Below are 56,414 nucleotides of genomic sequence, written 5' to 3' on the forward strand. Positions count from 1 at the left end.
CAGGGAAAGCGTGTCCGTGCCGATGTGGCACTGCAGGTGGACGCCGCGCTGCCCGGTGATGTCGCCGAGCCGCGGCCGGTCGAACCGCACCACGTCGCTGAGGAACTCCGGGTCGTCGAGGAACTTCCGCACGGAGTACAGCTCCGACGCCGCGTGCAGCGGCGCGCGCTCGTCCCAGTTGGCGCGGTTGACGTCGAAGGAGCCGGTCACGCCGTCGCCGCTTTTTCGGCCGCGCTGCGCTCCACGCAGAACTCGTTGCCTTCCGGGTCGCCCAGCACGACCCAGCCGGTGCCGTCCGGTCGCCGCTGATCGGCGACGAGGGCCGCGCCCGCCGCCAGCAGCCGCGTCACTTCCTCGTCGCGCGGGACGTCCGGGCGCAGGCAGACGTGCACGCGGTTCTTCACCGTCTTGGGGTCCGGCACCTGCTTGAACAGCAGGTTGACGCCCGAGCCGAGTTCGATCAGCACCTCCTCGTCGCCAGGGAAGTCTTCGTCGGTCAGTGGCCGCGCGGTGACGACGCTCCAGAACTGTCCGAGCGCATACGCGTCCGGACAGTCGAAGGTGATGTTGTGCACTACCGAGGCCATCAGGCTCCTCATGTCGACCGGTTTGTGACGGAGTGTGCCGGAAACGGCCGTCGCCGGGCGATCGGTTTTCAGGCGGCGTCCAGGCCGGGGGAGCGGTGCACCCGGCGGGCCGCGTCGATGATCAGCACCTCGCAGCCCGGCTGCTGTGCCGCCCACGCGATGCCCTCCTCGCCGAGCGCGAAGGCCGCGGTGGCCAGCGCGTCGGCGTTCGTCAGGTCTTCGGCGACGATCGTCACGCTCAGCAGCCCGGTGGCCGGCTGCCCGGTGCGGCCGTCGAGGATGTGCTGCCCTCGTTCGTAAGCGGCGGACGTCGCCACCGCGCCGTTTCGAGAGTTGACCACGGCGCACACCGACTGCGGCAGCTCGGGATGCCGGACGCCGACGCGCCACGGCCGTCCCGGCTCGGGCTCGCCGGCGGTGACGACGTCGCCGCCCGCGTTCAGGCAGAACCGCCGCGCCCCGGCGGCGTGCAGCCGGTCGGCCGCGCGCTGCACCGCCCAGCCCTTCACCACGGCGGACGGGTCGAGGGCGCGCCCCGGCAGCCGCGCCGAGAACGCGCCGCCGGAGAGGTGTTCGTAGTACGCGCACAGGTCGAGCACCTCGTCGAGGTCGCCGCTGAGGTCACCCGCGGCCAGCTCGCCCCGGTCGTACCGCGACACCTCACTGTCCACTTTGTACGTACTGAAGCGAGCGTCCACGTCGTGCAGCCAGCCGAACGCGTCCGTGACGGCCGCCGAGAAGTCGCCGTCGTCGCGCAGGTCGAGCGATACCGGCAGGCCCATCACCTGCTCGACGTGGGTGGTCATCAGGAGCCTTTCGTGTCGAGTGCCGCCTGCAGCGACTGGATGTAGGACTCGCTGGTCTGCGTCGCGCCGGAGACGGTGTCGATTTTCGCACTCTGGGCCTGCAGTGTCTCCTCGCGCAGCTGTGGGAGCGCGCTGACGCCGCGGCCGCTGTCGGGCTGCTGCAGGAGCTGGACGTCGGTGATCTGGCTGCCCGAGAACGTCACCTGGACCTGCACGGTGCCGAACTCGCTGCTCTGCGTCGAGCCCGGCACGGTCACCGTGGTGCCAGTGCTGCCGACCGAAGTGGACGGTGCCGCGGCCGCCGGCGGGGTGGTCGTGGTGGTCCCCATCGCGGTGGGCTCGAACCGCCAGACGGCGATGAACCCGGCGATCGACAGGGCGACGACAAGGATCGTCTTCTTCATTTCCCGCTCCTCACGCGGCCAGGCTGAAGCGTTCGGCGTGCACCCGCGCGGACGGCACGCGCAGCTCCCGCAGGCTGCGCAGCACCGCCGCCGTCATCCCGGGCGGCCCGCAGACGAACACGTCGCGGTCGTCGATGCCGGGCACCATCGCGTGCAGGCTTTCCGTGCCCAGCAACGGTCCGTGCGGGCCCCGCTGGTCCGACGGTCCACTGAGGACATGCACGACCGCGCCGCGCGCCTTGGCCAGTCCGCGCAGTTCGGGCAGCAGCACCGCGTCCTGCGGCGTGCGCACGCGGTAGAGGACCACGACGTGGCCGGTGATGTCCTCCAGCAGCGCGCGGATCGGCGTGATGCCGACGCCGCCGGCGACCAGCAGCGCGTTCGGCCGTTGCTGGTGGATGGTGGTGAAGGCGCCGTACGGGCCTTCGGCGAACACGCGCGTGCCGACGCGCAGCGAGCGCAGGTTCGCGCTGGACTCGCCGACGGCCTTCGCGGTCAGCCGCAGCGTACGGCCGTCCGGCGCGGCCGAGAGAGAGAACGGATTGGCCTGCCACCAGCGGTCCTTCGTCAGGAACCGCCACAGGAAGAACTGCCCGGCGCGAGCGGGCAGCCGGTCGAGGTCCTTGCCCGTCATGTAGACCGAGACGGTGTCGGGCGACTCCGGGACCACGGCGACCACGCGCAGCTGGTGCCGCAGGTTCCGCCACAGCGGCAGCCCGACGCGCCCGGCCAGCACGACCGCGCCGGCGCTCAGCCACAGCGTCCACCAGTAGACGCGCGCGATCGGGTGACTGGTGAACGACTGGCCCACGGCGACCTGGTGCGTGAACGCGAGCAGCACCGCCGCGTAGGTGTAGAGGTGGACGAAGTGCCACGTCTCGTACGCCATCCGTTTCCGCGCGAACCGGGCGGAAGCGGCGCCGACCACGAGGATCAGCACGAACGCGACGATCGCGCGCAGCAGTCCTTCAAGCGTGTCGGCCAGCTGCACCAGCTCCCCGACCGGGCCGCGGTCCTCCACGCTCGCGTAGCCGAAGACGATGAGCACGACGTGCGCGAGGAGCGTCCACAGCAGAGTGAAGCCGGTCCAGCGGTGCCACGCCGTGAGCCGGTCCATGCCGAGCCGCCGGTCGAGCCACGGCAAGCGCGCCACGAGCAGCAGCTGGAACGCCATGGCCTGCGCGGCGTACAGCCCGGCGAGCCGGCCGGCGCTGATCAACGGGTTGTCGGACAGGCCGCCGTTGACGAAGAGCACGGTGACGAGGAGGACGTTGGCTCCCAGGAACGCGAAGAGCCACGCCTTCGCGGCGACCCGCGGGGAGACCGCCGGTCCGGGCGGCGAGGCGATCGGCGTTGCCAATCCGACCGAAAGCAGGCGGATACGGGCTGCAGCCGATCTGCCCGTGGTAGCTCGTTTCCGACGTGGCTGCCGTCGGATTGGCAACCAACGGCGCAGCATGACAGTCACACGGGGTCCCTTCGGTTCGGGTTCACGACAGCCAGCGTCGGCGCGGAACCTGTGGTGGATCTGGGCGGAACCTGTCGACTGGCTGTCGAGCGGGGGTTCGGCTCGCGCACCCGCCCGCGGCTCACGGAGGATGGGGGAGTGGAAACCTCGAACCCGGTGCGGTTGCTCGTCGTCGATGACGAGCCGCACATCGCCGACCTGGTGGCGACCGTCGCCCGGTACGAGGGCTGGCAGGCCGTGACCGCGGGCTCCGGCGCGGCGGCGCTGAGCCGGGCGGCGGAGTTCGAGCCCGACATCGTGGTGCTCGACCTGATGCTGCCCGACCTCGACGGCTTCACGGTGCTGGACCGCCTGCGCGCGAACGGCAACACCGTGCCCGTGGTCTTCCTGACGGCGAAAGACGCGACCGCCGACCGGATCACCGGCCTCACCCGCGGGGGTGACGACTACCTCGTGAAGCCGTTCTCGGTGGAGGAGCTGATGGCGCGGCTGCGCGCGGTCCTCCGCCGCAGCTCCGGCGCCGCGGTCCCGCCGGCCGCGCGCGGTGCCGTCCTGAGCGTGGGCGATCTCACGCTGGACGAGGACACGCGCGAGGTCCGCCGCGGCGACCGCGCCGCCGAGCTGACGCCCACGGAGTACGAGCTGCTGCGCTACCTCATGCGCCGCTCGCCCACGGTGCTGACCAAGGCGCAGATCCTCGACCACGTCTGGGAGTACGACTTCGGCGGCCGCTCCAACGTCGTCGAGCTGGTCATCTCCCACCTGCGCCGCAAGCTGGACGACGGTGCGGAACCGCTGATCCACACCGTGCGCGGCGTCGGGTACGTCGTGCGCCGGGCGGGCCGGTGAGCCGGCTCGGTCGCTGGGCACGGCGCTGGTACGGCGCGTGGCGCGCGTCGCGGCTCGGCACCCGGCTGGCGTTCGGGCTGGGCGCGCTGGCGCTGGTGGTCTTCGCGATCGTCGGCACGGTCACCGTGAGCTTCATGAACGGCTACCTCGGCCGCCGGCTCGACGAGCAGCTGAAGACCAGCCAGGTCGCGCAGGTGCCCGGGCTGCGCTCGTCGCACGGCAGCCCGCAGACCCTCTACTCCTGGTACTCCGCCGTGTTCGAAGTGGACAAGGGCGTGGCGACGCCGCAGCCGGGCGGGACGCTGCCCGGCGACGTCGGCCCGCTCGCGCAGGTCGCGGTCGACGCGACGCGCGGCGACGTGTTCCGGGACGTGTACATCGACGGCACCGGGCCGTACCGCGTGCGCGCCTGCCCGGTCGCGACGGACCAGGTCGACACCGGCACCGTGCTGCTGAGCGCGGCGCCGCAGGCGGACCTCGACAACACCGTGCGGCAGCTCGTGCTCGTCGAGGTGATCGCGTTCCTGATCGCGCTGGCGATCCTCGTCGTCGCGGGGCGGATGGTGCTGCGGCGCGGGCTGCGGCCGCTGTCGGACATGGCGGGCACGGCGCACGACATCGCGTCGCACGACCTCATGGCCACGGCCGCGCTGCCCGTGCGCGCCTCCGGCGAGGGCGGCGGCGCCGAGGTGCAGGAGCTGCGGACGGCGTTCAACCTGATGCTGACCCACATCGAGTCTTCGCTGGCGGCGCGGACGGCGGCGAACGACCGCCTTCGCCGTTTCGTGGCCGATGCCTCCCACGAGCTGCGCACACCGTTGACGTCGATCCGCGGCTACGCCGACCTGTTCCGTTACGCCGCCGCGAACGAACCCGAGGAACGCGAGGCGCACCTGACGAAGATCCGCGAGGAGACCGCGCGGATGAGCGTGCTGGTGGACGACCTGCTGCTGCTCGCGCGGCTCGACGCGCACGACGCCGAGCCGCCGGTGCGGCCGGAGCGGATCGACCTGGCTGATCCGGCGCGCGCGGCCGCCGACGCGTTCCGGGCCGGACGGCCGGGGCATCCGCTGGAGGTCGCCGTGCCGGCCGGGCCCGTCGAAATCGACGCGGACCCGGTGCGGCTTCGTCAGGTTCTTGACAACCTGCTGGCGAACGCCGCGGTCCACACACCGCCGGGCACGCCCGTTTCGCTGGCGCTGACGGTCGAAGACGGCCAGGCCGTCGTGCGCGTGAGCGACGCCGGGCCGGGCATCGCGGCCGAGGACCAGCGGCGGATCTTCGACCGGTTCTTCCGCGTCGACAACTCCCGCACGCGCTCGGCGGGCGGCACCGGGCTGGGGCTGTCGGTGGTGCAGTCGCTGGTGGTGGAGCACGGCGGCACCGTCGAGGTGGCCAGCGAACCGGGCCGCACGACGTTCACCGTGCGGCTGCCCCTTCCTTCGTGACGCGCTGGGCGACGTGCTCGGGCGTCGTCCATTTCGCGGACAGGTCCGCCGACGGCTCGGGCTCGCCGAAGACCGTCCGCACCGGGAGGACACCGGCCCACGCGGCGTCTGCCTCGACGTCGTCTGCCTCGTCGTCCGGGCCCTCCGCACGGAGCTTGACCGAAGCCTCCGCCAGGTCCAGCGCCAGCACGGTGACGGCGGCGAACTCCTTGGCGTTGACGCCGCGCGCGTGCTCCCACGAGCCGGGGGAGAGGTGGTCGGTGAGCACGTGCAGGGCGTGCATCTTGGCGTCCGGGTCGGTGACGAGCGTGGCGCGGCCGAGGATGACGGCGCTGCGGTAGTTCATCGAGTGGTTGTTCACCGAGCGGGCGTAGACGACGCCGTCCAGCAGCGTGACGGTGACGCAGACGTCCACACCGCCCGTCGCGGTGCGCAGGCTGGCCGCACCCGTGGAACCATGCAGGTAGAGGGTGTCGCCATCGCGGCCGTAGCCGGTGGGCAGCACCAGCGGCGTGCCGTCGCGGACGACGCCGAGGTGACAGATCAGCGCCTCGTCGAGGACGGCGTGGAGGGTGGCGCGGTCGGTGGCCGCGCGGTGCTTCTTGCGGCCGAGGGTGGTCCTGGGCGTCGGCGAGAGGCTGGTCATGCCGTCAGTGTGAAACAGGCAAGTGGCCTCATGAAACGTCCACTTCTCGTATACTTGGGAAGTCCACTTTTGCTCTGAGGGAGGTCCCTCGTGTCGTACGCCGACACCGCGCTGCCGGTCAATCTCGACCGCGAGGCGGGCACGCCGCTCGCCGTCCAGCTGGCCGACGCCCTGCGTGAGGCCGCCGCGAGCGGCCACTTGCGCGGCGGCGACCGGCTGCCGTCCACGCGCGCGCTGGCCGATCGGCTCGGCGTCTCCCGCACGGTGACGTCGGCCGCCTACGAGCAACTGCACGCCGAAGGCTGGATCGCCGGCCGGCACGGCTCCGGCACGTACGTGACCACCCCGCCGACACGCGCGGCCGCGTCGGTTTCGCCGTCTGGACCGCCGTTGGCCGACGCCGAGGCCTCGCCGATGCTGGACCTCAGCCCGGGCACGCCGTGGGCCGCGGGGCTGGACCGAGCGGCCTGGCGCCGCGCGTGGCGGGCGGCGGCGGACCCGGAACCGCTGATCCGGGCGCACCGGGCGGGGCTGCCCGAGTACCGCGCGACCGTGTCCGAGCACCTGCTGCGCCACCGCGGCCTGGCCGCCGGCTCGGTGCTCGCCACGGGCGGGACGACGGCCGCGGTCGTCGAACTGGCCGCCGCGGTGCTGCGGCGGGGCGCGGTCGTCGCCTTCGAGGAGCCCGGTTACCAACGCGCCGTGCAGGCGTTCCGGCAGGCGGGGCTCACGGTGGTGGGCGTGCCCGTCGACGAGCAGGGCCTGCGCCCGGACGCCATTCCGGCCGGCGCGCGGGCGGTTTACTGCTCGCCGGCGCACCAGTACCCGATGGGCAGCCGGATGAGCGCGGCCCGTCGCGTGGAGCTGGTGGAACGCGCCCGTGCCGACGGCCTTCTCGTGATCGAGGACGACTACGACGGCGAGCTGCGCTTCGACGTCGCCCCGCTGCCCCTGCTGGCCGCCCTCGCGCCCGACGTCGTCGTCCACCTGGGCACGACGAGCAAGATCCTCACCCCGACGCTCGGGGCGGGCTGGCTGGTGGCGCCGTCGGAGGTCGTGCGCGCCGTGCTGGCGTACCGGGACCTGACGGGCACGCGCCCGTCCCCGGCGGGCCAGCGGGTCCTCGTGGAACTCGCCCGCCACGGCGATCTGGGCCGCCACCTGCGCAAGCTCCGCCGCGAACTGGCCGAGCGCCGCACCCTACTGTCGGACGCCCTGTCCTCCGCCGGCGTCCCCATCCTCGGCGACGACGCGGGCGCCCACCTGGTGGTCCTCTTCGAGTCCGCCACGGAGGAGACGGAGCGCATCGCCGCCGCCGAACGCCACGGCATCCGTCTGGACGGCCTGGCCCGCCACTTCGCCGGGACTCCCACGGCTCACGGCGTGGCGCTGGGTTATGCGGGCTGCTCGCGGGAGGCGTTGGTTACGGCACTGCCTACGTTGGTTTCGTTGCTTCGGTGACGTTCTTCGGTGACGTTCTTCGGTGACGTTCTTCGGTGACGTTCTTCGGTGACGCTGCGGTGCTGCGGTGCTGCGGTGCGCCGTGGTCGCGCCTCTCGCCGCAAAATGGCGACGCCACGCTGTTACCTAAGCTGGACAGTCGCCGCCGCTGGATGGCGACTTTCGTGCCGTTGCCCCGGTGGGGCACGAGCGCCCTCTCACCGGCACCGCTCCCGTCGCCGCTGGGTGGCGACGGATGCCGTGGGCCGGGGCGAGACGGGTCGCCGCGCATGGGGGACCGGCGGTGCGTCCGTCGTCGGCGTGACGCACATGGCCACCGCGCATGCCAGCGGCTGCCCGGAGCAGACCAGGCCGTCGCCGCCAGGCGACAACAAGTCGTCGCCGCTGGGTGGCGAATGGGCTGTCGTCGCTGGGTGGCGGATGGGGCGGAGCCCGGGTGTCCGGCCGAAGGCCCTTTGGAGCAGGGCGTCCGGCCCGCCGGACCGCGCCCGTCGCCTGGTTGCGCGGGAGTGGCGTCCGTCGCGCTCAGCCCACGGGGTCGCGCTGTTCGCCGTGGTCACCCGGTACGGTGACCGGCTATGAGTGCTGAAAAGGTCCGGGTGGCGGTCGTGTTCGGCGGGCGCAGCAGCGAGCACACGATCTCGTGCCTGTCCGCGGGCAGTGTCATCGCGAACCTGGATCCGGAGCGCTTCGAGATCCTTCCCGTCGGCATCACGCCGCAGGGCGGCTGGGTGCTCGGCAGCGGCGACCCGAAGGAGCTGAGCATCCAGGGCCGCGAGCTCCCGTCCGTCGACTCCGGCCGCGCGCTCGTGCTGGCTGGCGACCCGACCAGCCGCGAGCTGCGCACGATCGACCCCGGCCAGGCGACCGAGGTGCTCGGCGGCGTCGACGTCGTCTTCCCGGTGCTGCACGGAGCCTTCGGCGAGGACGGCACCATCCAGGGCCTGCTCGAGCTCGCCGACATCCCGTACGTCGGCCCGGGCGTGTTCGCCAGCGCGGCCGCCATGGACAAGGAGTACGCGAAGAAGCTCCTCGCCGCGGAAGGGCTTCCGGTGGGCCTGTACTCGGCGCTCCGCCGTGGACAGTCCACAGTGGAGCAGACGGACCGTGACCGGCTGGGGCTGCCGGTGTTCGTCAAGCCGGCGCGCGCAGGCTCTTCGGTGGGCATCTCGCGGGTCGCCGACTGGTCCGAAGTGGACGTCGCCATCGAGCTGGCCCGGCAAACCGACCCCAAGGTCCTCGTCGAGGCGGCCGTGGCCGGGCGCGAGGTGGAATGCGGCGTGCTGGAGTTCCCGGACGGCCGCATCGAGGCCTCCCTCCCCGCCGAGATCCGCGTCCTCAGCGAGGACGACAACGCCTGGTTCGACTTCGAGAAGAAGTACCTCGGCGATGACGCCGAACTGGACATCCCGGCCAAACTCGACGACGCCCTCACCGAACGCGTGCGCGCGATGGCCATCGAGGCCTTCCGCGCCCTCGACTGCCAGGGCCTCGCCCGCGTCGACTTCTTCGTCACCGAGGGCGGCGACCCGGTGATCAACGAGGTCAACACCATGCCGGGCTTCACCACGAAGTCCGCCTACCCGAAGATGTGGGAGGTCACCGGCGTGGACTACCCCACCCTCCTGGCGACCCTCATCGACACGGCCATCGCCCGCGGCACCGGCCTTCGCTGACGCCTGCCGCGCTTTTTCCTCTGACGCGCCGCGCCCCTTCGTCGACGCCCGCCGCGTGCGGTCAGTCTTGCCGCACCGGTCGGGCCTCGGCTGGGTGACCTGATCGGCGTTGGCGCGCACGGGCTTGACGAGACAGCCTGTCGCCATCGCCATCGCCATCGCCATCGCCATCGCCATCGCCATCGCCCAGCGCTCCGCCCCGCCCGGCCGCCCGCCCGCCGTGGGGAAAGTCCCCAAGACTGTCGTCCAACCCCGGCAACCCCGCCAAAAATCGCCCCACACCAGCCAAACCCGCCGAAACGGACCCGCGCCGGCCCGTCGCCACTGGCGGGCAAAACCGTACTGCGGGGAGCACCGTCACCCCGGCCGTCACCCACTACAGTGATCAACCGGAAATCCCGGCGGCGCTGACGCGGCTCCAGCGACGCGCGCCGGCGCACAAGGAGGCAGCGCGTGCAGATCGCGTCCCGGCTCGACCGGCTGCCGGTCACCAGGCGGCACCGGTACTTCGTCGCCGTGGTGGGGGTGGCGACGTTCTTCGACCTCTACGACCTGTTCCTCGCCGCCACGATCAGCACCGTGCTGACCAAGGAGTTCGGGGTCACGGCCGACCTGCTGAAGCCGCTGATCGCGTCGGCGTTCGTCGGGGCGTTCGTGGGGGCGGTGTTCCTCGGGCGGCTCGCGGACCGGCTCGGGCGGCGGCGCGCGTTCCTGGTCACCCTCGGGATCTACTCGGTCTTCACGCTGCTCGGCGCGTTCAGCACGGACGTCTGGATGCTGGTGGCCTGCCGGTTCGTCGCGGGCATCGGCATCGGCGCGGAACTGCCGGTGGCCGACGCCTACCTCGCCGACCTGCTGCCCGCGCGCGCCCGCGGCCGGGCCACGGCGTGGGCCTACACGATCGGCTTCTGCGGCGTCCCCGCCGCCGGCTTCCTGGCCCGTGCGCTGGTCGGCCATTCGCCGCTCGGCATCGACGGCTGGCGCTGGCTGTTCGTGATCGGCGCGCTGGGCGCCGCGATCGTCTGGGGACTGCGGTTCACGCTGCCCGAGTCGCCGCGCTGGCTCGCCGCGCGCGGGCGGGAGAAGGAGGCCGACGAGATCGTCCGCCGGCTGGAGGCGTCGGCGCCGCAGCCGCTGGCCGAGCCGGAACCGGAGTCGCCCGCGCCGGAGCCCGTGCGCGTGTCCGCGCTGCTGCGTCCGCCGTGGTTCCGTCGCACGGCGATGCTCTACGTGTTCCAGCTGCTGCAGTCGTTCGGCTACTACGGTTTCGGCTCGCTGGTCCCCATCGTGCTCGCGGCCAAGGGCTTCTCCCTTGTCAGCTCCCTGACATTCAGCGCGCTGACGTTCCTCGGCTACCCGATCGGCTCGGCACTGTCGATCCCGATCATCGAGCGGATAGAGCGCAAGTGGCTGATCGTCGCCAGCGCGGCGGGCATGGCGGTGTTCGGGCTCGCGTTCGGCTACGCGACGTCCGGGGTGCTGATCGCCGTCTTCGGCTTCTGCTACACGGCCGTCAGCAACGTCTTCTCGAACGCCTTCCACACCTACCAGGGCGAGCTGTTCCCGACGTCGCTGCGCGGGACCGCCGCCGGTTCGGCGTACGCGCTCTCGCGGCTGGCCACCGCGGCGATGCCGTTCATCCTGCTGCCGGTGCTGCAGGGCGCGGGCGCCCCCACGATGTACGCCGTGGTCGCGGGCGCGATGGTGCTGCTGATGATCGACGTCGCCGTTCTGGGGCCACGCACGACCGGCGAGTCGCTGGAGACGATCGCCGCTAGAACTTCAGGGGCTTGACCGGCAGCTTCGCCGCGACGGTGTCGGAGATCGTCTGCAGCGGACCGGTGCCGGCGGAGTCCGGGATGGTCAGTGCGATGTAGACGTCCCGGTCGACGACATACCAGGTGGCTGAGCCGTCTTCGCTGAGCTGCAGCCACTGCACGCCGTTGACGACGCGCAGCTGCGCGGTCTGCGTCAGCTCCGGCGGCCGGTCGAGGCCGCAGCGCAGGACGATCGGGTCACCGTCGCCCCAGGCGACCGTGGCCTTCGGCGCCGGCGTGGCCAGGGTGCGCGGGGCGAGCTGCTTGCCGTTGGACGTCAGGTCCGCCGGAAGCGCGGAAACGAGCGTGCCGCACGACGGCTCGTCCGCGTGCGGCGCCGGGACGGCGACGAGCGCGAGGGGCCCGTTCGCGTCAGGGGCCGCGCTGGACGACGCCGTTCCCCTCGTCAGCGCGAAGACGGCGACCGCCACGGCCAGCGCGAGCACGAGCACGGACGCCGTGATGAGCACCACCTTCGGCGGTGCGCCGGTGTCGGAATCTGCCACCGGACCAGTGCACCACGGCTCAGAGATGGACCACCGGGCAGGTCAGGGTCCGCGTGATGCCCTCCACGTTCTGCACCTTCGCGACGACGAGCTGGCCCAGCTGGTCCACGGTGTCCGCGGCCGCGCGCACGATCACGTCGTACGGGCCGGTGACATCCTCCGAGCTGGTCACGCCGGGGACACCGGCGATCTCCGCCGCCACCGCGGCCGCCTTGCCGACCTCGGTCTGGATGAGGATGTATGCGTGGACCACGGCGTGCCCTTTCGTCGGTAGCGATGGTGTCGAGGTAGGAACGGTGTAGGCAACGTATCGCCAGCCCCGGGAAAAACCTAGGGGATCCGACTGTCGGTGGTCGAGGCTTCGTACCCGGAGAGAAATCGGAGGTGACCGGTGTCACCGAAAGACGGCACGGTGGCCGCGATCGGTGAATTCGCGCTGATCCAGGCGGTCACCGAAGGACGCCGCCAGCCGGCGTCCACTTTGCTCGGCCCCGGCGACGACGCCGCGGTCGTCGCCGCGCCGGACGGGCGCGTGGTCGCGAGCACGGACGTACTGGTGCAGGGCGTGCACTTCCGGCTCGACTGGTCGAGCCCCGAGCAGGTGGGGCGCAAGGCCGTGGCCGTGAACCTGTCCGATATCGCGGCCATGGGCGCGAAACCGACCACAGTGCTCGTCGGCGTCGCCTGCCCGCCGGACCTGCCGGGCGAGGTCGTGACGGAGATCATGAACGGCATGTGGGCCGAGGCGGGCCGGGCCGGGATCGGCGTCTCGGGCGGCGACATGGTGAGCGCCGACCAGCTCGTGATCAGTGTCACGGCGCTCGGCGACCTCGAGGACCGCGAGCCCGTGACCCGCTCGGGCGCGCGGCCCGGCGACATATTGGCCGTCTGTGGTCGGCTCGGCTGGGCGGCGGCGGGGCTTGCCGTGCTGCGCCGCGGGTTCCGTTCGCCCGTCGGCGTCGTCAACGCGCAACGCTGCCCGGAACCGCCCTACGAAGCCGGTCCGCGGGCCGCGATCGCCGGGGCGACGGCGATGATCGACATCTCCGACGGCCTGCTCGCCGACCTCGGCCACGTCGCGTCGGCGTCGGGGGTCGGCATCGACGTGCAGACCACCGACCTGGAGCTCTCCACGCGGCTGCGGGAGGTGGGCACCGCGCTCGGCGCCGACCCGCTGCGCTGGGTGCTCACCGGCGGTGAGGACCACGCGCTGGTGGCCACCTTCCCGCCGTTCGGCGACCTGCCCGAGGGCTGGCGCCGGATCGGCACCGTGACCATGCCGGACTCCGGCATCACCGTGGACGGCAAGGAGTACGGCCACGAAGGCGGCTGGGAGCACTGGCGGTAGCTGCCTAGAGTGGCGGCGTGGAGATCCGTGCGGTCGCGTTCGACCATCCCGATGCGGCCAAGCTGATGGCCGAGGTCCAGCTCGAGTACGTGAAGCGTTACGGCAGCGAGGACGCCAGCCCGATGGACCCGGCGCAGTTCGCGCTGCCGCAGGGGTTGTTCCTTGTCGGCTACGTCGATGAAGTCCCCGTCGCGACAGGGGCGTGGCGGGCGTACGACGGGCCGGCGCCGACGTTCCGGCCCGGCGACGTCGAGCTGAAGCGCATGTACGTCGTCGAATCCGCTCGTGGCCATGGGTATGCCCGCGTGATGCTGGCCGAGCTGGAGCGCACGGCGGCCGCCGCCGGACGGCTGCGCGCGGTGCTCATGACAGGCACCGAGCAGCCCGAGGCGATCGCCCTTTACGGTTCTTCCGGCTACGCGGCGATCCCCAGCTTCGGGCTGTACAAGGACGAGCCCGAGTGCCGGTGCTACGGCAAGGACCTCGTGGCGGAAGCGGCGCACCACCCACAGGACTCCCAGCACTGACGAAACCGGAGGCGGCATGGCGATCTACGCGCTCGGTGACCTCGTACCCTCGATCCACCCGGACGCCTATGTCCATCCGGACGCGACCGTGATCGGCGACGTCCGGATCGGCGCGCGCGCCTCGGTGTGGCCACAGACGGTGCTGCGCGGCGACCACGGTTACATCGAGATCGGCGAGCGGTCCAACATCCAGGACGGCTGTGTCGTGCACTGCACCGGCCTGCACCCGACGATCCTCGGCCCGTCGTCGGCCGTGGGCCACGCCGTGCACGTCGAGGGCGCCACGATCGGCACCGGCTGCCTGATCGCGTCCGGCTCCGTGGTGCTGAACGGGACCGTGATCGAGGACGGCGGCATGGTCGGCGCGGGCGCGGTGCTGTCGTACGACTCCCATGTCGGCAGCGGCGAGATCGCGCTCGGCGTGCCGGCGACGACGCGGCCGAACAGGTCGTTCCCGCCGGAGCAGATCGCCACGGTGGTCGACTCCTACGTCCGCCGCGCCGCCCGGTTCCGCGCGGAGCTTCGCCGCCTCGACCCGCCCAGCTGACGCCGCCTGGCCCCCGCTAGGCTCGCGGGCCGTGACCGCACGACCGCTGAACGAGATCGTCGAAGCAGGCTGGGCGCAGGCCCTCGAACCGGTGGCCCCGCAGGTGGCCGCGATGGGGGAGTTCCTCCGCACGGAGATCGCCGCCGGCCGCACCTACCTGCCGGCCGGGGAGCATGTGCTGCGCGCGTTCAAGCAGCCCTTCCATGACGTGCGGGTGCTGATCGTCGGCCAGGACCCGTACCCGACGCCGGGGCACGCGGTCGGCCTGAGCTTCTCGGTGGCGCCCGACGTGCGGCCGATCCCGAAGAGCCTGATCAACATCTACAAGGAGTACGCCGACGACCTCGGCCACCCGTTGCCGTCCAACGGCGACCTGACGCCGTGGGCCGAGCAGGGCATCCTGCTGCTCAACCGGGCGCTGACCGTCCAGCCCGGGAAGTCGAACTCCCACCAGGGCAAGGGCTGGGAGCAGGTGACCGAGCAGGCGATCAAGGCGCTCGCCGCGCGTGACGAGCCGATGGTCGCGATCCTCTGGGGCCGCAACGCCCGCAACCTGCGGCCGATGCTGGGCGACGTGCCGTGCATCGAGTCGGCGCACCCGAGCCCGCTTTCGGCGCACAACGGCTTCTTCGGCTCGCGCCCGTTCAGCCGCGCGAACCAGCTGCTGGCCGACCAGGGCGCGGCGCCGGTGGAGTGGAAACTTCCCTGACCTCCGGCCTTTCCCGTGTCCGGCCCGGTGGTCCGGTTCCGACCAGGGCATGACGAATCACCCTGATCCAGGAGGACAGCCATGACCGCCACCGTCACTTCCGCCGACGGCACCCTCATCGCCTTCGACAGCACCGGCGAGGGTGCGCCCGTGATCCTCGTCGGCGGCGCCGTGAACGACCGGACCACGGTCGCCGGCCTCGCCACCGTGCTGGGCGACGCGGGGTTCCGCGCCATCGCCCCTGACCGGCGAGGCCGTGGCGACAGCGGTGACGCGCCGGTCTACGACGTCGCCCGCGAGGTCGACGACCTGGCTGCGCTGATCTCGTACGTGGGTGGTTCGGCGGCGGTGTTCGGGCACTCGTCGGGCGCGATCCTCGCGCTGGAGGCGGCCTCGCAGGGTTTGCCGATCACGAAACTCGCCGTCTACGAGCCGCCGTTCGTCGTCGTCGATTCGCGGCCACGCCCCGGCGACGACCTGGCCTCACGCGTGCGTGAGCTGATTTCCGCCGACGACCGCGGCGGCGCCGTGGAGCTGTTCCTGACCGAAGGCGTCGGGGCCCCGCCGAAGCAGGTCGCGGGCATGAAGGCGGCGCCGGTGTGGGGCTGGTTCAAGACGCTGGCGCACACGCTGCCGTACGACCTCGACATCTGCGGCCCGGGAAACCACCTGCCCGCCGACCGGCTGGCGAAGATCGACGCGCCGGTCCTGGCCATCGGTGGTGGCAACGGCGAGGCGTGGATACGGGCCGCCGCGCAGGCCGTCGCCGCTGCGGTGCCCAATGGCCGTTACGAGACGCTCGAAGGGCAGAACCACGGGGTGCTCAACCAGCCCGAGTCTCTCCGCGCCCTGCTCAGTGGGTTCTTCGCCTGATCCCGGACATGAAAATGGCGGGTGCCCCTGGGAGCACCCGCCATTTTCAAGCCTTCACGTCAGCCGCGGACAACCTTGCCGGCCTTGATGCACGAGGTGCACACGTTCAGACGCTTGCGCTGGGACACGCCGATCTTGGCGTGCACAGTCTGGATGTTCGGGTTCCACCGGCGGTTGGTACGCCGGTGGGAGTGCGAGACCGACTTACCGAAGCCCGGTCCCTTGCCACAGACGTCGCACACGGCAGCCACGTCGAACTCCTCTGATATGGGACTAAGAATGCGCGCCCGAACCAGCCGGGCAACTCGACCATAGTAACGAGTGGTCTCGGGTGGGTCGTCACGGGGTCGATACCCTCGCGGGAACCAGCGAGGAGGTTACGGCGTGCGGGTGCTGGACGTGGCAGCGGTGGCGGCCTGGTCGGCGGCGTGTGTGCGCAGCCTGGACGTGCTGCGCCCGGCGATCAACGGCATCAACGTCTACCCCGTCGCGGACTCCGACACGGGCTCCAACCTCCTCCACACCCTGACCGGCGCCCGCGACGCTCTCACCGCCGCCCTCCGCGACCCGTCCGCAGGCGGCGACGCCGTGGGCGGCTCTTCGCCGCTGACGGGCGACGCCGGTGTGGATGCCGTTTCGCCGCTGGCAGGCGATGCCGCTCCGATCGCGGTTTCGCCGCTGACGGGCGACGCCGCGCAGTCTGCGGGTTCGCCGCCAGCAGGCGACACCGCCGCGGGTGGTGTTTCGCCGTTAGCGGGCGAAGCTGCCTTGAGGGATGTTTCGCCGCCGCCGGGCGACGCCGTTCCGAGCAGTGGTTCGCCGCCGCCGGGCGACGTCGTTGGGGATGGCGGTTCGCCGCTGGCGGGCGACGTGGCTGGGGATGGCGTTTCGCAGGTTGGCGCCGCTGCAGCCCTGCCTCGTGATGAGCAGTCGCCGTCCAGCGGCGACGCCCCTGCCCCGCCCTTCTCCGCGTCGTCGCCACCCAGCGGCAACACCCCCGCAACCGAGGCCGCCCTCGTCGACGTGGCCGCCGCCCTCGCGATCCTCGCCCGTGGCGCCGTGGCCGCGGCCCGGGGGAACTCCGGCGTGATCATCTCCCAGGTCGTCCGGGGGATCGCCGAATGGGCGGCCACCGGTGGTGAGCTGGACGGCGCCGGGCTGGCCGCCGCGCTGGGGCACGCCGACAAGGTCGCCACCGGTGCGGTCAGCCGCCCCGTCGCGGGGACGATGCTCACCGTCCTGCACTCGGTGGCCGGGGCCGTCCGCGGGGACACGCGACCGCTCGCCGACGTCGCCGAAACCGTCGCCGCCACCGCCGCCGCCGCGCTCGAAGAGACCCCCAAACAGCTGCCCGCCCTCGCGAAGGCCGGGGTCGTCGACGCCGGGGGACGCGGGCTGGTCGCCGTGCTCGACGCGCTCGCCGGCGTCGTCACCGGCAAAAACACCGCGCCCGAGCACGAGCTGGAGGTCGCCGTCTCCGCGCCTGTGGCCGAGCCTGCGCCGTATGCGTGGGAGGTCATGTACCTGCTCGACGGCGTCCACGAGGCTCAGCTCCCGGCGTTGCGCAAGGAGCTGAGCGGCTTCGGCGACAGCGTCACGGTCGCGGGTGACGGTTCGGGCAGCCACGCCGTCCACGTCCACTGCGCCGACATCGGCGCCGCCATCGAGGCCGGGCTCGACCTTGGCCGGCCACGCCGTATCCGCGTCGAACCGCTGCTCACGCCCACGCCGATCGAGCCCGGCGGTGGCCTGGACCGGTCCGTGGTGGCCGTCGTCCGCGGCGGCGGGCTGGCCGAGCTGCTGCGCGCGGAGGGCGTCGCCGTGCTGGCTGTCCCGGACGGCGAGACGCCGGGCGTCGAGGACATGATCGGGCTGTTCAACGAGGCTGCGGGACGGCACGTCACGGTGCTGCCCGGCAGCATCGACCTGACCGCCGCCGCCGACACCGCCGCCGGGCACGCGATGGCGGGGGACCGCGACGTCGTGGTGATCCCGTGCGCGTCGCCGGTGCAGGTGCTGGCCGCGCTCGCGGTGCACGACGGGGACCGTCGCGCCAACGACGACGTCGTCGCCATGGCCGAGGCCGCCGCCGCCACGAGGCGTGGCGAGCTGCGGATCGCCGACGAGGAGTCGCTAACCTGGGTGGGCCGGGCCCAGTCCGGTGACGTGATCGGACTGGTCGACGACGAGGTGGTGCTGATCGAACCGGCGCCCGCCTCGGAGACGAACCTGGTCGCGGCCGCGATGGGCGTGCTCAACCGGATGCTGACCCTCGGCGGCGAGCTGGTCACCGTCCTGGGCGGCGCGGACGCTCCGCCCGGGGTGGCCGCCGAGCTCGCCGAGCAGCTGCGGCTGGAACACCCCGAGGTGGAGTTGACGAGTTATGCCAGTGGCCAGGCCGATGCCGTGCTGCTGATGGGGGTGGAATAGGGATGGCCGGGCTACGCGACAAGCTCCCGCTGCTGCTGGGCGCGAAGACGGCGAAGGCGCTCTCCGGGGCGCTGGACATCGAGACCGTCTCGGACCTGCTGCGGCACTACCCGCGCCGGTACGCCGAGCGCGGCGAGCTCACCGACATCGCCGGCCTGGAGCTGGGCGAGCACGCGACCGTGCTGGCGCGCATCGAGAGGATCAGCAAGCGCCGCATGAAGTCGCGCAACGGCACCATTATCGACATGGTCATCACCGACGGCAAACGCCGCCTGGCCTGCGCGTTCTTCAACCAGGCGTGGCGCGAGAAGGAGCTTTCGCCGGGCAAGACGGGGCTGTTCGCAGGCAAGGTGACGGCGTTCCGCGACACGCTGCAGCTGGCGAACCCGGAGTACGAGCTGCTCGACGCCGAGCGCGAGGCCGAGGCCCTCGACAGCTTCCTCGCCGAGATCATCCCGGTGTACCCGGCGGCGCAGGGCATGCCGTCGTGGTCGATCGCCAAGTGCGTGCGCCAGGTGCTCGACGTGCTGGAGGTCGACGAGGACCCGATGCCCGAGGAACTGCTGAAGCGCCACGGCCTGCCCGGCCTGGAGCGGGCGCTGCGCGGCATCCACCGGCCCGAGGACTGGGCGCACCTGGAGAGTTCGCGGCATCGGCTGAAGTGGGACGAGGCCATGGCCGTTCAGCTGATTTTCGCGCAGCGGCGGCATTCCGCGGTGTCACGGCCGTCGAAGGCCAGCCCGCACACCGACGGCGGGCTGCTCGACGCGTTCGACAAGCGGCTTCCGTTCGAGCTCACCGCGGGCCAGCGCGCGATCGGCGAAGAGCTCGCCGCCGACCTGGCGACCGAGCACCCGATGAACCGCCTGCTGCAAGGCGAGGTCGGCTCCGGCAAGACCGTGGTCGCGCTGCGGGCGATGCTGCAGGTCGTCGATTCCGGACGGCAGTCCGCGCTGCTCGCGCCCACGGAGGTGCTGGCCGCCCAGCACGCGCGTTCGCTGCGCGAAATGCTCGGCGAGCTGGGCATGGCCGGCGAGCTGGGCGCGGCGGACAACGCCACGCGCGTCACGCTGCTCACCGGCTCGATGGGCGCGAAGGAGCGCAAGAAGTCGTTGCTGGAGACGGTCAGCGGCGAGGCGGGCATCATCGTCGGCACGCACGCGCTGATCCAGGACACCGTGCAGTTCGCCGACCTCGGCTTCGTGGTGGTCGACGAGCAGCACCGGTTCGGCGTCGAGCAGCGGGACGCGCTGCGTTCGCGCGGCGCCGACTCCACCAGCCCGCACGTGCTCGTCATGACGGCGACGCCGATTCCGCGCACGGTCGCGATGACCGTGTACGGCGACCTTGAGACGTCCGCGCTGCGCGAGATGCCCGTGGGCCGCTCGCCGATCAAGACCACCGTGGTGCCGGTCGCGGAGAAGCCCGCGTGGTTCGACCGCGTGTGGCAGCGCGTCAACGAGGAAGTCTCGAAGGGGCACCAGGCGTACGTCGTGTGTCCGCGCATCGGCGACGAGCCGCCGTCGGACAAGAGCGACAAGCGGCCGCCGCTCGCGGTGCTGGACGTCGCCCCGGATCTGGTGGGCGGGCCGTTGAAGGGCCTGCGCATCGCCGCGTTGCACGGCCGCATGCCGTCCGACGAAAAGGACGCCGTGATGCGCGCGTTCGGCGACGGCAAGGTGGACGTGCTCGTGGCGACGACCGTCGTCGAGGTCGGCGTGAACGTCCCCAACGCGACGGCCATGGTGATCCTGGACGCCGACCGGTTCGGCGTGAGCCAGCTGCACCAGCTGCGCGGACGCGTCGGCCGGGGGAGCGTGCCCGGCCTGTGCCTGCTGGTCACGGAGACGCTGGACGGCACCTCGACCCGCGAACGGCTGGCCGCGGTCGAATCGACCACGGACGGTTTCGAACTGTCGCGTTTGGACCTCGAGTTGCGCCGTGAGGGTGACATCCTCGGCGCGTCGCAGTCCGGCACACGGTCGAGCCTCAAGCTGCTTTCGCTGCTGCGCGACGAGGACGTGATCACGGAGGCGCGCGAGCAGTCGCAGGAGCTCGTGGTGCGCGACCCGTCGCTCTCGGGGTATCCGCGGCTGGCCCAGATGGTGTCGGACGTCGTGGACATGGACCGCGCGGAGTACTTGGAGAAGAGTTGACGCCGATCGTCCGCCTCGCCACGGTCGCCGACGCGGCGGACATCGCCGCCGTCCACGTCGCCTCCTGGCAGGCGGCTTACGACGGCCTGCTGCTGGCGGAGTTCCTCGCGGGCCTTTCGGTGCCGGCGCGCGAACGCTTCTGGGCGGGAACATTGTCCGCTGCTGATTCCCGCCAAACGGTGCTGGTCGCGTCAGTGGACGGCGCCGTCACGGGCTTCGCCGCCATCTGCCCCAGCCGCGACGAGGACGCGACCCCGGAAACCGGCGAGCTGACGTCGATCTACCTGCTGCCGGGACAGTGGGGCCGGGGTACGGGGCGGGCCTTGCACGAGCGTGTGGTGGCGGAACTGGCCGTCACTTTCACCACGGCCACCCTGTGGGTCCTCTCGACGAACACCCGCGCCCGCCTCTTCTACGAACGCGCCGGCTGGTCACCGGACGACCACACCAAGGTCGAAACGATCGCGAACGGGACTGTCACGCTTGACGAAGTCCGATATCGGTTGTCGCTGAGCGGCTGAACTCCCGGCTCCATTGCTGGTGCTGCGGATGCTGGTGCCGAGCTGACTTACGGTGGCTACGCCCGGACTGGGCGCCCGCGGGTCGGCTTCCCGGTGTCAGGCCGGGCGGGGCTGGTCGTCGGCGGAATTCGGCGAATCGGTTCCGGGATCGGCGAGGGCTCCGCGGTCGTTGCCGTCGTCGTCACCTCTACCGCCGCTGTCGCGAGGGTCGTCACCAGCACCAGCACCAGCACCAGCACCAGCACCAGCGGCGGTGTCGTCGTTCGGTGGCGAATCCGTGGCGAACACTCCCGCGCGGGCGGCGGCCGCGGCGGCCTCCGCGGCGATCCGGGCGTCGCGGGTGGTCACGGGCTCCCGCGAGATGAACAGGCGGTAGAAGATCGGCCCGCTCGCCGCGCGCAGGACCTCCGCTGGGTCGGTGCCGGTGGGGGCCTCACCGCGGGTGACAGCGCGCGTCACGATCACCGCGCAACGGCCGTGCCGGTCTTGGTAGAACGCGTGCAGAGCCTCGGCCGCGCGGGCCGAGTGGAAGGCCGCCAGCACCGACGCCGTCGGCAGTTCACGCAGGGCCGGGTCGGTGAAGTAGCGGACGACCTCCGCCAGCATCTCGTGCAGGTCGCCGGCGAGCGAGCCGGTGTCGGGCGCCGTCCACGCGTCCTCGACGCCCATCTGCAGCGCGGCGGCGACGAGCCCGTCCGTCGACTCCCAGCGGCGATACACCGTGGTCTTGTGCACGCCCGAACGTTCGGCGACGGCCTCCACGGTCAGGTTGACGAAGCCGCGCTCGGCGAGCAGGTCGAGCGTCGCGTGCAGCACGGCGACGCGGGTTCGCTCCGTGCGGCCACCCGGTCGGCGAGTCCCGGCTAATTCGGTTGCCAATTGCGACTCCCGTTGCGTTAGTGTGCTCACTATGCCAGACCTCGACTCAGTGACGCCCTTTTCGCCGAACGACGTGACTCCGATCGCGGACCTGATCGGCGACGCGCGCGTCGTGGCGATCGGCGAGAACAACCACCACATCCGCGAGTTCGGCGAGCTGCGCAACCAGCTCCTGCGGCACCTCGTGACGGAGCGCGGGTTCACCGTGCTGGGCTTCGAGTCGGGATTCGCCGAGGGACAGCTCGTCGACGGATGGCTGCGCGGTGGTCCCGGTGACGTTGCCGACATCGCCCGTGACGGCTTCACCTTCAGCCTCGGCGACTCGCCCGAGATGCACGAGATGCTCACCTGGCTGCGCGGGCACGGCGGGGTCCGTTACGCGGGCCTCGACGTCCCGAGTTCGGGAGGCTCGCCGGTCCCGGCGTTGCTCGCCGTGCGGCGGTATCTGGAAGAGATCGACCCGGACGTCCTCCCCCTGGTCGAGGCCGGTCTCACCGCTTCGAAGCCGTACGCGTCGGTAAGCAGCGCCGTCGCCCCTGGCCGTTACGCGGCAATGGCCGCGCCCGCGCGCGATGCGGCGACGGCGGCGCTGACCGTGCTCGTCTCGCACCTCCGTTCGCTGGCGCCGGTGTATCGGCAGCGCGGCGATGGGGACCCTCACGCGCAGGCCATCGCCGAGCACCACGCGGCCGGCGCGCTCCGCATCGACACCTACCTGCGCGAGCTGGCGGTAATGATGTCCGGCGCGGCGCCCGAGCTCGTGAGCTCTTCGCGTGACACGTACATGGCCTCGACCGTCCAGCTGCTACGGCGCCTCCATGGCGAGGGCGAGAAGATCATCGTGATGGTCCACAACGGACATTTGCAGCGCGTGCCGTTCGCGCCGATGCCGTCGATGCGCTTCCCCTCGGCGGGCACCCACCTGGCGGCAGAACTCGGCGACGACTACTTCGCCCTCGGCGTCACCGCCGGCGTGGGCACCACCACCGGCCTCACCCCGGACGACAGCAAGCGCCTCGGCTTCCGCGTCCACGAGGACGAGCTGCCGCCGCCCGCGGAAGGCAGCGTGGAAGCCGCGTTGGCCGAGCCAGGTTCCTGTCTTGTCGACCTGCGCGCCAATCGGGCCAAGGGCGTCACGGGGCCGTCGAGCATGCGGCACGCCCACCTGTTCACACCGCTTGACGTCGTGCAGGCCTTCGACGCGCTGGTCCACCTGCCGCGGATGTCCGTCAGCGGCAACGTCCCGTCCGCTTAGGAGCGTCAGTCGAGCGCGTCACCGGACAGCAGCGGCTCGAACTGCCGGTACGCGGTGAAGTCGCGAAAATGCCGGGCGTACAGGTCGGCGTCGCCGGTCAGGTCGTCCGCCAGCGTCCGCGCGACGTCCACCACCCGCTTGCACGTCCACGTGATCAGTTCGCCGTGCTCGTTGCGGTAGCTGCCCGTCTCGCCCTCCGCACGCCGGCGAACGGCCTCGCGTGCGGCGTCTTCATCGGCCGCGTGGATCAGCACGACGTCCTCGCGGTACAGCGGTTCGTGCGTCGGCGAATCGCTCGTCGCCTCGTAGAGGACAACGGCGATGTACGGCTCAGTCCTGCTCATTGCTCCCCCTCGCCAGGTTGCCGACCACTGTCCCCACGAGCCGTCGCGAGGGCAAACTGTTTCGGTCAAACACGGACCAGCCCATCGGGTGATGTCGAGTTGCCGCCCACGGGCGACCGGGATACGACGCAGTCATGCGGAATCGGACGGCGCGTGGTCTCTTGTCGGCGACAATGGCGTTTCTGCTGGTGGCGGGCGTGCAAACGCCGGCGCTGGCGGCCGGCGGCACCCAGGCCAACCCACCGAACTGGGGACTCGACCGGATCGACCAGCGGACCGGCCTCGACCAGAAGTACCACTACGAAACCGACGCCTCGGACGTCACCGTGTACGTGATCGACAGCGGTGTCGACGCGAAGCACCCGGACCTCCAAGGCCGGGTGGCGCCAGGCAAGGACTTTCTCACCAGCGGTGCCGACACCTCCGACACCAACGGCCACGGCACGCGCGTCGCCGGCATCATCGCCGGGAGCAGCTACGGCGTCGCCAAGGGCGCGCAGATCTTCCCGGTCCGCGTGCTCGACAAGGACGGCGGCGGCTCCACCGACAACATCATCGCGGGCATCACGTGGGTGACGCAGAACGCGCACCAGCCCGCGGTCGCCGTTCTCGGTATCGGCGGCGTGCCCAACGAGAAGCTCGACAACGCTGTCACCGGCCTCGCCGCCGTGATGCCCGTGGCGGTTCCCGCGGGGGAAGGCGGCGTGGACGCGAGCCAGATCTCGCCCGCGCATGTGCCGACCGCGTTGACTGTCGGCGCGAGCGACGTCCAGGACCAGGTGGCGAGTTTCTCCGACTTCGGCCAGCCCCTGGACCTGTACGCGCCGGGCGTCGACATCCCGGCGCCGCTCGCGGGCTCGTCGAATGTGGGCACTCTCTCCGGAACGTCGATGGCCGCGGGCTTCGTGGCGGGCGCCGCCGCCCTCTACCGGTCGCAGCACCCGGACGCCTCGCCGGCGGACGTTGCCACGGCCCTGGTGCAGGCGGCGACCCCGGACGTGCTCAAGAACGTGCCCACGGGAACGGCCAACCGGCTCCTCTGCACCCTGCCTGCCGCGAAGCCCTGACTGTTGCGGGGGAGCGGAACTCCCCGCATCATGCACCCAGGTCGGCGCGCATGATGTCCATCACCTGGACAACGGCTCCCGGACAGCGGGAAGAACCGGGTAACGTGCCTTCACTACCGATCCGAAACGGGAAGGACCGGGCATGTTCCGCAAGGTGCTGGTGGCCAACCGCGGCGAGATCGCCATCCGGGCGTTCCGCGCTGGCTACGAACTGGGAGCGGGCACGGTCGCCGTGTTCCCGCACGAGGACCGCAACTCGCTGCATCGGCTGAAGGCCGACGAGGCCTACGAGATCGGTGAGCCGGGTCACCCGGTGCGCGCCTACCTCTCGGTGAACGAGATCGTGGCGGCCGCCGAGAAGGCGGGCGCCGACGCCGTCTATCCGGGATACGGCTTCCTGTCGGAGAACCCCGACCTGGCCCGCGCCTGCGAAGAGGCGGGGATCACATTCGTCGGTCCCTCCGCCGACATCCTCGAGCTCACGGGGAACAAGGCCCGCGCCGTCAAGGCAGCGCGCGAGGCCGGCGTGCCGGTGCTGGGCTCGTCGGAGCCGTCGAGCGACATCGACGCCCTCGTGGCCGCGGCCGACGACCTGGGCTTCCCGCTGTTCGTGAAGGCCGTCGCGGGTGGTGGCGGCCGCGGCATGCGGCGGGTCCTGGAGCCGGCTCAGCTGCGCGAGTCCATCGAAGCCGCCGCGCGTGAGGCCGAGTCCGCGTTCGGCGACCCGACGGTGTTCCTGGAGAAGGCCGTCGTCGAACCGCGGCACATCGAGGTACAGATCCTCGCCGACGGCGTGGGCAACATCATCCACCTCTACGAGCGCGACTGCTCCGTCCAGCGCCGCCACCAGAAGGTGGTCGAGCTGGCGCCCGCGCCGAACCTCGATCCCGAGCTGCGGGCCCGGATCTGCGCCGACGCCGTCAAGTTCGCGCGCCAGATCGGCTACCGCAACGCCGGCACCGTCGAGTTCCTGCTCGACAAGCAGGGCAACCACGTCTTCATCGAGATGAACCCGCGGATCCAGGTCGAGCACACGGTCACCGAGGAGGTCACCGACGTCGACCTCGTGCAGTCCCAGCTGCGGATCGCCGCGGGCGAGACCCTCGACGACCTCGGCCTCTCGCAGGACAAGATCTACCTGCGCGGCGCCGCACTCCAGTGCCGGATCACCACGGAGGATCCGGCCAACGGCTTCCGCCCGGACACGGGCATGATCAGCGCCTACCGCTCGCCGGGCGGCTCCGGCATTCGGCTCGACGGCGGCACCGCCTTCTCCGGCACGGAAATCAGCGCCCACTTCGACTCGCTGCTGGTGAAGCTCACCTGCCGCGGCCGTGATTTCAAGACCGCCGTGGGCCGCGCCCGTCGCGCCGTCGCGGAGTTCCGTATCCGCGGTGTGGCGACGAACATCCCGTTCCTGCAGGCCGTCCTCGACGACCCGGACTTCCGCGAAGGCCACGTCACCACGTCGTTCATCGAGGAGCGCCCGCACCTGCTCACCGCGCGCCACTCCGCCGACCGCGGCACGCGCCTGCTCACCTACTTGGCCGACCAGACGGTGAACAAGCCACACGGCGAGCGCCCGCGTACCCCGGAGGCGGCGGCGAAGCTGCCGAAGATCCCGGCCGGCTTCAAGCCGGCCGACGGCTCCAAGCAGAAGCTCACCGAGCTGGGCCCGGTCGGCTTCGCGAGCTGGCTGCGCGAGTCGCCGCTGCTCGGCGTCACGGACACGACGTTCCGCGACGCGCACCAGTCGCTGCTCGCGACGCGGGTGCGGACGAAGGACCTGCTGGCCGTCGCGCCGGTGGTCGCCGCCACCGTGCCGCAGCTGCTTTCGCTGGAATGCTGGGGCGGCGCCACGTACGACGTCGCGCTGCGCTTCCTGGCCGAGGACCCGTGGGAGCGGCTGGCCCAGCTGCGCAAGGCCGTGCCGAACATCTGCCTGCAGATGCTGCTGCGCGGGCGCAACACCGTCGGCTACACGCCGTACCCGACCGAGGTGACGCATGCGTTCGTCGAGGAGGCGACCGCCACCGGCATCGACATCTTCCGCATCTTCGACGCGCTCAATGACGTCGAGCAGATGCGGCCGGCGATCGAGGCCGTCCGCGAGACCGGCACCGCCGTCGCCGAGGTCGCGCTCTGCTACACCTCTGACCTGTCCGACCCCGGCGAAAAGCTCTACACGCTCGACTACTACCTCAGGCTGGCTGAGCAGATCGTCGGCGCCGGCGCGCACATCCTGGCGATCAAGGACATGGCGGGACTGCTCCGCGCGCCCGCTGCGGCGAAGCTGGTGACCGTGCTGCGCAAGGAGTTCGACCTCCCGGTGCACATCCACACCCACGACACGGCGGGCGGCCAGCTGGCCACTTACCTCGCCGCGATCCAGGCGGGCGCGGACGCGGTGGACGGCGCCGTTTCGTCGATGGCGGGCACCACGTCGCAGCCCTCGCTCGGCTCGATCGTCGCGGCCACCGACCACTCCGACCACTCCACGGGACTCGACCTGCAGGCGATCGGGGACCTGGAGCCGTACTGGGAGAGCGTCCGCAAGATCTACGCGCCCTTCGAAGCCGGCCTCGCGTCGCCCACCGGTCGCGTGTACCACCACGAGATCCCGGGCGGGCAGCTGTCGAACCTGCGCACGCAGGCCATCGCGCTGGGCCTGGGCGACCGCTTCGAGGACATCGAGGCCATGTACGCCGCCGCGGACAAGATCCTGGGCCACCTGGTGAAGGTGACGCCCTCGTCCAAGGTGGTCGGCGACCTCGCGCTGCACCTCGTCGGCGCGGGCGTGTCACCCGAGGACTTCGAGGCGGAGCCGAACAAGTTCGACATCCCCGACTCCGTGATCGGCTTCCTGCGCGGCGAACTCGGCGACCCGCCGGGCGGCTGGCCGGAACCGTTCCGCACCAAGGCTCTTGAGGGCCGTTCGGCGGCCAAGCCGGTGGCGGAACTGTCCGAAGAGGACCGCAAGGAGCTGACGGACGACCGCCGCGGCGCGCTGAACCGGCTGCTGTTCCCGGGCCCCACGAAGGAGTTCCAGACCCACCGCGAGGCGTACGGTGACACAAGCGTGTTGCCCAGCAAGGACTTCTTCTACGGTCTGCGCCCCGGTGAGGAGTACGCGGTTGACCTGGAGCCGGGTGTCCGCCTGCTCATCGAGCTGGAGGCGATCGGTGAGGCCGACGAGCGCGGGATGCGCACGGTCATGTCGTCGCTGAACGGCCAGATCCGGCCGATCCAGATCCGGGACCGCTCCATAGCCTCGGACATCCCGGCCACGGAAAAGGCCGAGAAGGGGAACCCGAAGCAGATCGCCGCGCCGTTCGCCGGTGTGGTGACGCTGCAGGTGGCCGAGGGCGACGAGGTGGAGTCCGGTGCGACGGTGGCGACGATCGAGGCCATGAAGATGGAGGCTTCCATCACCGCTTCGACGGCGGGCAAGGTCGGGCGGCTGGCGATCACCTCCGTTCAGCAGGTCGAGGGCGGGGACCTCCTCATCGTGCTCGAGTAATCGGCCGCGGCGCCAGCTTTCAGTGTCGCGAACGGCCCTTTCGCTCCCCTGCGTAGCGAAAGGGCCGTTCGCGACGTTTTGGGCTCGTGCTCCGCGCCGTGCCCGCGCTAACGTCGGCCGCATGCTGATCAACGCGGTGCCGCAGTGGCAGGGCGCGATCGGTCCGAGAGCATCCGGGCTGGTCCACGGCTGCCTCGCGCTTTCCGAACTGGCCGGGCACGTGCTCGAACTGCCGGTGCGCCATGTCCGCCAGGACACGGCGACGTCCGGCGCGGTCGACGGCGTCGCCAACCGGGCCGTGCTCACCGGCCCGAACCGGGCGGCGCAGCTGGCCGCGCTGGAGGCGCCGGGCGGTCCGGTGCTGACCATCGGCGGCGACTGCGGCGTCGAGCTGATCCCGGTCGGGGTCGCGCGATTCCGTTACGGCGCAGGGCTGGGCGTCGCGTGGTTCGACGCGCACGCGGACCTGAACACGGCCGAGTCGTCGCCGTCCGGTGCCTTCCACGGGATGGTGCTGCGGTCGCTGCTCGGCGAGGGGGACGCGTCGTTCGCGGCCAGCCCCGCGCTGGAGCCCGGCCGGGTTGCGCTGTTCGGAGCGCGGGCATTCGACGCGGCCGAGGAGGACGCGGTCACCCGCGGGCTGGCCGTGCGGACCGAGGACGTCGCCGGGACGCTGCGCGCGAGCGGCGCGGATCGGGTGTACCTGCACCTGGACCTGGACGTCCTGGACCCGGCCGAGTTCGGCGGACTGAACTACCCGGAGCCGGGCGGGCTGACGATCACTGAGCTTGTCGAGGCGCTCGACGGACTGTCCGAAATGGACGTCGTCGGCGCGGGGATCACGGAGTGCGTCGGCACGGGCGCGGAACTGAACGTTCTCGAGCCCGTTGTCGCCGCAGTGGGGAGGTTGCTGATGCGGGCTTGAGCCCTCGGCGTGGAACGCCGGCTGTTCGTCCCGATGTCCTTGCAGGTAAACGACCACGCACGCGTGTGCGGCCCAAAGGAGGTGTGCCCGAGGCCGTGACGCGGATCGGTCGTCGCACGGCGGAAACCACGCCGGCCGGCTCGGATTCGGATCGGACTGTCAGCTGCCGCGTTCGGAGGAGATCGCGGCCAGCGCCGTGCGGACGGCGTCGACGGCTTCGGCCGGCCCGGCGTCGAGTTCGTGCGCTCGGGCGGCGAACTCCGCGGCCGCCTCGCGAAGCAATTCGGCACGGTTCGGCTGTTCGGCCGGACCCGTGACGACGGTTCCCTTCGCACGGCCCGTGGCGACTTGCCCACCGGCTTCGAGCTCGCGGTAGACGCGCGCGATGGTGCCGGAGGCGAGCCCGAGGTCACGGGCGAGCTGGCGGATCGGCGGCAGTCTGGCGCCGTGCGCGAGCGCGCCCGTCGTGATCGCGCGGACGATCTGGTCGTACACCTGGCGCCAGGGTGCGACGCCGTTGTCGGCGTCGACCACCACTCGCAGCGGCATCTATTTCGCCGCCGCGGCCGCGGGCAGCTTCCCCGGCGGGGCAGCGATCGCGCGGAACGCGATGACTGTCACCAAGAAGGCCGCGAGTGACGACAGATTGGTGGAGGTCCAGCCGGTCATGGCGCACATACCCGTGCCGAGGCCGATGGCGACGCGCGCGCTGCGGCAGCGCAGCGCCAGGTCGACGACGGAGTCACCTTCGGCCGGACGGCGGACGGCGAGCATGGCCACCAGCCAGGCCGCGGCGTTGGCGGCGACGGTGATGCCGAGCAGGGTCCACTGGCCGAGGATGGCCAGGTGCACCACGGCGGCGAGCGTGGCGACGAGGTTGACGACGAGCGCCCACACCGGGACGAAGTCGGTCATCCGACGGGTCGTCAGCGTGGCTTCGCGTCGTGGCGTGCGGGCCGGCCGCTGGGCGAACACTTCGGCGATCAGCGCGCCGAGCAGGAGGGTGACGACGATCGTGCCGCCGCCATTGGAGTCCTGCAGGTCGCCCGCGTGCGGCAGGAGGGGGAGGCCCACGAACAGCCACGGGTACCAGAACCGGCGGCGGCGCAGGTAACGCACGGCCATCGCGACCTGGTCCGGCGTCGCCTCGGGCAGGCCCCACTTGGCGAGCAGGCGCACGCCCTGCCGTTCACCCGGCCACAGCACGATCAGGATGACCAGGCCGAACAGACCGCAGACCAGTGCGACGGCCAGTGCGTTGTCGAGTTGCATGGTGGAACCTCCAGCCTTGTATCAAATGGATGGTACAAGGCTGCGGTGCGCTGTGCCGGGCGAGGCCGTCCGTTTCGCTGCCGCTGGAGGGCGACGCGCGGGTTCGTCCGTTCGTACGTACTTTTCGCGGCAGCCGGGGGAGATTTATCGGAAAGTGCGGGCCGCATCCCGTGAACTTGTCACGAACGCGACAAGAAATCGGTTTCTTCTGCGAGGGGTGACACGTTTGGGCTTGGTTTTTCGATGTGTCCGGTGTCACCCCTCGATGGCCGCGGGGTGTCCGGCCACGCCTTGGCGACGGCCGGGAACCGGGGCGGGCAAAGGAGCTGCGATGTCGGTGGAGCGCGGACTCGATCATCCTGTGCCGCCGTCGGCGCTGCCCCGGAAGCTGGCCGAGATCTTGCGCCCTGAACTCGCGAGTCTCTCTGAAGAGATCGTCGACGAGATCCAGGCGACGATCCCGGCGTATGCGCGGCCGCTCGACGGGCCGTACGGGAAGTCAATCCGGGCGGGCGTCGAGTACGCGATCACGCTGTTCGTCGCGCAGATCGCCGACCCGAGCGTGTCCAAGGAGCAGTCGCACGAGGTGCACCACCGGCTCGGGCAGAACGAGATGCGCGAGGGCCGCAGCCTGGACACGCTGCAGTCGGCGTACCGCGTCGGCGCGCGGGTGTCGTGGCGGCGGATCATGTGGGTCGGGCGGCGCAGTGGCCTTTCGTCGGCGGTGATGTCGCAGCTGGCGGACGCGATGCTGGCGTTCATGGACGAGCTCGCGTCGGTGGCCCTCGACGGTTACCTGGAGGCGAAGGCCCGGACGGCCGGCGCGCTGGAGACGTGGCGGCGAAAGCTGCTCGGCCTGCTGCTGGAGGTCCCGGCGGCCCCGGCGAAGGCCGTGGCGGAACTCGCGCAGCTGACCGGCTGGGCGGTGCCGGAGCTGGTGTCGCCGATCGCCGTCCGGCCGCTGCTCGAAGCCCATCCGCGCCGGCGCGTCACGCTGGACTCCGACGTGCTGGCCGAACTCGACGGCGTGGAGCCCCGCATCGTCGTCCCGGGACCGGTCGGCGGCGCGCGGCTGGCGACGTTGCAGGCGGCGCTGCCGGACCACTGCCTGGCCATCGGGCCGTGCGTGCCACTGGAGAGCCTCGCGGATTCGCTGCGCTGGGCCCGAGCCGCCTTGGTTCTCGCCGATCGGGGGCGAATCCCCAGCCAGCGCGTGATCCGCGCCGAGGAGCACTTGGCCGCGCTGCTCGTGAACTCCGATACCGCGCTGGTCACGCTGCTGCGTACCCGTCTGTTCGCCCCGCTCGCCGAAATGACGGACAAGCAGCAGGACCGTCTTCTCGAGACGCTGCGGGCATGGCTCGACAGCCAGGGCAACGTCGTCGAGATCGCCGAACGCCTCCAGGTTCACCCCCAGACGGTGCGCTACCGCATGCGCCAGCTGCAGGCGACGTTCGGCGACCGCCTGCGCGATCCGTCGGCTCGCTTCGAGCTGGAACTGGTGCTGCGCGGATGTGCCCCGGATCGTCCGCTGGCCGGCGAATCCTGGGTGGGCGGCATTCCCGTGGGCGAGCTGATGCCGTCGCCGCGCAGAAGCCCACAGTGGAGCGATCGCTGAACTCGGCTCCTGAGCTGCTAGGACCGGCAGTGGCCGCGGAATGGCGACGCTGGATCTTGTTCTGCGGAGCAGCGGGTTCGCGGAGGGTTTTCGATTCGCCGCGGTAAGGCGACGCCGCTGACCGGCGGCGGGGTTGGCGAGGGCGGGCCTCTTGGCCGGGGTGCGCTGGAAGGCTGACGGGCGCCGGGGCGGGGCCGTCGAGCGGAGAGGTCGCCGGGACTGGCGGGACTGGCGGGACTGGCGGGACTGGCGGGACTGGCGGGGCCGGTGAAGCCGGCGAGGCGATTTCGCGGCCTGTGGCGGTGCGGCCCGGGTGGGAACGGCGACGCTACTGGGGCTATTCGGCGGTGTGCTGAGGTCGGGGATCGGCGGGGCCGATGGGTCGGCTTGTGCCGGTGGGCCCTTGGCTTACGGGACCAGTGGGGCCTGCGCCGGTGGATCCTCGACTAACCGGGGCAGAGGCGTGGCCTGTGCCGGTGGATTCGGGGTCGGGATGGGTTAGCGGGGTGACTTGGCGGTCTGCGCGGGCGGGAGGTTCGGGTCCGGCGGGCACTGGGTGTGGTCCGGGTTCGTGCACTCGGCCAGGTTCAGCGTTTCGACATGGGCCTGGTTGCCGGGGCCCGAGGCCATGCCGGTGAAGAGCGGGCTCAGGGGTTCGGTGGCGCCGCAGTCGCGGAACGGGGGGAGGGTGAAACCGCGGAACTTGGGGTCCGGGGAGTTCGGATCGGTGCCGATGGAGCCGACACCCAGGGGCTCGTAGGGGCCGCGGAGGTCGAGGCCGACGGGCTCCGAGGTGACGCAGTCCGGGCCGACGTCGAGGGGCTGGCCGTTCACCTTGGCGTTGCTGAGGCGGGCCATCACGTCGATGTGGCTGGTGAGGATGGAGACGTTGCTCGCGTCCTTGGTGATGGTGCCGTTGATGGGGATCTGCTTGGCGTTGCGGTAATCGACGGGGAGGAACTCGACCGTCGCGGTCACCGGGACGAAGCCGAAGCCCAGGAAGGTGGACTGCTGGGGCTTGAACGACGTCGTGCCCGAGACGGTGCTGTCGATCGGGATCCCCGTGTTCGGGTCGAGGCGGATGGTCCAGATGCCGTTGAGCAGGGCCGTCGGCGTGCTGGTGATGTTCGCGCCCAGGCGCACGACCGTGGATCTGGCGACGATCCGGACCAGGACCAGCGGCGTCACGATCGTCAGCGGCTCGTCGCTCTCGTCCTGGGCGCTGACCCCGCCGGCCATGCCCTGGCCGGGCAGCACCACGAGCGTGCCGAGCGAGGTGGGCTGGTCGGGGGCCAGGGTGCAGGTCACCTGTTTCGCGGGCGGGGTGCCGGTGGGGGAGCTTCCGGTGGGAGGAGTGGTGCCCGTCGTCGGAGGTTCGCCGGTGGCGGGGGTGCTGGGGTTTGTGTCGGACCCGGAGCCGCCGCCCGTGCTGGAGCCGGTTCCGGCGGTGGGGGTTGTGCCGGTGGTCAGTGTGCGGGCGGAACTGGCGGCGTTGGTGGTTCCGGACAGGGAGCCTGCGGAGCCGGTGCTTGCCGAGCCTGCGGCTGCGGAACCTGCTGCGGCTGAGTTGGTGCCGCTGCCTGCCGAGCCGGAGCCGGTGCTTGCGGAGCCGGTGGCGGCTGCGTCGGTGCCGGTGCTTGCCGAGCCGATGGCCGTTGAACCAGTGCCTACTGAGCCTGCGGCGGCTGAGCCGGTGCCGGTGCCGGTGCCTGCGTCGGGGGAGCCGTTGGCAGGGGGGACGTTGCCGGGGGCGCTGCTGGGAGCGCTGGGAGTGCCAGGCGGATTGCCGGACGGGGTGCCCGGAGCGCCGGTTCCGGGGCTGGTGCCGGTGCCCGGTCCGGAACCAGTGCCCGTAGCCGCGGGGGCCGGGGAGAGGGCGAGGGTTGGGGCGGTGACGTCCAGGGTCACGGCGCCCGGGGTGTCCAGTGCCAGGCCGGGGGCCTGGCCGGTGGCGGTGAGGGTGACGTCGCCGGTGGGGGGCACGGCGGCGGGGGCGAAGGTCATCGGGACGGGGATGGTGTCCTTCTTGCCGTCCCGGTGGACCGTGAGGCCGAAGGTGAGGCCGCCCGCCAGGTTGCCGGTCGTCGTCAGGGTCTGGGCGACGGCGTGGGGCAGGGTGAAGGTGGTGGTGAAGTCGTTGATGGACAGCGTCTGACCGGTTTTCACCGACGCCGGCAGGGTCGCGGTCGTGCGCATGGTGAGCGGGACCGGGCCGGCGAGGGGACACGTCATCGCCACGGTCGCGCTCGCCTGGTGGGTGGCCGTCTTGTCCGGGCCCGGCGCGGCGGCCGAGCCGGCCGCCGTCAACACGCCGCCGGCGGCGCTCAGGACGCCCAGGGCCGACAGCACCGCGAGTGACCGGGTCCGCTGCCGGAAACGAAGTGCCACCGCTGCTCCACCGCCCCATTTTCCGGGCGGGCAAACGCATTCACGCTCCGCCGGAGTCGAAGTTACCCGTGGGTTCAGCGGGTGACAAGACCCGGCGCCGACGCCCTGGTGGGGGCCGCTTTTGTTGTCCGATCCTGCGTGCCCGGCGGGGCGTTTTCGTAGCAGGGTGACAAAGAAATCCGCCGCGGTTTACCGGCCTCGGACCGGCTGGAAGCATCGGCGAAAAATGGCCAGGAGAAAAGAGGCTGCTGTGTCTGGTGTCTCCCGTTACCGACGGATCCCGCGCCGCGGCGTCGTTCTCGGCGCCGCGCTGGCCGTGGTCGCGCCACTGTGGACGACCGGGGTCGCCGCCGCGGCGCCCACCGGCGGGGTGTTCGGCTGGGGCGTGGCGATCACGGTGACACTCGCCATCCCGCCGGAGTCGGCCGACGGCGTGACGGCGATGTCGGCCGGCGGCGTCGACGCCCTCGCGCTGCGCAACGGCGGCGTGCTCGCTTGGGGCGACAACAACTTCGGCCAGACGGAGGTGCCCGCGGGGCTCACGTCGGGCGTCGCGCAGGTGGCCTCCGGCTGGGCGCACGAGCTCGCGCTCAAGAACGGCAAGGTCTACGCCTGGGGCAACGACTGGTACGCCCAGACGGACCTGCCCACGTCGGTCGCGAGCGGGGTCACGGCGATCGCGACGTCCAATGTGCACAGTCTCGCGCTGAAGCAGGGCGGGCAGGTGGTGAGCTGGGGTTCGCGCGCCGACGTGCCCGCCGCCGCGGCGTCCGGCGTCAGCGCGATTTCCGCGGGCGGCGACCACAACCTGGTGCTGAAGAACGGCGGCGTCCTCGCCTGGGGCAACAACACCTACGGCCAGACGACGGTGCCGGCGGCCGCGGCGTCCGGCGTCAGCGCGATTTCGGCCGGCTACGACCACAGCCTGGCGCTCAAGAACGGCGGGGTCATCGCCTGGGGACGGGACAACTTCCACCAGGTCGACGTGCCTGCCGAAGCGACGTCCGGCGTGGTCGCGATCGACGCCGGCTGGAACCACAACGTCGCGGTGAAGGCCGACGGCACGATCGTCCTCTGGGGATCCGACATCTCCGGGGAGAGCGATCCCTCGGCGTGCGCCCCGATTTTCGGCGCCTCCGCGGGCGACGGGGCCACGTTCGTGCTCAAACAGGACTTGAACGTCTGCCAGTGACCGCATGCGAAAACGGGGGCGACCGTGGTGGTCGCCCCCGCTTCGTGCCCCGGGAATCAGCTGATGGTGAGGTTCGGGCTGAACGAGGTGTTCTGCGCCGGGGACTGCGCCTTGAGGGTGCAGTTCATGGTCCAGTTGGCCCAGCTGCCGTCCGACGCCTTGTGGAACTGCAGCGCGGCGCTGATCGGCGTGCCGAGCTTGAGCGTCGCCGAGCCGGCGGCGCCCGCGGTGTAGTTCGGGATGCTGGAGGTCGGGATCTGCGAGATGACCACCGTGATCGGGCCGCCGGCCGGGTAGATCGTCTCCGGGATGTCGAGCCCGGTGGCGGCCGGCTGCGAGAGGGTGCCGGCGGTCGCCGTCACGGGAACCGAGGCCGAGCCGCGGATCCCGTCGAGGCCGACGGCGGTGAGCAGCGAGTGGACGGTCGCCGAGACCGTCGCGGTGCCGCCCACGTCGGTCGGCGTGATGGTGGTGCCCGACGGAACGGTGTCCGGCGCGCTGAGGTGCGCGGTGATCGCCACGGGCTGCGCCGGGATGCCCGGGAACGTGCAGGTGTAGGTGATCGCGGGGTTCGGGGTGGTGCCGGCCGAGTAGACGGTCGTGGCCGCCGCCGCCGTGCCGGCGGTGAGCACCGCGATGGCGCCCACGGCGATGCCGGTCAACGCGGCGCTCGTGGACAGCTTCCTGAGTCGGGACATGCCTGTCTCCTTGTTTCGGGTTTCACTTCCGCGGGGCCTACGTTTCGGCGCGGGCACAACGTGCTCACGAAATCCCCCCGGCTCGAGAGTAATCATCGAGCGCAGTAGGCTTTTGTGGATGGCGTCCGGACCATCTGGATCCGGTCGCGAGGCCTAGGTTACCCGCGAGTTCTGCTGGCAACAAGTCTGTCACGTGCGCGTTTTCCGTTGCGGTCGCTGGACCGATTCTCTTGTCATGGTCCGACTAAAAGTCCCGCGGTCTTCGTCGGTTGATGACAAATTCTCATTCGGGGAATGAAAGAAGGGGCGCCGGATGTTTCCGGCGCCCCTTCGGTTCGGTGATCGAAATCAGGAATCCGTCTTGGGTGTCATCGTCAGGGAGATCGTGTTGTTCGGGCCCGAGACCAGTGCGCCGAGTGCGAGGTCGGCGATGAAGCAGTTGGTGAAGTCCGGGATCGTGTAGGTGCCCTTGACTGTGATGGGCTGGGTGATGTCGACGTCGTTGGCGACCAGCGTCAGGTCGAGCGGCTTGCTCGTCTTGCAACTGCTGGGCACGGTCGGTATCGGGATCACCGGCACGACGAAGCCGGCCCAGATGTCGCTGATCTCCATGTTCGCCGTGGCGTGGGTGGTGAGCGTGCCGTTGGCGATCGTGCCGGTGGCGGGCGCGGTCGGGGTCACCGTGACCTTGGCTTTGATGCGGAGCAGGCCCGAGGCCAGCGAAATGTCGGCTTGGGAGGGCGGCAGGCTCAGGTCGGCGCGCAGGCCGACGCTGCCGGTCTGGTCGTCGATGAGCAGGGCGCCGTCGAGGGTGCCGGGGCCGAGCTTCATCGCGCTGCCGGTCTTCTGCACGGTGGTGCTGCCGGCCACGCCGTAGGAGACCGGGATCTCCACCACGTCGGCCGAGGCGGGCACGGCCGCTGCGAGGCTCAGCCCGATCGCTGCCGTCGCGACGAGGGCGCCGGTCCGCGCCTTTCTGGAAATGGACATGAGTGTTCTCCTTAGTGGTTTGACGATCGGTCCCCGGCTGCCCCCGGAAACCCTTTTCAACGCGGTGAGAGGTCGGTGACGACCCAGCTCCCGTCAACGCGTTCGGCCGTGACGGAAAGTTGTGCCGCCGCAGTGCTGGTGGTGCCATTATCCGCCCGAGTGGCGGACTGATCGAGGAATGCGAGCAACTGTGCGTGGTTGCCGTCGAGTTGCTGGACGGAAACCTCCGAAACGCGAGAGGCGAGCACGATCTTTTGCGACGGAGCCATTCGGAGGACGTCCGCGAACAGCTTGTCGTAAGAATCCCGCGCCTTGCCCCGCAGAACGACGGCGGCGGCCTTTTCGGTGACGTCGGTCTTGTCGTAGGAGTAGGAGAAGACCTTGTTGAGCGCCAGGCTGACGGCGGAGGTGACGTCAGCCGTCGCGTTGACGTCGGTGAGGGCCTGGTTCGTCGTCGCGGCGGAGGTCGCGGCGGCGTGGGCTTCGAGGGTGAACCAGGCGCCGGCTGCGGCCAGGACCACGGCCACGGCCGCGAGGGCTGCGGGGAGGCGGTTACGGCGGCGGGGGTGGTGGCCGGGGGGTTCGGGGGTGCTGGGGGTGGGGGTGTGTGAGGGGTCGGTGGGGTGAGGGGGTTGGGTTTCGGAGCTGTTGGAGCTGTTGGAGCTGTTGGAGCTGTTGGAGCTGTTGGAGCTGTTGGAGCTGTTGGAGCTGTTGGCGGTGTCCGCGGTGTTGGGGGTGTCTGTGGTTTCGGCGAGGGCGGTGTCCTCGTGGTGGTCGCTCGCATCGGTGCCGTCGTGGTGGGCGGACGCGTCGGCGGGGCTGGACGGCGAGACGGGGCGTCGAGGGGAGAGGAAGCCCAGTTTGGCGAGGGTTGAGGAGTCGCCGGGAGCCGGAGCCGGAGTGGATGGCTGGCCGGGTGGCGAAGCGGCCGAGCCGCTGGAAGTGAGTGGCTGGTTGGGAGCCGGTGCGGCCGAGTTGCCGGGAGCAGGCGACTGGCCGGGTGGCGAAGTGGCCGAGTCGCCGGGAGTGAGTGGCTGGTTGGGAGCCGGTGCGGCCGAGTCGCCGGGAGCAGGCGACTGGCCGGGCGGGGAAGTGGCCGAGTCGCCGGGAGCCGGTGTAGGGGAGTGGTCGGGGGAATGGCTGCTCATGACGACGTCACCGCCAGCTGGTCGAGGGTGCTGAGCTTCCAGCCGGACGCCGTGCGGGTCAGGGTGGCGGCGTAGCGGTTGCGGCGGGTGGCCGGGGCGGTGCCCTCCTTGGCGACGGTCACCTCGACCGACGCGATCAGCTTCGCGGTGCCCGCGTGGGTGTCCAGTTCGGACAGGCCCGCGTCGAGGACCTTGCCGGTCGCGACGGTGGCGCCGGCGGACAGCGCCTGTTTCGTCTGGGGGGTGGTGCGGGCCAGCTCGTCGTGGAGGGGGCCGGTGGACGCGTCGAGCCAGCGGGACAAGCCGGCGTCCACCTGGTGGTAGTCGAGGGTGTTCAGGGTGGCGACGAGGGTGCGGCCGGTGGCCAGCGCCTCGTCGCGGGTCTCGCCGTAGGTGGCTGAGGTGGAGTGGGACGCCGAGTACCACGAGTAACCCGACCAGCCCGCGAACACCGCGGCCGCCGCGAGGACCACCGCTGCGGCCCAGACCGGCTTCCGGCGTGAAACGGTGGCCCAGGAACGTTTCCGGCCCGTCGCGGGCGGCCGCGCGGCGGAGTCTGCCGAGGCCGGATCGAGGTCCAGCGAGGCAGCTGCCGTTTCACCGGGCGTGGACGTCGTTGCCGTAGCGTGGTCAGCCTCCGTCACCGCATTGAAGACGGCGTCCACGTCGGCGTCCAGTTCCGCGACCGCCGTCAGTTTCCGTTGCGCAGCCACAGCATCTCCTCGAGATCGGTGGACGTGGGCTGGCCCGCGAAGCGCGTCAGGTCGGTCAGGCCGCCGGCGCCGCCCGGGACGGCGACGGGGGGCAGGCCCGGGTGGGGCGCGTTCTGCGAACCCCGCACCGACGTCGCGGAGCCCGCGGGCAGCGTGCACGCCGCCGCGGTGTTGAACGGCAGCGGTGAAGTGTCGGCGCTGCTGCGGACCGGCGTGCTCCCGTACCCGGTGCGGCACGGCGGCGGGTCGAAGAACGTCAGCGCCAGCGAGACTTTCCCGCCGCCCGGAGTGATGGCCGCGGACGTCGCCGCCACCGCTTTCGGCGTGGTGACCAGCAGCTGCTCCAGACCGTCGGTGCGGGCGCTGAACACCTGCGACGTCGTGAGCAGGTTCGCGAGCAGCACCGGCAGGCCGGGGTCGGTGTCCTTCAGCAGGCCCGAAATCTCCGTGGCGGCGGGCGGCGCGGCCGCGATCAGGCGGCGCAGGTCGCCGTCGGAGGACTTCAGCTGGGCGGCGAACAGGTGCGCGTTCCGGCTGAAGTCGCGCCACTCGTCCGAGGAATTGGCCTGCGTGCGCAGCACCGTGGCGCCGTCGTCGATCAAGCGGTGGGTCTGCGGCAGGTTGTCCGCGGCCGACTTCGTGAACGAAGACGCCGTGTCCATCAGCAGCTGCAGGTCCGGGCCGGAGTTCTGCAACGCGTTGTCCAGCTCGTCGACGACCGTGCGCAGGTCGCCGGTCGGCACCGAGGCCGTCAGGTCGTCCAGGTTGGTCAGGAACGTCTGCACCGGCAGCGGCAGCGTGGTCGACTCGCGTGGGATCACCGAGCCCGCCGCCAGGTACGGCCCGTCGCCCGTGCGCGGCTGCAGGTCGACGTACTGCTCGCCGACGGCCGACCGGTTCGCCACCACCGCCTGGGAGTTCACCGGGATCGGCGGCGCCGACGAGTCGAGCAGCAGGTCGGCCTCCATGCCGGTGTCGGTCAGCCGCAGCGGCCCGACGCGCCCGACCGGGACGCCGCGGTAGGTCACCTCGCCGTTGGTGAAGATGCCGCCGCCGTCGGACAGTTCCAGCTTCACCGTGTACGAGCCGACGCCGAACAGCCGGCTGATGCCCGCGTACTTCGCGCCGACGAACGCCGTCGTCACCAGCGCGATCACGACGAACACCAGCACCTGCACCCGCGCCTTCCTCGACAGCATCACTGGCCTCCCGGCAACGGCAGCGTCGGCAGGTTCGGCGGCGTGCCCTCACCCGGCGGCGGCAGCGGCACGCCGGGCGCGGGGATCAGCGACGCGTAGACGTTGAGGTAGTCGCCCTTGATCGCGTCCAGCACCGGGTCGGTGAACGGGAAGGTCGGCAGGATCTCCAGCGCCTTCGGCAGGTTCTGCCCGGCGTCGGCGAGCCGGTGCAGGATCGGCGCGAGCGCGTTCAGGTCCGCGACGAGGTCGTCCCGGCTCCGGTCGACGACGTTCGTGGCCACCGCGGACAGCTGGTTCAGCGAGTTCAGCATGGTGACGAGCTGCGCGCGCTGGTCGGTCAGCGTCTTGAGGCCGGGGGTGAGGTCGGTGAGCGCGTCGGCGATCTGGTTGTCGCGGTTCGCCAGCGACGCGGACAGGTGGTCGAGCCCGTCGAGTGCGGCGGTGATGTCCGCGCGGTGGGCGTCCAGATTGGACATCAGGGTGTCCACTCCGGACAGGAACCCGCGGATCTCGTCCTCGTTGCCGTCCATCACCTTCGACAGCTCCCGGTCGATCGTCTGCAGCTGCCCGATGCCGCCGCCGTTGAGCAGCAGCGAGAGCGCGCCGAAGACCTCCTCGAACTCGGGGTTCCGGTTGGTGCGCGAGACCGGGATGACGGCGCCGTCGCCCAGCTTCCCGGACGCCGCCTGGTCCGGCGGCGCCAGCTCCACGAACTTCTCGCCCAGCAGCGAGGACTGGCGCAGCCGCGCGACCGCGTTCGCGGGCAGCGAGACGCCGCCGTTCACCGTCAGCACGGTCTGCGCGGTCCAGCCGTCGGCGCCGAGGCCGATGGACTGGACGCGGCCGACCGGCACGTCGCCGACCTTCACCGCGGCCTGCGGCACCAGGTCCAGCACGTCGGCGAACTGCACGGTGACCTGGTACGGGTGGTCGCCGAGGTCCGCGCCGCCGGGCAGCGGCAGGTCGTACACCCCGTGGAAGCCGCCGGGCGACGAGCACCCGGCCAGCGCCAGGCACGCCACCGTCACCGCGGTCAGCAGCGGTCGGACCTTCATCGCCCACCTCCGGAGACGACGTCGCCCGAAATCGGCAACGGCAGACCGGAGATGTGCTGACCGGAGACATAGTCGAGCAGGTCGGTCCGGCCCTGCAGCGTGCCGGTGACGGGGTCGATCGCGCCCAGCACGTTGGTCGCGGCCAGTGGCGCGTCGTCGAGCACCTCGGCCAGTGACGCCCGCTGGTCCACCAGCGTCTGCGTGGTGCCGGCCAGCTTGTCCACATTGGACTTGATGGCCGCCCGGTTGTCGTGGATGAAGGCCTGGATGCCGGCGAGCGCGCTGCCGAGCCCGTTCAACGCGCCGGCCAGCTCGCCGCGGTTGGCCGCCAGCGTGTTCGAGATGTCCGCGAGCTGCCGGTTGACGTCGGAGACCTGGCTGTCGTTGGTGGACAGCATGGTGGTGAACTTCTGCAGCTCGTCGACGGTGCCGAACAGGTCGTTCGAATTGCCCGCCAACGTCCGGGCGAGCTGGGCGAAGTCGCGGACGGAGTTGTTGAACGCCGTGCCGTTGCCCTGCAGGTTGGCCGCGCCGGTGCGCAGGAGGTCCGACAGCGCGCCGTCGGAGTTCGCGCCCTTCGGGCCGAGCGCCGTGGCGAGTGTGTTCAGGCTGGCGTAGAGCTGGTCCAGCTCCACCGGTGTGGCCGTGCGGTCCTCGCTGATCACGGCGCCGTCGGGCAGCCGGGGCCCGCCGCGCGCCAGCTTGGCCAGCTGCACGTAGCGGTCGGCGACCACGCTCGGCGCCACCACCAGCGCGGGCGTGTCGGCGGCGACGGCCACGCCAGAGTCGACCGACATGTCGACCCGCACCTGCTCGCCCTGCGGGGTGACCGCGGTGACCTCGCCGATCTTGACGCCGAGCACCCGCACGTCCGATCCGCTGTAGACGCCGACGGCGCGGGAGAAGTACGCGGTGACGTGGTGCCGCCCGGCGCCGGAGAAGACCCACCACAGCACGCCGGTGAGCACCAGCGCGAGGATGACGGCGAATACCAGGAACCTGCTGGTGCGCAGGCCCGCCCGGGTGGTGGTCACTTCGCCCCTCCCTTCGGCGGCGTGCACGGGTCGCGGTTCTCCGGGATCAGGCCGCACAGGTAGCTGTCGACCCACCGGCCGTTGCCCACGGTGTTGTTCACCACGCGGAAGTACGGGCCGGCGAGCTGCAGGCTCTTCGCGAGGTTGTCGTTCTGCCGCTGCAGCAGGTCGGTGACCTGGCCGAGCTGCTTGAGTGCGGGGCCGAGCTGGTCCTTGTTGTCCGCGACCAGCCCGTTGAGCTGCTGGGCGAGCTGCTGGGCGCCCACGAGCAGCTGGTGGATGGCGTCCCGCCGGTTGTTCAGCTCGGTCAGCAGCAGGTTGCCGTCGCCGATGAGCTTTTCGAAGTCGTCGTTGGAGTTCGCCAGCGTGGTGGTCAGCTTCCGCGCGCCCGACAGCAGTTCCGCGATCTCGTTGTCGCGTGAGGACACCGTTTTGGACAGGGCGCTGAGGCCGTCCAGCGCGGTCCGGACGTGCTCGGGCGAGTTCTTGAACGTGTCGCTGATCGTCGCGAAGCTGTCCGCGAGCTGCTTGGTGTCGATGGCGCCCGCGGTGTCGGCGAGCCCGTTGAACGCGTCGGTGACGTCGAAGGGTGTCACGGTGCGCGTGCGCGGGATCGGCTGGTCCGGGTCCTGGACGCCGGCGCCGGTCGGGTTCAGCGCCAGGAACTTGCGGCCCAGCAGGGTCTTGATCTTGATCTGAGCCGAGGTCTGGTCACCGATCCAGGCGTCCTTCACCTGGAAGCTCACCAGCACGTGGTCGTCGGCCAGGTCGACGCTGGACACCTCGCCGACCTTGATGCCGGCCACGCGCACCTCGTCGTCCGCCTGCAGCCCCGCGGCCTCGGTGAACTCGGCCTCGTAGGTGGTGCCGCCGCCGACGATGGGCAGGTTGTCCCAGTTCAGCGTGAGAGTGAGCACGGCCGCCAGCGCGATGCTGCCGGCCACCCCCAGCGTGAGGGGATTGCGCTCGCGGAAGGACTTCACGCGCCACACCTCTCCGCGGTCGCCGGAACGCCGCGTGGTGGCGACGTCTGCAGCGTGGCGCTGCACAGGTAGAAGTTGAGCCACGAGCCGTAGGAGCCGACGCGGCCGAGGCCGGTGAGCTTCGGCGGCAGTTTGTTCAGGAAGTTGTCCACATCGGACTGTCCGGTGTTCAGGTTCTGCGACAGCGTGCCGAGCCCGGTGATGCTGTCCTTCAGCCCCGGGCGGGCCTGCTCGAACAGGCCCGCGGTGGACTGGGACAGGTCGGCGATGCCGCCGATCGCGTCGCCGATCGCGGTGCGGTCGCCGGCCAGGCCGGAGACGAGCTGCTGCAACGTCGAGATGAGCGTCGCGAGCGCGTCCCCCTTGCCGTTGACGGTTTTCAGCACCGAGTTCAGGTTGTCGATCACGCGGCCGATCACCTGGTCGCGGTCGGCCAGCGTGGTGGTCAGCGAGCCGGTGTGCGCCAGCAGGTCCTCGACCGTCCCGCCCTCGCCCTGCAGCACCTGCACGATCTCGCCGGAGAGGTCGTTGACGTCCTTCGGCGAAAGCGCCTGGAACAACGGTTTGAAGCCGTTGAACAGGTCGGTCAGGTCCAGCGCGGGAGTGGTGCGGGACAGCGGGATCTCGCCGCCCGGCGGCAGCGGGCCGGCGCCGGGCTCGCCGCGGTCCAGTGCGATGTAGCGCTGGCCGACCATGTTGCGGTACTTGATCACCGCGCTGACGTTCGAGGGCAGCGTGCGCCCCTGCTCCAGCGAGAAGCCGACGTGCGCGCGGTTGTGGTCGGTGATGTCCAGGCTCTCGACCTGGCCCACCTTGACCCCGGAGATCCGCACGTCGTCTCCGACGTTCAGCGCCGTCGCGTCCAGGAAGGTCGCCCCGTAGACCTGCGAGCTGCCCACGGTGCCGCCGGTGATCGACAGCGCGAGTACCAGCGTGGCGACGGCCGTGACCAGGATGAAGATCAGGCTTTTGACCAGCGGGGCGGCGAGATTCCTCACTTGAGCTTCACCTCCGTGCCGCGGTAGAGCGGGCCGACCAGCACGCTGCCCCAGGCGGGCACCTGCGCGGTGGGCACGCCGATCGACGGCGAGACGAGCGTGGCCAGCAGTTCCTGCTCCTGCGGGGAGTTCGCGACGCCGAGGTCGCCGTCGGTCCCGGGCAGCAGCGGGTGCGCCTGCGTGCCGGGCGCGGCCGCCGCGGTGCCGGTGGTCGGCACGACGCCGCTGGGATAACAGCGGGGGCCGCCGGTGGCGTTGTACACCGGGGCGTCCTGGCCGGGCACGTACTTGCCGCGCGACTGCGTCACTGAGATCTCCGCGTGCAGGCCGGGCTGCTTCGTGCCGGCGCCGAGCACCTTGTTCATGTCGGGCTTCAGGTCGGTCAGCGCCTGGAGCGTGCAGGGGAAGCTGGGGGAGTACTCGGCCGCGATCTCCAGCGGCCGCTTGCTGTCGGCGGACAGCGCGATGATGTTGTTCCCGTTGTGCTGCAGGAACGTCGTGATGTCGCCGGAGGACGCGGTCACCTGCTGGTAGAGCGCGCCGAGGTCGTCGCGCTTCTCGTTGACCGTGCCGAGCGTGACGGCGGAATCGGACAACGCGTCGAGCAGGTCCGGCGCGATGTCGCCGTACAGCTGGGAAACGGTGGCGAGGTCGTGCACGTTCTGGTCCAGCCGGGGCAGGTCGGGGTTGAAATCCTTGAGGTAGTCCGAAGCCTGGGCCAGCGTCTGCCCGAGCTGCTCGCCGCGGCCCTGCAGCGCGGTGGACACCGCCGTCAGCGTGGTGGCGAGCTTCTGCGGCTGCACGGCCTGGAGCAGGGGCAGGAGGTTGTCGAAGACGCGTTCCAGCTCGATGGCGTTGGCCGAGTGGTCCTGCGCGATCACGTCACCCGCCCGCAGCGGCGGCGTCCGGTCCGCGTCCGGGATGGACAGCTGGACGTAGCGCTCGCCGAACAGCGTCTTCGGGACCAGCAGCGCGGAGACGTCGCGGGGGAGCCGGTCCACCTTGTCCGGGTCCAGCGCCAACGAGATCTCGGCGCCGCCGTTCACCGCGCGCACGCCGCGGATCTCGCCGACGACGACCCCGCGCGCCTTCACCTGGCCGCCTTCGTGCAGCTGGTTGCCGACGCGGTCGGCCTTGAGCGTGACCGGCACGGACGTGACGAAGTCCTTGTCGTAGATCTTGATCGTGATCAGCACGAACACGCACATCACGGCCAGGAACAGCACCCCCGCGGTCCGGACGCCCGCCTTGCGCAGCCGCGCGTGCCGGCTCATCCGGCCACCTGGACCGTCGTCGTCGCGCCCCAGATGGCGAGGCTGAGGAAGAAGTCGATCACGCTGATCGCGACGATCGCGGTGCGCACCGCGCGGCCCACCGCCACGCCGACCCCGGCGGGCCCGCCGCTCGCGCGGAAGCCGTAATAACAGTGCGCGAGCACCACCACGACGCTGAACACCAGCACCTTGCCGAACGACCACAGCACGTCGCCGGGCGGCAGGAACAGCAGGAAGTAGTGGTCGTAGGTGCCCGCGGACTGGCCGAACGCCCACACGGTGACCTGCCGGGAGGCGAGGTAGGACGACAGCAGGCCGATCGCGTACAGCGGGATCACGGCGAGGAAGCCGGCGATCACGCGCGTGGTGACCAGGTACGGCACGCTCGGGATGCCCATCACCTCGAGCGCGTCGATCTCCTCGGAGATCCGCATGGCGCCCAGCTGCGCGGTGAAGCCGCAGCCGACCGTGGCCGAAAGCGCGAGCCCGGCCACCAGCGGGGCGATCTCCCGGGTGTTGAAGTAGGCCGAGATGAAGCCCGCGAACGCCGACGTGCCCACCTGGTTCAGCGCGGAGTAACCCTGCAGGCCCACGACCGTCCCGGTCGCGACGGTCATGCCGATCATCACGCCGATCGTGCCGCCGATCACCGCGAGCGCGCCGCTGCCGAAGCTCACCTCGGCCAGCAGCCGCACGACCTCGCGCAGGTAGCGGCGCACCGTGCGCGGCACCCAGCCGAGCGCGCGCAGGAAGAACAGGATCTGGTCGCCGAGCGTGTCGAGGAAGCCGAAGCGGCGGTCGACGGCTTCGAGCACCCGCGCGCCCCGGGGCGGGGTCTTGGTGGCCATCGGCTCAGCTCCCCTTGGGCGGTACGAGTTGCAGGTAGACCGTGGTCAGCACCAGGTTCAGCACGAACAGCAGCAGGAACGTGATCACCACGGACTGGTTCACCGCGTCGCCGACGCCCTTCGGGCCGCCGCGCGGGTTGAGGCCGCGATAGGAGGCGACGACCGCCGCGACGAAGCCGAAGATCAGCGCCTTGATCTCGCTGATCCACAGGTCCGGCAGCTGGGCCAGCGCGGAGAAGCTCGCCAGGTACGCGCCCGGGGTGCCGCCCTGCATGATGACGTTGAAGAAGTAGCCGCCCAGCACGCCGACCACGCTGACCATGCCGTTGAGGAACACCGACACGCCCATCGCGGCGAGCACGCGCGGCACGATCAGGCGCTGGATCGGCGAGACGCCGAGCACCTCCATCGCGTCGATCTCCTCGCGGATGGTGCGCGAGCCCAGGTCGGCGCACATCGCGCTGCCGCCGGCGCCCGCGATCAGCAGCGCGGTGACGATGGGGCTGGCCTGCTGGATGATCGCGAGCACGCTGGCCGCGCCGGTGAACGACTGCGCGCCGATCTGCGTGGTCAGCGAGCCGATGTGGAGCGCGATCACGGCGCCGAACGGGATCGAGACCAGTGCCGTCGGCAGGATCGAGACGCTGGCGATGAACCAGAACTGCTGCACCAGCTCCCGGAACTGGAACGGGCGGCGGAAGGTCAGCCGGACCACGTCGAGGGCCAGCGCGTAGAGCCGTCCGGTCTGCCGGACCGCGGCGGCACCCGGGAACTGTGTCGCCATCCGAGCCTCCCAGCATTCTCCGGGCGCGGTGAATCAACCCGCGAGAGGCCTTTCCGACTGGTCCGAATGGCGGACTCGCGTGCCGGGCAAATGCTTTCCGGGTGTTACCGTGCGGTTTCGTTACTGGTCGGTACGCTAACCACGGCCCCGCTCGGAGACAAGAACTTGTCGCTGGTTACGGGGTCACGGCCTGGTAACCGCGAAATTCTTGTGCATTTATGACAAAGGTGGCTGATCTTGTTGTCAGAGGTGGAAAAGAAAAATCCCGGTCCTGGGTGGACCGGGATTCTTTTACCACGGGTCAATTCTTGAGGTCGGCCAGGATCTCGTAGGAACGGACGCGGTCAGCGTGGCCGTGGATCATGGTCGTGACCATCAGCTCGTCCGCACCGGTGTCGGCGAGCAACTGCTCGAGTCCCTTGCGGACGGTCTCGGGCGAGCCGGTGATGCCGGAGCCGAAGCGCTCGGCGAGGAACGCGCGGTCCATCTCCGTGTACGGGTACTCGGCGGCTTCCTCGGGCGTCGGCAGCGCGATGGGACGGCCGCGGCGCAGGCTGAGGAAGGTCATCCCGCTCGGCCCGGCGAGGAACTGCGCGCGCTCGTCGGTCTCGGCCGCGACCACGGAGACGCCGAGCATCACGTACGGCTCGGCGAGCACGTCGGACGGCCGGAAGTTCTCACGGTAGAGCTGCACCGCGGGCAGCGTGTTCTCGGCGGCGAAGTGGTGCGCGAAGGAGAACGGCAGGCCGAGGCGCCCGGCCAGCTGCGCGCTGAAGCCGGACGAGCCGAGCAGCCACATCGACGGCTTGTTGCCCTCGGCGGTCACGGCGTTGACGCCGCGAGCCGCGTCGTGCTCGAAGTAGTCGCTCAGCTCCAGCAGTTGCTCGGGGAAGTTCTCGGCGGACAGGCCGCCGGGCCCGCGCAGGGCGAGCGCCGTGCGCTGGTCGGTGCCCGGCGCGCGGCCGATGCCCAGGTCGATCCGGCCGGGGTGGAACGCCTCCAGCGTGCCGAACTGCTCGGCCACCACGAGCGGCGCGTGGTTCGGCAGCATGATGCCGCCGGAGCCGACGCGGATGGTCTCGGTGGCGTCGGCCACGTGCCCGATCATGACCACGGTGGCCGAGCTGGCGATGCCCGGCATGTTGTGGTGCTCGGCGAGCCAGTAGCGGTGGAAGCCCAGCCGCTCGGCGTGGCGGGCGAGGTCGAGGGTGTTACGCAGCGCTTCGCCGACCCCCCTCCCTTCCGAGACGGGGGAGAGGTCGAGCACGGACAGCGGCACGTCAGGCAGAGAACTCACGTCTGGCGTAACGCGCGAGGGGGCTGTTCCCTTCCCGAGGCAACCTCCGTTTTTCGCCGGGCGGCTGCGGCGCGCGTCACCTCTCTTGCGCCCCAATGTGGCGTTCGGTGCGTTGGACGCACCGAACGCCACATTGGGTGCGCTGGACGCAACCAACGCCACATTGGGGCGCTTCGCACGTGACGGGAGGGGGACGGGCGGTAGGCGATCAGGCCGACGGCAGCCAGTCCGGGTCCGAGGCCAGCACGATGAGCTGCTGGGTGGCCCGGGTGAGGGCCACGTACAGCACCCGGCGGCCGGTGGTGGACTCCGTGACCAGCTCCATCGGCTCGACCAGGACCACGGCGTCGTACTCCAGGCCCTTGGAGTCCAGGCTGCCGACGACCTTCAGGCGTTCGTCCGCGGTGGCGGCGAACCAGGACGTGACCTCCGGGACGCGGTCCATCGCCGTGATCACGCCCACGGTGCCCTCGACGGAGCCGAGCAGCTCCTTCACCGCGCCCTGCGTCGCGGCCTCCATGCCGGTGCGCTCGACCGGGCGGACCTCCGGCGTGATGCCCGTGGTCCGCACCGCGCGCGGCAGCTCGTCGGCCTCCGCGTGGCCGATGACGACCTTCGCGGCCAGGTCGAAGATCTCCGCGGAGTTCCGGTAATTGGTGCGCAGCGTGTAGCGGCGCCGGGCCGTCTTGGGGCCGAACGCCTGGTCGCGCGCGGCCGCGGCCTCGCCCGGGTCCGGCCACGAACTCTGCACCGGGTCGCCCACCACGGTCCAGCTCGCGTACTTGCCGCGGCGGCCGACCATGCGCCACTGCATCGGCGACAGGTCCTGGGACTCGTCGACGACCACGTGCGAGTACTCGTCGTAGTGCTCCGGACGGTGTGTCGCGCCGCTCCCGCCGCGGCGTTCGGGCTCCGCTTCGAGCACGGTCTGGCGTCGGCGGCGCTTCGGCTCCGGGCCGATCAGCACGCGCAGCTCGTCGAGCAGCGCGACGTCGGCCACCGACCAGCCGTGCGAGCGGTCCGCGAAATCCGCCGCCAGCATGGTGATCTCGCCGCGGTTCAGCACGCCCTTGGCCGCCGCCGCGAGCCGCTTCTCGTCGCCCAGCCACTTCAGGATCTGCGCCGGGTACAGCACCGGCCACCAGACGACCAGGAAGCGGTGGAACTCGATGCGCTCGCCGAGGTCCGTGATCAGCTCGGCGCGATCGAACGGCCGGCCGTCTTCCTTCGCGTACCCCTCGGCCTTCGTGGCCAGCGCGTCCAGCAGCAGCTCCGCGACGCGTACGCGCGAGCGGTTCGGCGGCGCGCCCTGCGTGTGGGCCTTCTTCCGCACCTTCTCCAGCTCGCGGTCCGTCAGCTTCAGCACTTCGCCGCGGTAGACGATCCGCAGCTCGGCCGGCGCCTCCGGCGGGGCGTCGCGCAACGCGCGCAGCAGCACCCGCCGCATCCGCAGCGAGCCCTTCACCGCGGCCAGCGGCGAGCTGTCCTGGCGGGTCGCCTCGAGCCCGTCGAGCACCTCGCCGAGCGCGCGCAGCTCCACGTTCGTCTCGCCCATCGACGGCAATACGCGCGAGATGTAGGAGGTGAACACCCCGGACGGCCCGATCACGAGCACGCCGGCGCCGCCCAGCTGACGGCGGTGGCGGTAGAGCAGGTACGCCGCGCGGTGCAGCGCCACGGCCGTCTTGCCGGTGCCCGGCCCGCCGGTGATCTCGGTGACCCCGCGCCAGGGTGCGCGGATCACCTCGTCCTGCTCCTTCTGGATGGTGGCGACGATGTCGCGCATCTTCTCGCCGCGCGAGCGGCCCAGCGCGGCCATCAGCGCGCCCTCGCCGACGATCTGCATGTCCTCGGGCACGGCGTCGGCGATCAGCACGTCGTCGTCCACGTCCAGCACGTTCGGCCCGGAGCAGCGGATCACGCGGCGGCGCACCACGTCCATCGGCTCCTCGGCGGTCGCCTGGTAGAACGCCGCGGCCGCGGGGGCGCGCCAGTCGGTGACGAGGTTGTCGAACTCGGCGTCGCGGATGCCGAGGCGGCCGACGTAGATCAGCTCGCCGTCGCGGTGGTCGAGCCGGCCGAAGACCAGGCCCTCGTACTCCGCGTCGAGCGTCTGCAGCGTCTGGTTCGCGTGGTGGACCATCATGTCGCGCTCGAAGAGCATCGACGCCTGTTCGAAGATCGCCTCGCGCTGGGCGCCCTGCCCGATTTCGTAGCCCTTGGTGCGCATCGCCTCGGCTTGGGCTTTCAGCGCCGCGAGCTGGGTGTACACCCGGTCCACGTGCGCCTGCTCCACGGCGATCTCAGCCCGCCTGACCCCGGGTTCGGACACGCATCGCTCCTTGAAGACTCTCGATCGCCCCATCAGGGCGAAGAACGACTCTACGCGTTGCGCGCGCGTGGTTCAGCATGTCCTGCCCAACACCGCGGCCCAGGCCTCGGCGAAGATGGGGGAGTGACGAGGATCGTGGCCGGGAAGGCGGGCGGACGGCGGCTGAAGGTGCCGCCCAAGGGCACCCGCCCGACGTCCGAGCGGGTGCGGGAAGCCCTGTTCAACGCCCTCGACGTGGCCGGCGAGCTGGACGGCGCGCGGGTCCTCGACCTCTACGCCGGCTCCGGCGCGCTCGGCCTCGAAGCCCTCTCCCGCGGCGCCGCCGACGCGTGGTTCGTGGAAGCCGACCGCCGGGCCGCCGACGTGCTCCGCGGGAACGTCGCCGACGTGGGCCTCGGCGGCACCGTGCGCGCCGCGCCGGTCGAGGCCGTGGTGGCCGCTCCGGCGCCTGCGCGGTTCGACCTGGTGCTGGCCGACCCGCCGTACGCCGTGGACGCCGCCGCGCTCGGCCGGGTGCTGGCCGCGCTCGGCGACGGCGGCTGGCTCGGCGACGGCGCGCTGGTGGTGGTCGAGCGGGCCGCTCGTGACGGCGCGCCCGACTGGCCCGCCGGTTTCACGCCGACGCGCGACAAGCGCTACGGCGACACCGCGCTGTACTGGGCGGAGTTCGGCGCGCGATCAGGGGTGTGACGCAGTAGTCATGTGCCGCGCAGTCACGTGCTGCGCGCGCGGCCGCTGGGCTTGGTAGCGTCCGCCGCATGCGGCGTGCGGTCTGTCCCGGCTCCTACGATCCGGCCACCAACGGACACCTCGACATCATCGAGCGGGCCTCCCTCCTCTTCGACGAGGTCGTCGTCGCGGTGGGGGTGAACAAGAGCAAGAAGGGCCTGTTCGAGGTCGAGGAGCGCATGGAGATGCTGCGCCTGATCACCGCGAAGCTGCCCAACGTGCGCATCGACTCGTGGCAGGGCCTGCTCGTGGACTACTGCCGCGAGAACGACATCGCGGCCGTCGCCAAGGGCCTGCGCTCGGTCAGCGACTTCGACTACGAGCTGCAGATGGCGCAGATGAACCGCGAGCTCACCGGGCTCGAGACGCTGCTGATGGCCAACAACCCGGCGTACGGCTTCGTCTCCAGCTCGCTGGTGAAGGAGGTCGCGGCGCTCGGCGGCGACATCGAGAGCCTCGTCCCGCCCGTGGTGTTCGAGCGGCTCAACCAGGTCTTCCCGAAACAGGCCTGAGCCCCGGGGGTTCGCGCGGAACGCCGAGCTCGACGCCGGGTTTGTGCGGAACGCCGTTAAGGCCCCCTTCGCCGCGTCCGACGCGGCGAAGGGGGCCTTAACGGCATCCTCGGCGGCAACTTGAGCGGGCGCATTCGCCCGATCGGGCGGCGACCATCGTCGGGACTTCGGCCGTTCCCCGCGACTGTTCACTTGGCGGTATCCTGTCGACCATTCGATCGGGTTACGGTCCGAAAATGACCAACCATCGTTCCCGCTTAGCTGGTGTCCTTTTCGCACTGCTGGTCGGTTTCCTGGGGTTCGCGACGGCCGCGCAGGCCGCTCCCGCAGCTCCGGCCGGCCCGGCTGCGTCCGCCTCGCCCGCTTCGGTCCTGCAGAACTCCTGCGGCGACCTCTCGGGCTTCTCGCACAAGGCGCTGTCCTCGCTGCCCGCCGAGGCGACGACCACGTACAACCTGATCCAGAAGGGCGGCCCGTACCCGTACCCGAAGAACGACGGCGTCGTCTTCGACAACCGTGAGGGCATCCTCCCGTCCTGCGCGACGTCGTACTACCACGAGTACACGGTGCCGACGCCCGGCGCGAGCAACCGCGGCACCCGCCGGATCATCACCGGCCAGGGCGGCGAGTACTTCTACACCGGTGACCACTACGCGACGTTCAGCGTGATCGACGTCGACGGCGGCGGGGGCGGCACCACCGCCTGCGGTGACCTCTCGAAGCTGGCCAAGGTCGGCTACTCCACCCTGTCGGCGGCCGCGAAGAAGGTCGTGGACACCGTCAAGGGCGGCGCGTCCACCGGCACCACCTACGAGAACCGCGAGGGCGTCCTCCCGGCCTGCGACTCGGGCTACTACCAGCTGTTCCCGGTGGGCACGGACGACCGCGTGATCACCGGCAAGGCCGGCGAGCTGGTCTACACCCCCGACCACTACAGCACCTTCAAGGCCATCGACCTCAACTCCTGAGGCGGCGTGCCCAGTGCCGCCCCGCCCGCTGGGTGGGGCGGCACTCTCGTTTCAAAAGGGACACGCCCAGCTCGGCGCGCGTTCACCGGTTCAGGGGCCACAGCGGGCAGACTGGACCGCAGCGAACGGGGAATTCTGCTTGAGGGAGTGGCCGTGTACCGGGTTTTCGAGGCACTCGACGAGCTCGTCACGATCGTCGAAGAGGCACGTGGAGTGCCCATGACGTCCAGCTGCGTGGTGCCCCGTGGCGATGTCCTCGAGCTGCTCGACGACGTCCGCGACGCCCTGCCGGGCGAGGTCGACGACGCCCAGGACGTGCTCGACAAGCGCGACGACGTGCTGCACGCGGCCCGCAAGGAGGCCGGTGAGACCGTCTCCGGGGCCAACGAGGAAGCCGAGCGGACGCTGTCCGACGCGACCTCGGAGGCCGAGCGCATCCTGGCCGACGCCCGCGACCGCGCCGAGCAGATGATGGCCGACGCGCACAACGAGGCCGAGCGCATGGTCGCCGGCGGGCAGGCGGAGTACCAGAACCTCACCGACCGCTCGCGCGCCGAGTCCGAGCGGATGATCCAGGCCGGCCGCGACGCCTACGACCGCGCCATCGAAGACGGCCGCGCCGAGCAGGTCCGGCTCGTCTCCCAGACCGAGGTGGTCCAGGCCGCGCACGCCGAGTCCGCCCGCATCGTGGATGAGGCGCACGCCGAGGCCGACCGCCAGCGCGGCGAGTGCGACGTCTACGTGGACGGCAAGCTGGCGGAGTTCTCCGAGCTGCTGGCGACCACCCTGCGGACCGTCGACTCGGGCCGCAACCACCTGCGCTCCCCGGCGAACCTCGGCGGCAACGGCGGCCGCCCGACGCTGTACGACTACCAGGTCTGACCCACAGCACCGCTAGGCCATGTGCCCTGAAGGCCACCTTGAGGGACGCATATGCCCTCAAGGTGGCCTTCAGGGCGTGTGGCAGGGAGAGTGGGCCCAAGCCACGGCGAGGGGCCTGGGTGCGGCCAGCTCTAAAGGGCTGGCGGGCCTTGCGTACCCTGGTCACTGATGTCTGAGAACCCTGTTAACCCAGCCCGGCCTGCGCAGCTCGACGACCGCAGCCCCTGGGTGATCGACACCCGTGAGCTGGGCCGGCGCGCCGGCCTGAGCCGTGAGGTGCGTCGCACCGTCCCGGTCGAGGTCGCGCTCGGCGTGCCCGACGTGATTTCCATCGACGCGGGCTCCGCCGTCGAGCTGGACCTGCTGCTCGAGTCCGTCGTCGAGGGCGTACTGGTCAGCGGCACGGCGTCGGCCACCGCGAAGGGCGCGTGCGCGCGCTGCCTCGACCCGGTGACCGAGGAGGTCGAGGTCGACATCACCGAGCTGTTCGCCTACCCGGGCTCGGCGACCGAGGAGACCACCGACGAGGACGAGATTCCCCGCCTGGTGGACGACCGGATCGACCTCGAGCCGACGGTCCGTGACGCCGTGGTGCTGGCGCTCCCGCTCGCGCCGCTGTGCGAGGAGGACTGCGCCGGACTGTGTACCGAATGCGGAGTCAAGTGGGCCGATCTCGAGCCCGGACACGGGCATGAGAAGATAGATCCTCGGTGGGCCGCGCTCGTCGATCGTTTCGACGAGAACGCGGGCGAAAAGCCTGCGCACGGCTCCGGAGAGCAAGCCTGACGAGCGTCCAGCTCGATCCGGGAGAAGAAAGTTCGCTCGCGAGGCGCGAGCAGACCGTTTTAAGGAGATCTACTCGTGGCCGTCCCGAAGCGGAAGATGTCGCGATCCAACACGCGCTCCCGCCGCAGCCAGTGGAAGGCGGCTCCGGTTCAGCTGGTGCCCTGCTCCAACCGCGCCTGCCGCCAGCCCAAGCTCCAGCACATCGCGTGCCCGGCGTGCGGCCAGCACAACGGCCGCCAGGTCGTCGAGCCCGCCTGATCGGGCAGCCGGCCATGGGGGGCAAGTCAGCTGGTGGCGCACCGGCGGATCCCGCATCCTTACTCGACGCGCTCGGGGTCGTTCTCGACCCCGAGCTGCTTCGACTGTCCTTGACCCACCGCTCGTACGCGTACGAGAACGGTGGCCTGCCGCCGAACGAGCGGCTGGAGTTCCTGGGCGACGCGGTGCTGGGGCTGGTCGTCACCGACCACCTCTACACCACTCACCCCGATCTGCCCGAGGGCCAGCTCGCGAAGCTGCGGGCCAGCGTGGTCAACATGCACGCGCTGGCCGGTGTGTCCCGCGCGCTCGGTGAAGGCGGGCTCGGCGCCCACCTGCTGCTGGGCAAGGGCGAGGAACAGACCGGTGGCCGGGACAAGGCGAGCATCCTCGCCGACGGTCTCGAGGCCGTGATCGGCGCGGTGTATCTGGCGCACGGGATCGAGATCGCCCGCAAGCTGGTGCACCACCTGTTCGACGGCCTGCTCGCCGAGGCCCCGCTGCGTGGCGCCGGTCTCGACTGGAAGACCAGCCTGCAGGAGCTCACGGCGTCGGCCGGTCTCGGCGTGCCCGAGTACCGCGTCGAGGACACCGGTCCGGATCACCGCAAGGAGTTCACGGCCACGGTGCTCATCGGCGGCCGTCCGCTGGGCCACGGCTCCGGCACCACGAAGAAGGAAGCCGAGCAGAAGGCCGCCGAGACGGCCTGGCGCGCGCTTTCCGAAGAGCTGGGCACCGAAGACGGCAAGGACCAGCCCAAGACCGACGGCTGACCCCGCCGGTGATTTCCGCCGAGCCTGATGTCGCTCCCGTTCCGGGAAGTAACATCAGGCTCTCGGCGTTTCCGGGGTTGGTCAGACCACCCGCAGCTGGCCGCCGTCCACGATCAGCTCGCTGCCGGTGACGTAACTGGCGCGGTCCGAGGCGACGAAGACCACCACCTCGGCGATCTCCTCCGGCTCGCCCAGGCGGCCCAGCGGGATGCCGCCGATGGTCTCGACGAAGGCGCTCCTCGCCGTCTCGTAGTCGATGCCCAGCTTCTTGGCCATGCCCTCGAGCCCGGACTCGACGAGTGGCGTCCGGGTCAGGCCGGGGGACACGCGGTTGACCCGCACGCCCTTGCCCGCGATCGCCGAAGCCAGGGTTTTGCTGTACGTCGAGAGCGCCGCCTTCGACGCCGCGTAGTCCGCGCCGACGGGCTGGGGGAACCGGTCCACTGTGGACGTCACGTGCACCACCACCCCGGAACCGCGCTCGATCATGCCCGGCACCAGCTCGCGGTCCAGCCGGACGGCGCTGAGCAGGTTCGTCTCCAGCGTCGCGGTCCAGTCCTCGTCGCTCACCGACAGCGGGCCGCCGAGGTGGGCCTTGCTCGTGCCGACGTTGTCGACCAGCACGTCGACGCCGCCGAGCAGCCGTTCCGCCTCCCGCGCCAGGCGGACCAGGGCCTCGGGGTCGCGGGAGTCGGCCGCGACGAACTGGACTCCCTCGGGCAGTTCGGCCTCGGTGCGCGCGCTGGCCACGACGGTCGCGCCCGCCTGGGAGAACCGGCGCACCACCGCGAGGCCGATCCCTCGTGTCCCGCCCGTCACCAGCACCCGCTTGCCGCGCAGCCCGCTTTCCTCAGCCATGCCGGTGACCTTAGTGACGCCGCCCGGTCCGGAACTGTCGTACCCGGCGGGCAGAA

General features: G+C 71.1%; 54 protein-coding genes and 1 pseudogene (1 of these 55 running past the window's edge). 26 read left to right on the top strand and 29 right to left on the bottom strand.

Annotation, left to right across the window (positions count from 1 at the left end):
* The 5 genes from OG943_RS46410 to OG943_RS46430 form a co-directional block, all read right to left on the bottom strand.
* Positions 1–210: the start of a class I SAM-dependent methyltransferase gene (locus OG943_RS46410; RefSeq protein WP_328607233.1), read on the bottom strand. It extends 612 nt beyond the left edge of the window; 210 of the gene's 822 nt are visible here — the first part of the coding sequence; it begins with the start codon at positions 208–210; its stop codon lies off the left edge, out of view.
* Positions 207–587 (bottom strand): VOC family protein, encoded by a 381-nt coding sequence (locus tag OG943_RS46415; protein WP_328607234.1) that lies wholly within the window; start codon positions 585–587, stop codon positions 207–209. The genes OG943_RS46410 and OG943_RS46415 overlap by 4 nt, the downstream gene beginning before the upstream one ends.
* 68 nt (positions 588–655) lie before the next feature.
* Complete coding sequence (locus tag OG943_RS46420; RefSeq protein WP_328607235.1) at positions 656–1,393, bottom strand: FAD:protein FMN transferase; 738 nt, start codon at positions 1,391–1,393, stop codon at positions 656–658.
* The gene (locus OG943_RS46425; RefSeq protein WP_328607236.1) at positions 1,393–1,797 is read right to left on the bottom strand and encodes an FMN-binding protein; all 405 of its coding nucleotides are present in this window, start codon (positions 1,795–1,797) and stop codon (positions 1,393–1,395) included. Before OG943_RS46425 ends, OG943_RS46420 begins: the two co-directional genes overlap by 1 nt.
* A gap of 10 nt (positions 1,798–1,807) precedes the next feature.
* Positions 1,808–3,157 carry a ferredoxin reductase family protein gene (locus OG943_RS46430; RefSeq protein WP_328607237.1) on the bottom strand — a complete coding sequence of 450 codons (1,350 nt, stop codon included), beginning with the start codon at positions 3,155–3,157 and terminating at the stop codon, positions 1,808–1,810.
* Between the two features lie 246 nt (positions 3,158–3,403).
* On the opposite strand from OG943_RS46430, the gene OG943_RS46435 reads away from it, so the two are divergent.
* Both OG943_RS46435 and OG943_RS46440 read left to right on the top strand, forming a co-directional pair.
* Positions 3,404–4,114, top strand: coding sequence for a response regulator transcription factor (locus OG943_RS46435; RefSeq protein ID WP_328607238.1), 711 nt, complete (start codon positions 3,404–3,406; stop codon positions 4,112–4,114).
* Positions 4,111–5,562 (top strand): sensor histidine kinase, encoded by a 1,452-nt coding sequence (locus OG943_RS46440; RefSeq protein ID WP_328607239.1) that lies wholly within the window; start codon positions 4,111–4,113, stop codon positions 5,560–5,562. The genes OG943_RS46435 and OG943_RS46440 overlap by 4 nt, the downstream gene beginning before the upstream one ends.
* Here the strand turns inward: OG943_RS46440 and OG943_RS46445 are convergent.
* Positions 5,534–6,208: a pyridoxamine 5'-phosphate oxidase family protein gene (locus OG943_RS46445; protein ID WP_328607240.1), complete on the bottom strand. Its 675-nt coding sequence runs from the start codon at positions 6,206–6,208 to the stop codon at positions 5,534–5,536. The genes OG943_RS46440 and OG943_RS46445 overlap by 29 nt on opposite strands.
* Before the next feature lie 90 nt (positions 6,209–6,298).
* On the opposite strand from OG943_RS46445, the gene pdxR reads away from it, so the two are divergent.
* The 3 genes from pdxR (at position 6,299) to OG943_RS46460 (ending at position 11,139) form a co-directional block, all read left to right on the top strand.
* Positions 6,299–7,669 (top strand): MocR-like pyridoxine biosynthesis transcription factor PdxR, encoded by a 1,371-nt coding sequence (gene pdxR, locus OG943_RS46450; protein WP_328607241.1) that lies wholly within the window; start codon positions 6,299–6,301, stop codon positions 7,667–7,669.
* A gap of 578 nt (positions 7,670–8,247) precedes the next feature.
* The gene (locus OG943_RS46455) at positions 8,248–9,345 is read left to right on the top strand and encodes a D-alanine--D-alanine ligase family protein (protein ID WP_328607242.1); all 1,098 of its coding nucleotides are present in this window, start codon (positions 8,248–8,250) and stop codon (positions 9,343–9,345) included.
* Between the two features lie 453 nt (positions 9,346–9,798).
* Complete coding sequence (locus OG943_RS46460; RefSeq protein ID WP_328607243.1) at positions 9,799–11,139, top strand: MFS transporter; 1,341 nt, start codon at positions 9,799–9,801, stop codon at positions 11,137–11,139.
* Here the strand turns inward: OG943_RS46460 and OG943_RS46465 are convergent.
* Positions 11,120–11,668, bottom strand: a complete 549-nt coding sequence (locus tag OG943_RS46465; RefSeq protein ID WP_328607244.1) for a DUF3515 domain-containing protein — start codon at positions 11,666–11,668, stop codon at positions 11,120–11,122. The two genes, OG943_RS46460 and OG943_RS46465, sit on opposite strands and share 20 nt — an antisense overlap.
* Positions 11,669–11,687: 19 nt before the next feature.
* Complete coding sequence (locus OG943_RS46470) at positions 11,688–11,921, bottom strand: Lrp/AsnC ligand binding domain-containing protein (RefSeq protein WP_328607245.1); 234 nt, start codon at positions 11,919–11,921, stop codon at positions 11,688–11,690.
* A gap of 138 nt (positions 11,922–12,059) precedes the next feature.
* On the opposite strand from OG943_RS46470, the gene OG943_RS46475 reads away from it, so the two are divergent.
* The 5 genes from OG943_RS46475 (at position 12,060) to OG943_RS46495 (ending at position 15,672) form a co-directional block, all read left to right on the top strand.
* Positions 12,060–13,016 (top strand): thiamine-phosphate kinase, encoded by a 957-nt coding sequence (locus OG943_RS46475; protein ID WP_328607246.1) that lies wholly within the window; start codon positions 12,060–12,062, stop codon positions 13,014–13,016.
* Positions 13,017–13,081: 65 nt separating this feature from the next.
* A complete protein-coding gene (locus tag OG943_RS46480; RefSeq protein WP_442874851.1) occupies positions 13,082–13,543 on the top strand; it encodes a GNAT family N-acetyltransferase in 462 nt (153 codons plus the stop codon).
* Between the two features lie 16 nt (positions 13,544–13,559).
* A complete protein-coding gene (locus OG943_RS46485) occupies positions 13,560–14,090 on the top strand; it encodes a gamma carbonic anhydrase family protein (protein WP_328607248.1) in 531 nt (176 codons plus the stop codon).
* Positions 14,091–14,121: 31 nt separating this feature from the next.
* The gene (locus OG943_RS46490; RefSeq protein ID WP_328607249.1) at positions 14,122–14,799 is read left to right on the top strand and encodes a uracil-DNA glycosylase; all 678 of its coding nucleotides are present in this window, start codon (positions 14,122–14,124) and stop codon (positions 14,797–14,799) included.
* 81 nt (positions 14,800–14,880) lie between these two features.
* On the top strand, positions 14,881–15,672 hold the full coding sequence (locus tag OG943_RS46495) for an alpha/beta fold hydrolase (protein WP_328607250.1): 792 nt from the start codon (positions 14,881–14,883) through the stop codon (positions 15,670–15,672).
* A gap of 59 nt (positions 15,673–15,731) precedes the next feature.
* Here the strand turns inward: OG943_RS46495 and rpmB are convergent, their stop codons facing one another.
* Positions 15,732–15,923 (bottom strand): 50S ribosomal protein L28, encoded by a 192-nt coding sequence (gene rpmB / locus OG943_RS46500; protein WP_091623274.1) that lies wholly within the window; start codon positions 15,921–15,923, stop codon positions 15,732–15,734.
* Positions 15,924–16,056: 133 nt separating this feature from the next.
* On the opposite strand from rpmB, the gene OG943_RS46505 reads away from it, so the two are divergent.
* From OG943_RS46505 to OG943_RS46515, 3 genes are read left to right on the top strand one after another with little or no spacing between them, the layout of a single operon-like run.
* The gene (locus tag OG943_RS46505; protein ID WP_328607251.1) at positions 16,057–18,102 is read left to right on the top strand and encodes a DAK2 domain-containing protein; all 2,046 of its coding nucleotides are present in this window, start codon (positions 16,057–16,059) and stop codon (positions 18,100–18,102) included.
* A 2-nt stretch (positions 18,103–18,104) separates the two neighbouring features.
* Positions 18,105–20,258 (top strand): ATP-dependent DNA helicase RecG, encoded by a 2,154-nt coding sequence (gene recG, locus OG943_RS46510; RefSeq protein ID WP_328607252.1) that lies wholly within the window; start codon positions 18,105–18,107, stop codon positions 20,256–20,258.
* Positions 20,255–20,779, top strand: coding sequence for a GNAT family N-acetyltransferase (locus OG943_RS46515; RefSeq protein ID WP_328607253.1), 525 nt, complete (start codon positions 20,255–20,257; stop codon positions 20,777–20,779). Before recG ends, OG943_RS46515 begins: the two co-directional genes overlap by 4 nt.
* A gap of 282 nt (positions 20,780–21,061) precedes the next feature.
* Here OG943_RS46515 and OG943_RS46520 read toward each other — a convergent pair.
* Positions 21,062–21,658, bottom strand: a pseudogene (locus OG943_RS46520) (TetR/AcrR family transcriptional regulator); the annotation flags it as partial.
* A 31-nt stretch (positions 21,659–21,689) separates the two neighbouring features.
* Between OG943_RS46520 and OG943_RS46525 the strand changes: the two are divergent.
* Positions 21,690–22,913 (top strand): erythromycin esterase family protein, encoded by a 1,224-nt coding sequence (locus tag OG943_RS46525; RefSeq protein WP_328607254.1) that lies wholly within the window; start codon positions 21,690–21,692, stop codon positions 22,911–22,913.
* Positions 22,914–22,918: 5 nt separating this feature from the next.
* On the opposite strand, the gene OG943_RS46530 is transcribed toward OG943_RS46525, so the two are convergent.
* The gene (locus OG943_RS46530) at positions 22,919–23,257 is read right to left on the bottom strand and encodes a DUF4288 domain-containing protein (RefSeq protein ID WP_328607255.1); all 339 of its coding nucleotides are present in this window, start codon (positions 23,255–23,257) and stop codon (positions 22,919–22,921) included.
* Between the two features lie 173 nt (positions 23,258–23,430).
* On the opposite strand from OG943_RS46530, the gene OG943_RS46535 reads away from it, so the two are divergent.
* The 3 genes from OG943_RS46535 to OG943_RS46545 all read left to right on the top strand — a co-directional run bounded on the left by OG943_RS46535 (position 23,431) and on the right by OG943_RS46545 (position 28,769).
* Positions 23,431–24,324: a S8 family peptidase gene (locus OG943_RS46535; RefSeq protein WP_328607256.1), complete on the top strand. Its 894-nt coding sequence runs from the start codon at positions 23,431–23,433 to the stop codon at positions 24,322–24,324.
* A 142-nt stretch (positions 24,325–24,466) separates the two neighbouring features.
* Complete coding sequence (locus OG943_RS46540; protein ID WP_328607257.1) at positions 24,467–27,844, top strand: pyruvate carboxylase; 3,378 nt, start codon at positions 24,467–24,469, stop codon at positions 27,842–27,844.
* 121 nt (positions 27,845–27,965) lie between these two features.
* A complete protein-coding gene (locus OG943_RS46545; RefSeq protein WP_328607258.1) occupies positions 27,966–28,769 on the top strand; it encodes an arginase family protein in 804 nt (267 codons plus the stop codon).
* Positions 28,770–28,928: 159 nt separating this feature from the next.
* Here OG943_RS46545 and OG943_RS46550 read toward each other — a convergent pair whose 3' ends face one another.
* Together OG943_RS46550 and OG943_RS46555 are read right to left on the bottom strand one after the other, a co-directional pair.
* Complete coding sequence (locus OG943_RS46550; protein ID WP_328607259.1) at positions 28,929–29,318, bottom strand: GntR family transcriptional regulator; 390 nt, start codon at positions 29,316–29,318, stop codon at positions 28,929–28,931.
* On the bottom strand, positions 29,319–30,041 hold the full coding sequence (locus OG943_RS46555) for a hypothetical protein (protein WP_328607260.1): 723 nt from the start codon (positions 30,039–30,041) through the stop codon (positions 29,319–29,321).
* A gap of 331 nt (positions 30,042–30,372) precedes the next feature.
* Here OG943_RS46555 and OG943_RS46560 point away from each other — a divergent pair, with 331 nt between their 5' ends.
* Positions 30,373–31,659 carry a helix-turn-helix domain-containing protein gene (locus tag OG943_RS46560; protein WP_328607261.1) on the top strand — a complete coding sequence of 429 codons (1,287 nt, stop codon included), beginning with the start codon at positions 30,373–30,375 and terminating at the stop codon, positions 31,657–31,659.
* Positions 31,660–32,157: 498 nt separating this feature from the next.
* Here OG943_RS46560 and OG943_RS46565 read toward each other — a convergent pair whose 3' ends face one another.
* Positions 32,158–34,047, bottom strand: coding sequence for a DUF6801 domain-containing protein (locus OG943_RS46565; RefSeq protein ID WP_328607262.1), 1,890 nt, complete (start codon positions 34,045–34,047; stop codon positions 32,158–32,160).
* 370 nt (positions 34,048–34,417) lie between these two features.
* Between OG943_RS46565 and OG943_RS46570 the strand changes: the two genes are divergently transcribed.
* Entirely contained in the window at positions 34,418–35,239 is an 822-nt protein-coding gene (locus tag OG943_RS46570) for an RCC1 domain-containing protein (RefSeq protein ID WP_442874852.1), read from the top strand.
* Positions 35,240–35,295: 56 nt separating this feature from the next.
* Here the strand turns inward: OG943_RS46570 and OG943_RS46575 are convergent, their stop codons facing one another.
* From OG943_RS46575 to OG943_RS46640, 14 genes are all read right to left on the bottom strand, one after another.
* A complete protein-coding gene (locus OG943_RS46575; RefSeq protein ID WP_328607263.1) occupies positions 35,296–35,937 on the bottom strand; it encodes a DUF6801 domain-containing protein in 642 nt (213 codons plus the stop codon).
* 348 nt (positions 35,938–36,285) lie between these two features.
* Positions 36,286–36,927 (bottom strand): hypothetical protein, encoded by a 642-nt coding sequence (locus OG943_RS46580; RefSeq protein ID WP_328607264.1) that lies wholly within the window; start codon positions 36,925–36,927, stop codon positions 36,286–36,288.
* Positions 36,928–36,983: 56 nt separating this feature from the next.
* Positions 36,984–37,454, bottom strand: a complete 471-nt coding sequence (locus OG943_RS46585; protein ID WP_328607265.1) for a hypothetical protein — start codon at positions 37,452–37,454, stop codon at positions 36,984–36,986.
* A 617-nt stretch (positions 37,455–38,071) separates the two neighbouring features.
* Positions 38,072–38,788, bottom strand: coding sequence for a hypothetical protein (locus OG943_RS46590; RefSeq protein ID WP_328607266.1), 717 nt, complete (start codon positions 38,786–38,788; stop codon positions 38,072–38,074).
* Positions 38,767–39,987, bottom strand: a complete 1,221-nt coding sequence (locus tag OG943_RS46595) for an MlaD family protein (protein WP_328607267.1) — start codon at positions 39,985–39,987, stop codon at positions 38,767–38,769. The genes OG943_RS46590 and OG943_RS46595 overlap by 22 nt, the downstream gene beginning before the upstream one ends.
* Positions 39,987–41,042 carry an MCE family protein gene (locus tag OG943_RS46600; RefSeq protein ID WP_328607268.1) on the bottom strand — a complete coding sequence of 352 codons (1,056 nt, stop codon included), beginning with the start codon at positions 41,040–41,042 and terminating at the stop codon, positions 39,987–39,989. The genes OG943_RS46595 and OG943_RS46600 overlap by 1 nt, the downstream gene beginning before the upstream one ends.
* The gene (locus OG943_RS46605; protein WP_328607269.1) at positions 41,039–42,076 is read right to left on the bottom strand and encodes an MCE family protein; all 1,038 of its coding nucleotides are present in this window, start codon (positions 42,074–42,076) and stop codon (positions 41,039–41,041) included. Before OG943_RS46605 ends, OG943_RS46600 begins: the two co-directional genes overlap by 4 nt.
* Complete coding sequence (locus tag OG943_RS46610) at positions 42,073–43,059, bottom strand: MCE family protein (protein ID WP_328607270.1); 987 nt, start codon at positions 43,057–43,059, stop codon at positions 42,073–42,075. Before OG943_RS46610 ends, OG943_RS46605 begins: the two co-directional genes overlap by 4 nt.
* Positions 43,056–44,057, bottom strand: coding sequence for an MlaD family protein (locus OG943_RS46615; RefSeq protein WP_328607271.1), 1,002 nt, complete (start codon positions 44,055–44,057; stop codon positions 43,056–43,058). The genes OG943_RS46610 and OG943_RS46615 overlap by 4 nt, the downstream gene beginning before the upstream one ends.
* A complete protein-coding gene (locus OG943_RS46620) occupies positions 44,054–45,331 on the bottom strand; it encodes an MCE family protein (RefSeq protein ID WP_328607272.1) in 1,278 nt (425 codons plus the stop codon). Before OG943_RS46620 ends, OG943_RS46615 begins: the two co-directional genes overlap by 4 nt.
* Entirely contained in the window at positions 45,328–46,179 is an 852-nt protein-coding gene (locus tag OG943_RS46625; RefSeq protein ID WP_328607273.1) for an MlaE family ABC transporter permease, read from the bottom strand. Before OG943_RS46625 ends, OG943_RS46620 begins: the two co-directional genes overlap by 4 nt.
* A gap of 4 nt (positions 46,180–46,183) precedes the next feature.
* Complete coding sequence (locus OG943_RS46630; RefSeq protein ID WP_328607274.1) at positions 46,184–46,963, bottom strand: MlaE family ABC transporter permease; 780 nt, start codon at positions 46,961–46,963, stop codon at positions 46,184–46,186.
* A gap of 301 nt (positions 46,964–47,264) precedes the next feature.
* On the bottom strand, positions 47,265–48,260 hold the full coding sequence (locus tag OG943_RS46635; protein ID WP_328607275.1) for an LLM class flavin-dependent oxidoreductase: 996 nt from the start codon (positions 48,258–48,260) through the stop codon (positions 47,265–47,267).
* Positions 48,261–48,468: 208 nt separating this feature from the next.
* A complete protein-coding gene (locus OG943_RS46640; protein ID WP_328607276.1) occupies positions 48,469–50,592 on the bottom strand; it encodes a HelD family protein in 2,124 nt (707 codons plus the stop codon).
* Positions 50,593–50,715: 123 nt separating this feature from the next.
* Between OG943_RS46640 and rsmD the strand changes: the two genes are divergently transcribed.
* From rsmD to rnc, 7 genes are all read left to right on the top strand, one after another.
* Positions 50,716–51,282, top strand: a complete 567-nt coding sequence (rsmD, locus tag OG943_RS46645; protein ID WP_328607277.1) for a 16S rRNA (guanine(966)-N(2))-methyltransferase RsmD — start codon at positions 50,716–50,718, stop codon at positions 51,280–51,282.
* Positions 51,283–51,350: 68 nt separating this feature from the next.
* Positions 51,351–51,833, top strand: coding sequence for a pantetheine-phosphate adenylyltransferase (coaD, locus tag OG943_RS46650; RefSeq protein WP_328607278.1), 483 nt, complete (start codon positions 51,351–51,353; stop codon positions 51,831–51,833).
* Positions 51,834–52,069: 236 nt separating this feature from the next.
* Positions 52,070–52,801: a ribonuclease domain-containing protein gene (locus OG943_RS46655; RefSeq protein WP_328607279.1), complete on the top strand. Its 732-nt coding sequence runs from the start codon at positions 52,070–52,072 to the stop codon at positions 52,799–52,801.
* A 153-nt stretch (positions 52,802–52,954) separates the two neighbouring features.
* Positions 52,955–53,683: a DivIVA domain-containing protein gene (locus tag OG943_RS46660; protein ID WP_328607280.1), complete on the top strand. Its 729-nt coding sequence runs from the start codon at positions 52,955–52,957 to the stop codon at positions 53,681–53,683.
* Between the two features lie 168 nt (positions 53,684–53,851).
* The gene (locus OG943_RS46665; protein WP_328607281.1) at positions 53,852–54,469 is read left to right on the top strand and encodes a YceD family protein; all 618 of its coding nucleotides are present in this window, start codon (positions 53,852–53,854) and stop codon (positions 54,467–54,469) included.
* A 75-nt stretch (positions 54,470–54,544) separates the two neighbouring features.
* The gene (gene rpmF, locus OG943_RS46670) at positions 54,545–54,727 is read left to right on the top strand and encodes a 50S ribosomal protein L32 (protein WP_020661787.1); all 183 of its coding nucleotides are present in this window, start codon (positions 54,545–54,547) and stop codon (positions 54,725–54,727) included.
* Positions 54,728–54,741: 14 nt separating this feature from the next.
* Positions 54,742–55,500, top strand: a complete 759-nt coding sequence (rnc, locus tag OG943_RS46675; RefSeq protein WP_328607282.1) for a ribonuclease III — start codon at positions 54,742–54,744, stop codon at positions 55,498–55,500.
* Between the two features lie 81 nt (positions 55,501–55,581).
* Here the strand turns inward: rnc and OG943_RS46680 are convergent, their stop codons facing one another.
* On the bottom strand, positions 55,582–56,358 hold the full coding sequence (locus OG943_RS46680; RefSeq protein ID WP_328607283.1) for an SDR family oxidoreductase: 777 nt from the start codon (positions 56,356–56,358) through the stop codon (positions 55,582–55,584).
* Between the last annotated feature and the right edge of the window lie 56 nt (positions 56,359–56,414).

The organism is Amycolatopsis sp. NBC_00345 (assembly GCF_036116635.1).
In the GTDB taxonomy this organism is placed as follows: domain Bacteria; phylum Actinomycetota; class Actinomycetes; order Mycobacteriales; family Pseudonocardiaceae; genus Amycolatopsis.

What these genes read in the sequence shown, in the direction of transcription:
- OG943_RS46480 (WP_442874851.1), top strand. Translation starts at nt 13,082, where the DNA reads ATGGCCGAGGTCCAGCTCGAGTACGTGAAGCGTTACGGCAGCGAGGAC.
- OG943_RS46630 (WP_328607274.1), bottom strand. Translation starts at nt 46,963, where the DNA reads ATGGCGACACAGTTCCCGGGTGCCGCCGCGGTCCGGCAGACCGGACGG.
- OG943_RS46545 (WP_328607258.1), top strand. Translation starts at nt 27,966, where the DNA reads ATGCTGATCAACGCGGTGCCGCAGTGGCAGGGCGCGATCGGTCCGAGA.
- OG943_RS46575 (WP_328607263.1), bottom strand. Translation starts at nt 35,937, where the DNA reads ATGTCCCGACTCAGGAAGCTGTCCACGAGCGCCGCGTTGACCGGCATC.
- OG943_RS46425 (WP_328607236.1), bottom strand. Translation starts at nt 1,797, where the DNA reads ATGAAGAAGACGATCCTTGTCGTCGCCCTGTCGATCGCCGGGTTCATC.
- OG943_RS46485 (WP_328607248.1), top strand. Translation starts at nt 13,560, where the DNA reads ATGGCGATCTACGCGCTCGGTGACCTCGTACCCTCGATCCACCCGGAC.
- OG943_RS46525 (WP_328607254.1), top strand. Translation starts at nt 21,690, where the DNA reads ATGCCAGACCTCGACTCAGTGACGCCCTTTTCGCCGAACGACGTGACT.
- OG943_RS46540 (WP_328607257.1), top strand. Translation starts at nt 24,467, where the DNA reads ATGTTCCGCAAGGTGCTGGTGGCCAACCGCGGCGAGATCGCCATCCGG.
- OG943_RS46530 (WP_328607255.1), bottom strand. Translation starts at nt 23,257, where the DNA reads ATGAGCAGGACTGAGCCGTACATCGCCGTTGTCCTCTACGAGGCGACG.
- OG943_RS46560 (WP_328607261.1), top strand. Translation starts at nt 30,373, where the DNA reads ATGTCGGTGGAGCGCGGACTCGATCATCCTGTGCCGCCGTCGGCGCTG.
- OG943_RS46580 (WP_328607264.1), bottom strand. Translation starts at nt 36,927, where the DNA reads ATGTCCATTTCCAGAAAGGCGCGGACCGGCGCCCTCGTCGCGACGGCA.
- OG943_RS46550 (WP_328607259.1), bottom strand. Translation starts at nt 29,318, where the DNA reads ATGCCGCTGCGAGTGGTGGTCGACGCCGACAACGGCGTCGCACCCTGG.
- OG943_RS46595 (WP_328607267.1), bottom strand. Translation starts at nt 39,987, where the DNA reads ATGCTGTCGAGGAAGGCGCGGGTGCAGGTGCTGGTGTTCGTCGTGATC.
- OG943_RS46495 (WP_328607250.1), top strand. Translation starts at nt 14,881, where the DNA reads ATGACCGCCACCGTCACTTCCGCCGACGGCACCCTCATCGCCTTCGAC.
- coaD (WP_328607278.1), top strand. Translation starts at nt 51,351, where the DNA reads ATGCGGCGTGCGGTCTGTCCCGGCTCCTACGATCCGGCCACCAACGGA.
- OG943_RS46555 (WP_328607260.1), bottom strand. Translation starts at nt 30,041, where the DNA reads ATGCAACTCGACAACGCACTGGCCGTCGCACTGGTCTGCGGTCTGTTC.
- recG (WP_328607252.1), top strand. Translation starts at nt 18,105, where the DNA reads ATGGCCGGGCTACGCGACAAGCTCCCGCTGCTGCTGGGCGCGAAGACG.
- OG943_RS46455 (WP_328607242.1), top strand. Translation starts at nt 8,248, where the DNA reads ATGAGTGCTGAAAAGGTCCGGGTGGCGGTCGTGTTCGGCGGGCGCAGC.
- OG943_RS46655 (WP_328607279.1), top strand. Translation starts at nt 52,070, where the DNA reads ATGACCAACCATCGTTCCCGCTTAGCTGGTGTCCTTTTCGCACTGCTG.
- OG943_RS46535 (WP_328607256.1), top strand. Translation starts at nt 23,431, where the DNA reads ATGGCGTTTCTGCTGGTGGCGGGCGTGCAAACGCCGGCGCTGGCGGCC.
- OG943_RS46680 (WP_328607283.1), bottom strand. Translation starts at nt 56,358, where the DNA reads ATGGCTGAGGAAAGCGGGCTGCGCGGCAAGCGGGTGCTGGTGACGGGC.
- OG943_RS46620 (WP_328607272.1), bottom strand. Translation starts at nt 45,331, where the DNA reads ATGAGCCGGCACGCGCGGCTGCGCAAGGCGGGCGTCCGGACCGCGGGG.
- OG943_RS46665 (WP_328607281.1), top strand. Translation starts at nt 53,852, where the DNA reads ATGTCTGAGAACCCTGTTAACCCAGCCCGGCCTGCGCAGCTCGACGAC.
- OG943_RS46420 (WP_328607235.1), bottom strand. Translation starts at nt 1,393, where the DNA reads ATGACCACCCACGTCGAGCAGGTGATGGGCCTGCCGGTATCGCTCGAC.
- OG943_RS46445 (WP_328607240.1), bottom strand. Translation starts at nt 6,208, where the DNA reads ATGACCAGCCTCTCGCCGACGCCCAGGACCACCCTCGGCCGCAAGAAG.
- OG943_RS46415 (WP_328607234.1), bottom strand. Translation starts at nt 587, where the DNA reads ATGGCCTCGGTAGTGCACAACATCACCTTCGACTGTCCGGACGCGTAT.
- OG943_RS46625 (WP_328607273.1), bottom strand. Translation starts at nt 46,179, where the DNA reads ATGGCCACCAAGACCCCGCCCCGGGGCGCGCGGGTGCTCGAAGCCGTC.
- OG943_RS46600 (WP_328607268.1), bottom strand. Translation starts at nt 41,042, where the DNA reads ATGAAGGTCCGACCGCTGCTGACCGCGGTGACGGTGGCGTGCCTGGCG.
- rnc (WP_328607282.1), top strand. Translation starts at nt 54,742, where the DNA reads ATGGGGGGCAAGTCAGCTGGTGGCGCACCGGCGGATCCCGCATCCTTA.